54 protein-coding genes and 2 riboswitches (2 of these 56 running past the window's edge) are annotated in these 56316 nt (G+C 68.4%); of the genes, 33 read left to right on the top strand and 21 right to left on the bottom strand.

From position 1 onward, the window contains the following. The 5 genes from FHU31_RS17195 to FHU31_RS17175 form a co-directional block, all read left to right on the top strand. Positions 1–18 carry the 3' portion of a cation:proton antiporter regulatory subunit gene (locus tag FHU31_RS17195; RefSeq protein ID WP_167160183.1) on the top strand. Its footprint begins 465 nt before the window's first position, so the window shows 18 of its 483 coding nt (coding positions 466–483); the start codon falls outside the window, past its left edge; it ends in the stop codon at positions 16–18. A gap of 4 nt (positions 19–22) precedes the next feature. Beyond that, on the top strand, positions 23–1174 hold the full coding sequence (locus tag FHU31_RS17190) for a cation:proton antiporter (protein WP_167160181.1): 1152 nt from the start codon (positions 23–25) through the stop codon (positions 1172–1174). Continuing rightward, a complete protein-coding gene (locus FHU31_RS17185; RefSeq protein WP_167160179.1) occupies positions 1171–2568 on the top strand; it encodes an NAD(P)/FAD-dependent oxidoreductase in 1398 nt (465 codons plus the stop codon). Before FHU31_RS17190 ends, FHU31_RS17185 begins: the two co-directional genes overlap by 4 nt. Before the next feature lie 110 nt (positions 2569–2678). Beyond that, entirely contained in the window at positions 2679–3302 is a 624-nt protein-coding gene (locus tag FHU31_RS17180) for a LysM peptidoglycan-binding domain-containing protein (RefSeq protein ID WP_167160177.1), read from the top strand. A 139-nt stretch (positions 3303–3441) separates the two neighbouring features. Then, positions 3442–4200: an Rv1815 family serine proteinase gene (locus tag FHU31_RS17175; RefSeq protein WP_409371176.1), complete on the top strand. Its 759-nt coding sequence runs from the start codon at positions 3442–3444 to the stop codon at positions 4198–4200. Here the strand turns inward: FHU31_RS17175 and FHU31_RS17170 are convergent. After that, positions 4113–4553, bottom strand: a complete 441-nt coding sequence (locus FHU31_RS17170; protein WP_167160175.1) for an RsfS/YbeB/iojap family protein — start codon at positions 4551–4553, stop codon at positions 4113–4115. The two genes, FHU31_RS17175 and FHU31_RS17170, sit on opposite strands and share 88 nt — an antisense overlap. A 105-nt stretch (positions 4554–4658) precedes the next feature. Here FHU31_RS17170 and FHU31_RS17165 point away from each other — a divergent pair, with 105 nt between their 5' ends. From FHU31_RS17165 to FHU31_RS17155, 3 genes are read left to right on the top strand one after another with little or no spacing between them, the layout of a single operon-like run. Further along, positions 4659–5345 (top strand): TetR/AcrR family transcriptional regulator, encoded by a 687-nt coding sequence (locus FHU31_RS17165; protein ID WP_167160173.1) that lies wholly within the window; start codon positions 4659–4661, stop codon positions 5343–5345. Positions 5346–5390: 45 nt separating this feature from the next. Then, positions 5391–5930: a VOC family protein gene (locus FHU31_RS17160; RefSeq protein ID WP_167160171.1), complete on the top strand. Its 540-nt coding sequence runs from the start codon at positions 5391–5393 to the stop codon at positions 5928–5930. Beyond that, positions 5923–7422, top strand: a complete 1500-nt coding sequence (locus FHU31_RS17155; protein ID WP_167160169.1) for an FAD-binding protein — start codon at positions 5923–5925, stop codon at positions 7420–7422. Before FHU31_RS17160 ends, FHU31_RS17155 begins: the two co-directional genes overlap by 8 nt. A 1-nt stretch (position 7423) precedes the next feature. Here FHU31_RS17155 and FHU31_RS17150 read toward each other — a convergent pair whose 3' ends face one another. Genes FHU31_RS17150 through FHU31_RS17140 form a run of 3 tightly spaced genes read right to left on the bottom strand, consistent with a single transcriptional unit; the run spans position 7424 to position 13252 of the window. Next, the gene (locus tag FHU31_RS17150) at positions 7424–9331 is read right to left on the bottom strand and encodes an ABC transporter ATP-binding protein/permease (protein WP_167160167.1); all 1908 of its coding nucleotides are present in this window, start codon (positions 9329–9331) and stop codon (positions 7424–7426) included. A 26-nt stretch (positions 9332–9357) separates the two neighbouring features. Next, entirely contained in the window at positions 9358–11283 is a 1926-nt protein-coding gene (locus FHU31_RS17145) for an ABC transporter ATP-binding protein/permease (protein WP_167160166.1), read from the bottom strand. 46 nt (positions 11284–11329) lie between these two features. Next, positions 11330–13252 carry an ABC transporter ATP-binding protein/permease gene (locus FHU31_RS17140; protein WP_167160164.1) on the bottom strand — a complete coding sequence of 641 codons (1923 nt, stop codon included), beginning with the start codon at positions 13250–13252 and terminating at the stop codon, positions 11330–11332. A 91-nt stretch (positions 13253–13343) separates the two neighbouring features. On the opposite strand from FHU31_RS17140, the gene secA2 reads away from it, so the two are divergent. The 9 genes from secA2 to FHU31_RS17095 all read left to right on the top strand — a co-directional run bounded on the left by secA2 (position 13344) and on the right by FHU31_RS17095 (position 20831). Continuing rightward, the gene (gene secA2 / locus FHU31_RS17135; RefSeq protein ID WP_457920354.1) at positions 13344–15680 is read left to right on the top strand and encodes an accessory Sec system translocase SecA2; all 2337 of its coding nucleotides are present in this window, start codon (positions 13344–13346) and stop codon (positions 15678–15680) included. Positions 15681–15689: 9 nt separating this feature from the next. After that, entirely contained in the window at positions 15690–16328 is a 639-nt protein-coding gene (locus FHU31_RS17130) for a CDP-alcohol phosphatidyltransferase family protein (protein ID WP_167160160.1), read from the top strand. Further along, positions 16321–17226 carry a DUF881 domain-containing protein gene (locus FHU31_RS17125; protein WP_167160158.1) on the top strand — a complete coding sequence of 302 codons (906 nt, stop codon included), beginning with the start codon at positions 16321–16323 and terminating at the stop codon, positions 17224–17226. Before FHU31_RS17130 ends, FHU31_RS17125 begins: the two co-directional genes overlap by 8 nt. Before the next feature lie 76 nt (positions 17227–17302). Beyond that, complete coding sequence (locus FHU31_RS17120; RefSeq protein ID WP_090360930.1) at positions 17303–17635, top strand: small basic family protein; 333 nt, start codon at positions 17303–17305, stop codon at positions 17633–17635. After that, a complete protein-coding gene (locus FHU31_RS17115; protein WP_167160156.1) occupies positions 17632–18408 on the top strand; it encodes a DUF881 domain-containing protein in 777 nt (258 codons plus the stop codon). The genes FHU31_RS17120 and FHU31_RS17115 overlap by 4 nt, the downstream gene beginning before the upstream one ends. A gap of 36 nt (positions 18409–18444) precedes the next feature. Further along, positions 18445–18840, top strand: a complete 396-nt coding sequence (gene gcvH / locus FHU31_RS17110) for a glycine cleavage system protein GcvH (protein WP_167160154.1) — start codon at positions 18445–18447, stop codon at positions 18838–18840. Between the two features lie 221 nt (positions 18841–19061). Further along, positions 19062–19526, top strand: a complete 465-nt coding sequence (gene garA / locus FHU31_RS17105; RefSeq protein ID WP_090360921.1) for a glycogen accumulation regulator GarA — start codon at positions 19062–19064, stop codon at positions 19524–19526. Between the two features lie 20 nt (positions 19527–19546). After that, on the top strand, positions 19547–20290 hold the full coding sequence (gene ftsR, locus FHU31_RS17100) for a transcriptional regulator FtsR (protein ID WP_170847374.1): 744 nt from the start codon (positions 19547–19549) through the stop codon (positions 20288–20290). A gap of 46 nt (positions 20291–20336) precedes the next feature. After that, positions 20337–20831, top strand: a complete 495-nt coding sequence (locus FHU31_RS17095; RefSeq protein WP_090360918.1) for a bifunctional nuclease family protein — start codon at positions 20337–20339, stop codon at positions 20829–20831. Here FHU31_RS17095 and FHU31_RS17090 read toward each other — a convergent pair. Then, positions 20818–22104 (bottom strand): YeeE/YedE thiosulfate transporter family protein, encoded by a 1287-nt coding sequence (locus FHU31_RS17090; protein ID WP_167160152.1) that lies wholly within the window; start codon positions 22102–22104, stop codon positions 20818–20820. The two genes, FHU31_RS17095 and FHU31_RS17090, sit on opposite strands and share 14 nt — an antisense overlap. 334 nt (positions 22105–22438) lie before the next feature. On the opposite strand from FHU31_RS17090, the gene FHU31_RS17085 reads away from it, so the two are divergent. The 3 genes from FHU31_RS17085 (at position 22439) to FHU31_RS17075 (ending at position 27063) form a co-directional block, all read left to right on the top strand. Then, a complete protein-coding gene (locus FHU31_RS17085) occupies positions 22439–23071 on the top strand; it encodes a MerR family transcriptional regulator (protein ID WP_090360913.1) in 633 nt (210 codons plus the stop codon). 13 nt (positions 23072–23084) lie between these two features. Beyond that, a riboswitch (glycine riboswitch) is annotated at positions 23085–23183 on the top strand. Then, a riboswitch (glycine riboswitch) is annotated at positions 23184–23281 on the top strand. A 52-nt stretch (positions 23282–23333) separates the two neighbouring features. After that, entirely contained in the window at positions 23334–26156 is a 2823-nt protein-coding gene (gene gcvP, locus FHU31_RS17080; protein ID WP_457920355.1) for an aminomethyl-transferring glycine dehydrogenase, read from the top strand. A gap of 40 nt (positions 26157–26196) precedes the next feature. Further along, positions 26197–27063: an alpha/beta fold hydrolase gene (locus FHU31_RS17075; RefSeq protein WP_167160148.1), complete on the top strand. Its 867-nt coding sequence runs from the start codon at positions 26197–26199 to the stop codon at positions 27061–27063. Here FHU31_RS17075 and FHU31_RS17070 read toward each other — a convergent pair. The 11 genes from FHU31_RS17070 to FHU31_RS17020 all read right to left on the bottom strand — a co-directional run bounded on the left by FHU31_RS17070 (position 27060) and on the right by FHU31_RS17020 (position 41973). Further along, a complete protein-coding gene (locus FHU31_RS17070) occupies positions 27060–29030 on the bottom strand; it encodes a vWA domain-containing protein (protein WP_167160146.1) in 1971 nt (656 codons plus the stop codon). The genes FHU31_RS17075 and FHU31_RS17070 overlap by 4 nt on opposite strands. 83 nt (positions 29031–29113) lie before the next feature. Next, positions 29114–31324, bottom strand: coding sequence for a malate synthase G (locus tag FHU31_RS17065; protein ID WP_167160144.1), 2211 nt, complete (start codon positions 31322–31324; stop codon positions 29114–29116). Between the two features lie 93 nt (positions 31325–31417). Continuing rightward, a complete protein-coding gene (locus tag FHU31_RS17060) occupies positions 31418–32782 on the bottom strand; it encodes an alpha/beta hydrolase (protein ID WP_167160141.1) in 1365 nt (454 codons plus the stop codon). Between the two features lie 86 nt (positions 32783–32868). Beyond that, positions 32869–34056 carry a lipase family protein gene (locus FHU31_RS17055; protein WP_167160139.1) on the bottom strand — a complete coding sequence of 396 codons (1188 nt, stop codon included), beginning with the start codon at positions 34054–34056 and terminating at the stop codon, positions 32869–32871. After that, positions 34053–34937 carry a 3-methyladenine DNA glycosylase gene (locus FHU31_RS17050; protein WP_167160137.1) on the bottom strand — a complete coding sequence of 295 codons (885 nt, stop codon included), beginning with the start codon at positions 34935–34937 and terminating at the stop codon, positions 34053–34055. The genes FHU31_RS17055 and FHU31_RS17050 overlap by 4 nt, the downstream gene beginning before the upstream one ends. Continuing rightward, positions 34930–35979, bottom strand: coding sequence for a hemolysin family protein (locus FHU31_RS17045; RefSeq protein ID WP_167160135.1), 1050 nt, complete (start codon positions 35977–35979; stop codon positions 34930–34932). Before FHU31_RS17045 ends, FHU31_RS17050 begins: the two co-directional genes overlap by 8 nt. Further along, positions 35972–37342, bottom strand: coding sequence for a hemolysin family protein (locus FHU31_RS17040; protein ID WP_167160133.1), 1371 nt, complete (start codon positions 37340–37342; stop codon positions 35972–35974). Before FHU31_RS17040 ends, FHU31_RS17045 begins: the two co-directional genes overlap by 8 nt. A gap of 230 nt (positions 37343–37572) precedes the next feature. After that, positions 37573–39009, bottom strand: a complete 1437-nt coding sequence (locus tag FHU31_RS17035) for a GuaB1 family IMP dehydrogenase-related protein (RefSeq protein ID WP_167160131.1) — start codon at positions 39007–39009, stop codon at positions 37573–37575. A gap of 36 nt (positions 39010–39045) precedes the next feature. After that, complete coding sequence (gene gndA, locus FHU31_RS17030; protein WP_167160129.1) at positions 39046–40521, bottom strand: NADP-dependent phosphogluconate dehydrogenase; 1476 nt, start codon at positions 40519–40521, stop codon at positions 39046–39048. Between the two features lie 73 nt (positions 40522–40594). After that, positions 40595–41542 (bottom strand): M56 family metallopeptidase, encoded by a 948-nt coding sequence (locus FHU31_RS17025; protein WP_167160127.1) that lies wholly within the window; start codon positions 41540–41542, stop codon positions 40595–40597. A gap of 14 nt (positions 41543–41556) precedes the next feature. Next, a complete protein-coding gene (locus tag FHU31_RS17020) occupies positions 41557–41973 on the bottom strand; it encodes a BlaI/MecI/CopY family transcriptional regulator (protein WP_090360880.1) in 417 nt (138 codons plus the stop codon). Between the two features lie 214 nt (positions 41974–42187). Between FHU31_RS17020 and FHU31_RS17015 the strand changes: the two genes are divergently transcribed. The 8 genes from FHU31_RS17015 to FHU31_RS16980 all read left to right on the top strand — a co-directional run bounded on the left by FHU31_RS17015 (position 42188) and on the right by FHU31_RS16980 (position 48070). Then, positions 42188–42967 carry an iron reductase gene (locus FHU31_RS17015; protein ID WP_167160125.1) on the top strand — a complete coding sequence of 260 codons (780 nt, stop codon included), beginning with the start codon at positions 42188–42190 and terminating at the stop codon, positions 42965–42967. A gap of 157 nt (positions 42968–43124) precedes the next feature. Next, positions 43125–43526, top strand: a complete 402-nt coding sequence (locus FHU31_RS17010; protein WP_167160123.1) for a PaaI family thioesterase — start codon at positions 43125–43127, stop codon at positions 43524–43526. 72 nt (positions 43527–43598) lie between these two features. Continuing rightward, the gene (locus FHU31_RS17005; protein WP_090360872.1) at positions 43599–43901 is read left to right on the top strand and encodes an urease subunit gamma; all 303 of its coding nucleotides are present in this window, start codon (positions 43599–43601) and stop codon (positions 43899–43901) included. Between the two features lie 123 nt (positions 43902–44024). After that, positions 44025–44342, top strand: coding sequence for an urease subunit beta (locus FHU31_RS17000; RefSeq protein WP_167160121.1), 318 nt, complete (start codon positions 44025–44027; stop codon positions 44340–44342). Further along, the gene (locus FHU31_RS16995; protein WP_167160119.1) at positions 44339–46072 is read left to right on the top strand and encodes an urease subunit alpha; all 1734 of its coding nucleotides are present in this window, start codon (positions 44339–44341) and stop codon (positions 46070–46072) included. The genes FHU31_RS17000 and FHU31_RS16995 overlap by 4 nt, the downstream gene beginning before the upstream one ends. Next, on the top strand, positions 46072–46734 hold the full coding sequence (locus FHU31_RS16990; protein WP_167160117.1) for an urease accessory protein UreF: 663 nt from the start codon (positions 46072–46074) through the stop codon (positions 46732–46734). The genes FHU31_RS16995 and FHU31_RS16990 overlap by 1 nt, the downstream gene beginning before the upstream one ends. A gap of 25 nt (positions 46735–46759) precedes the next feature. Beyond that, positions 46760–47440: an urease accessory protein UreG gene (gene ureG / locus FHU31_RS16985; RefSeq protein ID WP_167161116.1), complete on the top strand. Its 681-nt coding sequence runs from the start codon at positions 46760–46762 to the stop codon at positions 47438–47440. Positions 47441–47443: 3 nt separating this feature from the next. Further along, the gene (locus tag FHU31_RS16980) at positions 47444–48070 is read left to right on the top strand and encodes an urease accessory protein UreD (protein ID WP_167160115.1); all 627 of its coding nucleotides are present in this window, start codon (positions 47444–47446) and stop codon (positions 48068–48070) included. 25 nt (positions 48071–48095) lie between these two features. Here the strand turns inward: FHU31_RS16980 and FHU31_RS16975 are convergent, their stop codons facing one another. The 3 genes from FHU31_RS16975 to FHU31_RS16965 all read right to left on the bottom strand — a co-directional run bounded on the left by FHU31_RS16975 (position 48096) and on the right by FHU31_RS16965 (position 51353). Further along, positions 48096–49475, bottom strand: coding sequence for a type II NADH:quinone oxidoreductase Ndh (locus FHU31_RS16975; RefSeq protein WP_167160113.1), 1380 nt, complete (start codon positions 49473–49475; stop codon positions 48096–48098). A 211-nt stretch (positions 49476–49686) separates the two neighbouring features. Next, a complete protein-coding gene (locus tag FHU31_RS16970; protein ID WP_167160111.1) occupies positions 49687–50613 on the bottom strand; it encodes an LLM class F420-dependent oxidoreductase in 927 nt (308 codons plus the stop codon). Positions 50614–50681: 68 nt separating this feature from the next. Next, on the bottom strand, positions 50682–51353 hold the full coding sequence (locus FHU31_RS16965; protein WP_167160109.1) for an SDR family oxidoreductase: 672 nt from the start codon (positions 51351–51353) through the stop codon (positions 50682–50684). Between the two features lie 129 nt (positions 51354–51482). Between FHU31_RS16965 and FHU31_RS16960 the strand changes: the two genes are divergently transcribed. From FHU31_RS16960 to FHU31_RS16945, 4 genes are all read left to right on the top strand, one after another. Further along, positions 51483–52271 (top strand): ABC transporter permease, encoded by a 789-nt coding sequence (locus tag FHU31_RS16960; RefSeq protein WP_167160107.1) that lies wholly within the window; start codon positions 51483–51485, stop codon positions 52269–52271. Continuing rightward, positions 52268–53350 (top strand): sulfate/molybdate ABC transporter ATP-binding protein, encoded by a 1083-nt coding sequence (locus FHU31_RS16955; RefSeq protein ID WP_208410265.1) that lies wholly within the window; start codon positions 52268–52270, stop codon positions 53348–53350. Before FHU31_RS16960 ends, FHU31_RS16955 begins: the two co-directional genes overlap by 4 nt. A 199-nt stretch (positions 53351–53549) precedes the next feature. Beyond that, complete coding sequence (locus FHU31_RS16950) at positions 53550–54521, top strand: APA family fibronectin-binding glycoprotein (protein WP_167160103.1); 972 nt, start codon at positions 53550–53552, stop codon at positions 54519–54521. 102 nt (positions 54522–54623) lie between these two features. Then, positions 54624–54929 (top strand): GlsB/YeaQ/YmgE family stress response membrane protein, encoded by a 306-nt coding sequence (locus FHU31_RS16945; protein WP_208410264.1) that lies wholly within the window; start codon positions 54624–54626, stop codon positions 54927–54929. Positions 54930–54933: 4 nt separating this feature from the next. On the opposite strand, the gene FHU31_RS16940 is transcribed toward FHU31_RS16945, so the two are convergent. After that, the gene (locus tag FHU31_RS16940) at positions 54934–55383 is read right to left on the bottom strand and encodes a hypothetical protein (RefSeq protein WP_167160101.1); all 450 of its coding nucleotides are present in this window, start codon (positions 55381–55383) and stop codon (positions 54934–54936) included. A gap of 104 nt (positions 55384–55487) precedes the next feature. Here FHU31_RS16940 and FHU31_RS16935 point away from each other — a divergent pair, with 104 nt between their 5' ends. Then, positions 55488–56057, top strand: a complete 570-nt coding sequence (locus FHU31_RS16935) for a CGNR zinc finger domain-containing protein (RefSeq protein ID WP_308206713.1) — start codon at positions 55488–55490, stop codon at positions 56055–56057. Here the strand turns inward: FHU31_RS16935 and FHU31_RS16930 are convergent. Further along, positions 56054–56316 carry the final stretch of a CPBP family intramembrane glutamic endopeptidase gene (locus FHU31_RS16930; RefSeq protein WP_167160097.1) on the bottom strand. It continues 514 nt past the right edge of the window, so only the last 263 of its 777 coding nucleotides appear in the window; its start codon lies beyond the right edge, outside the window; it ends in the stop codon at positions 56054–56056. The two genes, FHU31_RS16935 and FHU31_RS16930, sit on opposite strands and share 4 nt — an antisense overlap.

Genomic DNA, 56316 nt, shown 5'->3' with positions numbered 1-56316 from the left:
ATCGTCGACAAAGGCTGACGGCGTGCAAGTATCTGCCGCGCTGCTGCTCGAGCTCGGCATCGTCCTCGCCGTGCTCACCGTGTTGGGCGCGGCCGCCCGCCGGTTCGCGCTGTCGCCGATCCCGCTGTACCTGGCCGCCGGCCTGGCGCTCGGCGAAGGCGGGGTGGCCAATATCCCGGCAGCCGACGCGTTCGTCAAGACCGGTGCGTCGATCGGAGTGGTGCTGCTGCTGTTGACCCTTGGCCTGGAGTTCTCCATCGGTGAGTTCGCCGCGAGCCTCCGCCGCCATCTGCCGTCGGCCTGGGTCGATCTCGTGCTCAATTCCGTCCCCGGTGCGATCGCCGGCTGGCTGCTCGGGCTGGACGGCGTCGGCATCCTGGCGCTGGCCGGGGTCACCTATATCTCGTCGTCCGGGGTGATCGCGCGCCTGCTCGACGACCTGCGCCGGCTCGGTAACCGCGAGACGCCGTCGGTGTTGTCCATCCTGGTGCTGGAGGACTTCGCGATGGCGGCCTATCTGCCACTGTTGGCCGTCCTGGCGGCCGGGGGCAGCTGGGCCCACGCCCTGTTCGGGATGGGCGTCGCCGTCTCGGCGTTGGTGCTGGCGTTCGTGGCGTCCTACCGCTGGGGACATCTGGTGGGCCGGCTGGTCGCACATCCGGACAACGAGCAGTTGCTGCTGCGGATCATGGGGCTGACGTTGATCGTGGCCGCGCTCGCCGAGTTCATCCATGCGTCCGCGGCGGTCGGGGCGTTCCTGGTCGGGCTGACCCTCACCGGGGAGGCGGCCGATCGCGCCCGCACGGTGCTCAGCCCACTGCGGGATCTGTTCGCCGCCATCTTCTTCCTGGCGATCGGGCTGTCGGTCAACCCCGGTGATCTGGTCCCGATGCTGCCGGCCGCACTGGCCCTGGCCGTCGTCACCGCCGGCACCAAGGTCGCGACTGGGATGTTCGCCGCCCGTCGGGACCGGGTGGCCCGCCCCGGCCAGCTGCGCGCCGGGACGGCGCTGATCGTGCGCGGTGAGTTCTCCCTCGTCATCATCGGTCTGGTGGGCACCACGCTGCCCGCCCTCGAGGCGATCGCCACCCCCTACGTGTTCATCCTGGCCATCGCCGGACCCGTGCTGACGAGGTTCATCGGTGGGCGCGCCCCGCGTAGTGTGCAGGGGTGAAAACCGCTTTTGATGCGCATGTCGACTCCGGATTGGTGACGCGGTCGCTGGCCGCGAGCGCATTCGGCTCGATGTGGCTCGACCTGCCCCGCCCCGAACATCCCGCGCTGTCCGGCGCGGCGACGTGCGACCTGCTGATCGTCGGCGGTGGATACACCGGATTGTGGGCGGCGGTGCACGCCGCGCAGCGCAACCCCGGACAGCGCATCGTGCTGATCGAGGCCGAGCGGATCGGCTGGGCCGCCTCGGGCCGGAACGGGGGCTTCGTCGACGCCAGCCTGACCCACGGACACGACAACGGAAAGTCGCGGTGGCCGGGCGAGATCGATCTGCTCGACACCATGGGAACGGCAAACCTGGACGGGATGGCGGCCGATATCGAACGGCTGGGCCTCGATGTGGAGTGGGAGCGCACCGGGATGCTGACGGTGGCCACCGAACCGCATCAGGTGAGCGAGCTGGCGGCCGCGGACAAGGGCACGTTCCTGGACCGCGAGCAGGTTCGCGCGGAGGTGGCCTCGCCGACGTATCTGGCCGGCCTCTTCGAGGCCGACAGTGTGGCGATCGTGCACCCGGCCAAGCTGGCTCTCGAGTTGGCCCGGGCGGCGACCGAAGCCGGGGTGGTGATCTACGAGCACACCCGCGCCCTGTCCCTGGATTCGTCGGGGTCCGGGCTTCGGGTCGACACCGGCGCCGCGGTGCTCACCGCGCAACGGGTGGTGTTGGCCACCAACGTGTTTCGAAGCCTGCTGCGCAGGAACCGGCCGTATACGGTGCCGGTGTACGACTACGTACTGGCGACCGAACCACTGACCGACGCCCAGCTGGACCGGATCGGCTGGCGCAATCGGCAGGGAGTCGGCGATTGCGCCAACCAATTCCACTACTACCGGCTGTCCGCCGACAACCGCATCGTGTGGGGCGGCTACGACGCCGTCTACCATTTCGGGCGCCGGGTCGACCCGGCATACGAGGACCGGCCGCAGACCTATCGCCGGCTGGCCGAACACTTCTTCCTCACCTTTCCACAGCTCGACGATATCCGGTTCACGCACCGCTGGGCCGGCGCGATCGACACCAATACCCGGTTCTGTGCGCACTGGGGTACCGCCCGCGGCGGGCGGGTCGCCTACGTCAACGGGTTCACCGGCCTGGGCGTGGGCGCCGCCCGATTCGCCGCCGATGTGTGTCTGGACCTGCTGGACGGAAAGCCCACGCCGCGAACAGAATTGGATATGGTGCGACGCAAGCCGCTGCCGTTCCCGCCGGAGCCCCTGGCCAGCGTGGGCATCCAGGCCACGCGCTGGTCGTTGAACCGTGCGGACCATTCGGCGGGGCGTCGCAACCTCCTGCTGCGCACCTTGGACCGGCTGGGGCTCGGGTTCGATTCCTGAGCGCACGCAGTGTTCGCCAAGTGTTCTGATTTTCGCGAGCACAACCGCCCCGCCGGCAAACGTTCGTCACTAGGCTCGGTGAAGTCAACCGTCGATCAGGGGAGAACAGCATGGGAGACAGACTTCACAAGGGTGAAAAGCTGGAGCGAGGCCAGTCGCTGACATCCGACAACGGTGCCTACCGGGTGACGCTGCAAGACGACGGCAACTTCGTGCTCTACAGCGGGGACACCGCCGTGTGGTCCACCGAGACCAACGGGCAGGACGTGGTCCGTGCCGAGGTGCAGGAGGACGGCAACTTCGTGCTGTACACCCCGGACAAGCCGGTGTGGCACACCGACACCAAGGGTGCCAGGGACGTCCGGCTCATCCTGCAGGACGATCGCAATCTGGTGCTGTACGGCTTCGACGGTGTGGCGTGGGCGTCGGGCACCGATACCGACGAGGCACCGCCGGCCCCGCCGGCCGAGGAGGCTCCGGCCCCCGAACCCGAGGTGGAACTGGCCGCGGCGGCAGAGCCCGCCCCGGAGGCTCCGGCACCCGAGGCTCCCGCGCCGGAACCGCCGCCCGCTCCGCCGGCCCCGCGCACCTACACTGTGGTCTCCGGTGACACCCTGTGGGCGATCTCGGAGCGGTTCTACGGCGACGGCAACCAGTATCAGCGGATCGCCGACGCGAGCGGGGTGGCGAACCCCGATCTGATCCACCCGGGCCAGGTCCTGACCATCCCGTAATTCTCTTCGCGACACGCCGGCCCGGATTCTTGAAATCCGGGCCGGCGTTGTTGTAACGGGATCGGACCGTTACCCGATCTACACCTCAGCATCCCGGTAGCGTCAGACTTACCGAGGGTGGAGGGATCGGGAGGAAGTCATGCGCGCACGTCTGTTCAGCGTCCTTGTGGGTGTGCTGATGGCCGGGCCGGCCTTGCTGGCCGCCGGGTCGGCCGGCGCGAGCCCGGTGGCTCCGGCCCCCGGTCCCACGGTCTATCCGGGGATGGAGATCCGGCAGGGCTCGACAATGTGCACGTTGGGCTACGTCGACATGGCGTCCCGGTCCGCCCTGACCGCCGGTCACTGCCGCGCCGATGGCCCGGTGACCGACCGGGACGGCAACGTCATCGGCGTGGTGACCATGTCCAGGGACAACACCCCCGACGGCACGACCGTCACCACCGACTACCAGATCACCGACTGGGAGGCCATCGCGCTGGCCCCCGATGTCCAGATGCTCAACGTGCTGCCGGGCGGCCGCCCGTTGATCTCGGATCCGGCACTGGCCGTCCAGAAGGCCGGCCAGACGGTCTGCCACTTCGGCATCATCACCGGGGAGACCTGCGGCACCATCGATTCGGTGAACAACGGCTGGTTCACCATGACCAACGGTGTGATGAGTCAGAAGGGCGATTCCGGCGGGCCGGTGTATGTGCCGACCGCCGACGGCCGGGCCGCGATCATCGGCCTGTTCAACAGCACCTGGGGCCAGCTGCCCGCCGCCGTCTCGTTCCAGTCGACCGGTCAGCAGATCATCGAGGCGGTGGCGGTTCAGCCGACCAATTCGAACACCGGGATCGCGACGGTCTTCACCCGCAGTTCGGCATCGGTGGAGTCCGGCGTCAAACCGCCGATGTGATTCTTGACCTCCCAGAACCAGCGGTCGAGGTAGCGCCGCACCAGCTCGGGTTTGGCGCTGTCGGCGACCTCCACCGCCTGCACCTGCCGCCGGCGCCACCACGGTCCCATCTGCACCGAACCGGCGGCCCGGGCATTACGCGCCCACTGGGTGTTGCCCCGGGGTGAGATGAGGTAGTCGCGGCCGTCGACGGTCAGGACGTTGACCACCACGTCCTGCCAGCGACCGGTGCTTCTGCCGCGGACCCGCAGGGCGCGGGTGCCCGCAATGCTGATACCTGCTTCGGCCAAGCGCCGAATCACGGTGTTGGCCGCCTTGGCGATGCGGGTCGGTTCGTCGTAACGAGTCGTCATGGGATGTCCCTTCGAAGTTTCGAGAGCGGTGCTCTTGTTTTCACCATGCCATGGCGCGCCGGACAAATCAAGAGCAGTGATCTCGTTTCGTGTCAGACTGGCGGCATGGGCAAGCGACGGGACGCGCGGGACCGGATCGAGGCCGAGATCATCGAGATCGGCAGGGGTCACCTGATCACCGAGGGGGCGGCGGGACTGTCGCTGCGCGCCGTCGCTCGCGACCTGGGCATGGTGTCCTCGGCGATCTATCGCTACGTCGCCAGTCGGGATGATCTGCTGACCCTGCTGTTGGTGGACGCGTACGACGAACTCGCCGATGCCGTGGAGGCCGCGGCCGCCGCGGATCCCGGCGCCGACTGGCCGGACCGGATGGTCGCGATGGCGCATGCCGCCCGGGTCTGGGCCGTCGATCAGCCTGCGCGGTGGGCCTTGCTTTACGGCAGTCCGGTGCCGGGGTACAGCGCCCCGGCCGACATCACGGTCGGCCCCGGCACCCGGATGATCGTGTCGGTGCTCGCGGTGGTGGCCGAGGGGATTCTGGCCGGGGATGTTCCGGACCCGAAAGAGGCTCTGCCGCAACCGTTATCCGGGGATTTCGCGGCGCTGCGGACGGAGTACGGCTTTCCCGGCGGTGACCGCGTCCTGCTCAAGTGCTTCCTGCTGTGGGCGACCCTGGTGGGTGCGATCAGCATGGAGGTCTTCGGGCAGTACGGGCCCGGCACGCTGTCGGATGCCGCCCTCGTGTTCGACGGCCAGATCCGGCTGATGATCGACACGCTGCGGCAGAACTAGAACACGTTCTAGCCACGATGGCGCGGTGGGGATATCCTCACATCGATGCTCAATCAGACACCTGTCCAGATTGCGTGGGTGACGCGTGACCTCGACACCACCGAACGCACGCTCACCGCGCTGCTCGGTGCCCGCAGCTGGGTCCGGATGCCCGGCGTGCACTTCGGACCGGACAGCTGTGAGTACCGTGGCGCGCCGGCCGACTTCGTCGCCGACATCTCGCTGAGCTACGCCGGGGACACCCAGCTCGAACTGATCGCCCCGGTCCGCGGCGACAGCATCTACACCGAATTCCTCGACACCGTCGGCCCTGGCCTGCACCACATCTGTGTGGCAGCGCCCGATGCGGACGGCTACGAGGCGGCCCTGCGCGACGCCACCGCCGCGGGCGCGCCCGTCGTGCAGCAGGGGGTGATGCCCGGCGGTATGAAGTTCGCCTACGTCAGCGCGGAACCTCTCCCCGTCGCTTCGCTCGCCCCGGCCGCTTCGGGGGGCCCGTACATCGAGATCGCCCTCATCCCACCCGAGATCCAGGCATTCTTCGACCACGTGAAACGCCAGCAGCAGGAGAGCACACATGACTGACATCCCGAACACCGCCGACGCCGGCGACGTCACCGACTGGTCCGACGAATTCGACGTCGTGGTCGTCGGATTCGGTATCGCGGGCGGGAGCGCGGCCGTCAGCGCGGCCGCCGCCGGCGCCCGGGTCCTGGTGCTGGAACGCGCCGCCGCGGCCGGTGGCACCACCTCGATGGCCGGCGGCCACTTCTACCTCGGTGGGGGCACCGCGGTGCAGCAGGCCACCGGGCACGAGGACTCCGCCGAGGAGATGTACAAGTACCTCGTCGCGGTGTCGAAGGACCCCGAACTGGACAAGATCCGCGCCTACTGTGAGGGCAGTGTCGAGCACTTCAACTGGCTCGAGGCCCTCGGCTTCCAGTTCGAGCGCAGCTACTACCCGGGCAAGGTGGTGGTGCCCCCGGGCACCGAGGGTCTGTCCTACACCGGCAACGAGAAGGTCTGGCCGTTCAACGAACAGGCCAAGCCGGCTCCGCGCGGGCATTCGGTGCCCGTGCCCGGCGAACTCGGCGGCGCCGACATGGTGATCCAGCTGCTGCTCAAGCGGGCCGCCGAACTCGGCGTCGAGATCCGCTACGAGACCGGGGCGACCAACCTGATCGTCGACGACGGCGCGGTCGTCGGTGTGCGCTGGAAGAACTTCGGCAACACCGGCGCGGTCAAGACGAAGGCCGTCATCATCGCGGCCGGCGGTTTCGCGATGAACCCCGAGATGGTCGCCGAGTACACCCCGGCGCTGGGCAAGAAGCGCAAGACCAAGCACCACGGTGAGGTCGAGCCCTACATCCTGGGCAACCCGCACGACGACGGTCTCGGCATCCGGCTGGGTGTCTCCGCCGGTGGTGTCGCCAAGAACCTCGACGGCCTGTTCATCACCGCGGCCGCCTACCCGCCGGAGATCCTGCTGACCGGCGTCATCGTGAACAACCAGGGCCGGCGGTTCGTCGCCGAGGACTCCTACCATTCGCGCACCTCGGCCTTCGTGCTGAGGCAACCCGACCAGCAGGCCTACCTGATCGTGGACGAGGCGCATATGCAGATGCCCGAGATGCCACTGATCAAGTTCATCGACGGCTACGAGACCATCGCCGAAGTCGAAGCGGCCCTGGGCATCCCGGCCGGCAACCTGGCCGCGACGCTGGAGCGCTACAACGCCAACGCCGCGAACCACGAGGATCCCGACTTCCACAAGCAGCCCGACTACATCGCCGCACAGGACACCGGGCCGTTCGCCGCCTTCGACCTGTCCCTGGGCGTCGCCATGTACTCCGGTTTCACCATGGGCGGGTTGGTCGTGTCGCTGGACGGCGAGGTACTGCGCGAGGACGGTGGCGCCGTGCCCGGTCTGTACGCCGCCGGGGCGTGCGCGTCCAACATCGCCCAGGACGGTGAGGGCTACGCCAGCGGCACGCAGTTGGGCGAGGGTTCGTTCTTCGGGCGGCGGGCGGGCGGGCACGCGGCGCGCCGGGCCGCGGCGCACGCCGTGGCGCGCTGAGTCAGAGGGCGGCGGCCAGCGGTGTCAAACTCCAACGGCCCTCGCCGAGCAATTCCAGCCGTTGCTCGTGATGGCGGTCGACACTGTCTCGATGGCTGACGCTCACGACGATGGTGTCGGGCAGCCGGTCTCGCAAGGTGGTGTACATCGCGAACTCCTGCCCGGCGTCCAGTGCCGAGGTGGCCTCATCGAGGAACACCGCTCGGGGGCGCGCCAGCAGCACCCGGGCAAAGGCGATGCGTTGCTGTTCACCGGGGGAGAGTTCCTTACCCCAGTCGGAGTCCTCGTCGAGTCGCGTCGCCAGATGCCCCAGCGTGACGGCCGCCAGCGTGTCGCGGATCGCATCGTCGGGGAAGGCGCCCGCGGCGGCGGGGTAACTGAGCACGGCGCGCAGATCTCCGAGCGGGGCGTAGGGGAGCTGGGACAGGAACATCGTCTCCGCCGGGTGAGCGACAGCACCCGAGGCGTACGGCCAGAGTTGCGCCACGCTGCGGAGCAGCGTCGTCTTGCCGGTGCCCGACGGTCCGGTGATGACCAGCGAGTCGCCGGGGCGCAGTCGGACCTGCAGGTCGTCGACGAGCGGCACCCCGTGCGGCGAGCGCACCTCGACATCGCTGATCACGACGGCGCCATCGGCACTCACCGTCGCGGCCAACCGCGGTAGCTCCCTGGCCTGTTCGTTCGCCGTCACCAACCCGTCCAGCCGGATGATGGCGGCGCGATAGCCGGCGAACGAGTCGTACACGGCGCGGAAGAAACTGAGCGAGCTCTGCACCGAGCCGAAGGCACCCGCCGACTGTGTGACATCCCCGAGGTTGAGCTCGCCGGCGAACAGCCGCGGCGCCTGCACGATCAGCGGCAGCGGGGAGACGAGCTGGCTCACCGAGCGGTTCCAGCCCATGAACGCGACACCCCGCAGCACGAGTCTGCGGTAGTTCGCGATGATCCGGCCGAAGCGTTCCGACAGCGAGCGGCGCTCGGTGTCCTCGCCGCGGTAGAGGCTGACCGCCTCGGCGGCGTCGCGGATACGCACCAGCGCATACCGAAACGCCGCGTTGGTGAGCTCGTTGCGGAACGTCAGCCGGATGATCGGCTTGCCGATCCAGAACGCCACCACGGTGGTCATCGCGACCCACAGCAGGGCCAGCCAGAACAGGGCTTTGGGGATCGTCACCCCGAACAAGGACAACGGGCCGGCCAGATTCCACAGGATCGGGGTGAAGGCGACCACCGACAGAACCGAGTTCACCGTGCCGAAGAACAGCGTCTGCGCGGTGCCGACGGTGAAGGTGTTGGTCTCCGGTCCGGTCCCGGTGGTGAAGACGTCGATGTCCTGCTGGATGCGCTGGTCCGGATTGTCGATCGGGACGCCGCCGAACGCCGCCACGAACCGGTTGCGGTAATAGGCACGATCGCCGAGCCAATCACCGGTCAGGTGATCGGTCAGCCATACCCGCCAGCGAATGATGAAGTGCTGCATCAGATACAGGTCGGCCACGGTGCGCGAGATATCGGCGACGAGCAGCCCTACGAAGATCAGGATCGACTTCCAGAATCCGTCGACACCGGAGTTGCGGACGGCCTCGTTCCCGGCCCCGGCCCCCTCGAACGCGACTTGCAGCGCGGTGTACTGGTCGTTGGCGTAGTAGCTGAACAGCACGTCCATCCGTACCGACACCATGACCGACAACAGCAGCACACCCAGCAGGCCCCACACCGGAATGCTCTGACGCCCAACGAAATACCCGCGGGTGACATGCCAGAACTGCCGCCCCCAGGTGGTGAACCGGGCGAGAAACGCCAGTACCGCGACCGCGATCACCGCGCTGAGCACCCACGCCTTGGTGATCCACCACAGCGACGCCAGGATCTCGTTTCCCCAGTCCAGGGACTGGCTGAACATCTCCATGCCGGGAAGCTACCCGACCGCAGTCCTCAGACGGGGCTGACTTCGTCTTCGACCGCGTCGTCCACATCGCCGAGGGACCAGCGCCCGCCACCGTGCAGGTGCAGGTACTTCTCGTGGTGCTGGCCCACGGTGCTGCGGTGCGTGACGCTCACCAGAATGGTCTCCGGCAGCTCCGTGCGCACCAGGTCGTACATCGTGTACTCCAAGCCCTCGTCGAGCGCGGAGGTGGCCTCGTCGAGGAACACCGCGCGTGGCCGGGTCAGCAGCACCCGCGCGAACGCGATCCGCTGCTGCTCACCGGGGGAGAGCACCTTCACCCAGTCGGCGACCTCACCCAGTCGCTTGGAGCACTGCGGCAGCGACACCTTGTTCAAGGCCCAGTGCAGTCGCTCGTCGGGGATGCTGCCGGGCTCCTGCGGGTAGGACACCACCGCGCGCAGATCGCCCAGCGGCACATACGGCATCTGGGACAGGAACATGGTCTGGTGGTCGGCCTGTGGGTACCGGAACGTGCCCGTGGTGAACGGCCACAGCTGCGCCAGGCTGCGCAGCAGCGTCGTCTTACCGGACCCGGACCGACCGGTGACGATGAGCGTGTCACCGCTTTCCAGGCGCAGGTTCAGATCCTGGACCAGGGGATCACCCAGGGGGGTGCGCACCTCGACGTTGTCGAGTTCGACCAGGCAGTCCCGGCTCGGCTCGACCGTCAGTTCGGGCAGCGCCCGACCCTCCTCGTTGGCGATCACCAGTCCGTGCAGACGGATGATCGACGCCCGCCACCCGGCGAACTGGTCATAGGTGTTGCGGAAGTACGACAGCCCGCCCTGGATCTGACTGAAGGCTGAAGAGGTCTGCGAGATGTCACCCAGTCTGATCTGGCCGGCGAACATCCGCGGGGCCTGGACGATCCACGGCAGCGGCACGATGATCTGGCTGATGGAGACGTTCCAGCCGTAGAACTTCACCGAGCGGTTGATGAAGCGTTTGTAGTTCGCCACGATCGGGGCGAAGCGCTGCCGCAGCTGCACCCGTTCGGCGTTCTCACCGCGGTAGAAGGCCACCGATTCGGCGGCGTCGCGCAGTCGCACCAGGGCGTACCGGAAGGCGGCGTTGAACTTCTCGTTGTTGAAGGTCAACTGGATGAGGGGGCGACCGATCCAGAACGCGATGATCGTGGCGACCACGACGTAGACGATGGCGATCCAGAACATCGCCCTGGGCAGGGTGACGTCGAACAGTGTGAGCTCGCCGGACAGATTCCACAGGATGACTGCGAACGACGCGACGCTCACGATGGCCTCGATGGCACCGAACAGCAACATGTTCGCGCTCAGGGTGTTCGGATTGGCCGGCAGGGGACCCGCTCCGTTGGTGAAGACGTCGATATCGGACTGGATACGCTGATCCGGGTTGTCGATGGTGTCGTCGATGAACCTGCTGCGGTAGTACGCCTTGCCGTCGAGCCAGTCACCGGTGAGGTGATCGGTGAGCCAGGCGCGCCACCGAATCAGGAAACGCTGTGTCACGAACAGGTCGAGCATCATGCGCGCCACGTGCACCGTTGCCAGTACGGCGAAATGCGCCCAGGCCCACCAGAAACCGCTCACGCCCGAGTCCTTGACGGTCTGGTCGCCCCCGCCGATGCCTTCGAAGGCGGTCTGGGCGGCGCTCATCATGTCGTTGCCCTGATAGCTGAGCAGCACGTCCAGGCGCACGCCGATGATCACCGAGAGCAGAATTCCCGACAACCACACCCACACCACGACGCTCGCGCGGCCGGTGAAGTATCCGCCGGTGATCCGCCAGAACTGTTGGCCCCAGGTGGTGAACCGGCCGATCAGCGTGAGGACGATCAGCGTCGGTATCGCGGTGTACACCCAGACGGTGGCGATCCACCACAGTGACTTCGGTAGCTCGGCGCCCCAATCCAGCGATGGGGTGAACATCTCCATCCCGGCAAGGTACCCGCACAACCCTCGCTGGGCTGCTTATAGGTGGTCAGCTCGCCACGAGCCGACCGGTTCTCCACCGCCCGCCGCCGAGCAGCTCCAGCCGGTGGCCGTGGAATCGTTCGACGCTGCGGCGGTGACTCACGCTCACCACCGTGGCACCCGGCAGCTCGGTGCGCAGCAATTGATAGAGCGTGAGCTCCAGACCCTCGTCGAGCGCCGAGCTGGCCTCGTCGAGGAACACCACATCCGGGCGGGTCAGCAGTATCCGGGCGAAGGCGATGCGCTGCTGCTCGCCGGGTGAGAGCGTGCGCGCCCAGTCGGCCACCTCGCCGAGCCTGATGACCAGCTGCGGCAGCGCCACCTTGAGCAGCACCCGCTGGATCTCGTCGTCGGGGCTGGTGCCGGCAAGCCGGGGATAACACAGCACGGTGCGCAGCGATCCCAGCGGAAGGTAGGGCATCTGCGGGACGAACATCGTCTCGCCGGCCGGGAAATCCACCCGGCCCGACGTGTAGGGCCACAGCCCCGCCAGGCTCTGCAACAGGGCAGTCTTCCCGCAGCCGGACGGGCCGGTGATCACCAGCCAGTCGCCGGGGTCGAGGCTGAGATCGATCCCGCCGATCAGCGGTTCACCCGCCGGGGTGCGCACCTCGACCTGATGCAGCCGCAGCCCGGCGCATCGATTCCCCGTCGCTTCGCTCGCCCCGGTGGGTGCGCCCGTGCGGGGCAGCACCGGCAGCGCGCGCGCCCGGGCGTTGGCGTCGTGCAACCCGTCCAGCCGCATCAGCGCCGCCCGGAACCCGGCGAACTCGTCGTAGGCGTTGCGGAAGAACGACAGCGCGTCGTGCACGGCGTGAAACGCGGTCGCCGACTGCATGACATCGCCGAACGAGATCTCACCGGCGAACAGGCGTTGCGCCTGCACGATATAGGGCAGCGGGTTGATGGCCTGGCTCACCGACACGTTCCAGCCGAGGAACAGCATGCTGCGGTGCAGCCAGTGGCGGTAGTTGTCGATCACCGAGCCCAGCCGACCGACCAGGGCCTCGCGTTCGGCGTCCTCGCCGCGGTACAGGCTCACGGCCGCGCCGGCCTCGCGCATCCGGATCATCGTGTACCGGAAACCCGCGTTGCGGACCTCGTTGAGGAAGCTCAGCCGGATCAGTGGCCGGCCGATGACGAAGGCCACCAGTGTCGCCACCGCCACGTAGCCGATCACCACCCAGAACAACGCCCGCGGCACCGTCACGCCCAGCACGGTCAGCGGGCCGGACAGGCCCCACAGGATCACCCCGAACGACACCACCGTCAGCAGCGCCTCGACCGCACCGAAGATGAGCATGTGCCCGGATCCGAAGGTCGGGTTGTTCGGTTCCCGGGAGCCGGTCGTCACGATGTCGACATCGGCCTGGATGCGCTGATCCGGATTGTCGGCGCGTCCGTCGGGATCCCGGTTGAACCGGCACCGATAGTAGGCATGCCCGTCGAGCCAGTCGCCGAGGGTGCGCCGGGTGAGCCACACCCGCCAGCCGATGAGGAAACGCTGGGTGAGGTACAGGTCGAGGAAGAACCGCGCCACGTACAACGACGCCAGGATCGCGAAGATCAGCATCGCCGCCCAGAAACCGTGCACCCCGGTCTCGGCCGATCCGTCGGCCCGGAACGCCTGCTGTAGCGAGCTGAACAGGTCGTTGGTGTAGTAGCTCAGCAGGATGTTGATCCGCACCGCGGTGACCGTCGAGACCAGCAGGGCGGCCAGCACCAGCCACACCCGCAGGCGGCCGGGCCCGGTGAAGTAGGCGCCGGTGATGCGCCAGAACTGCCGGCCCCATTCACAGGTCCGGCCGATGAGCACCGCGACCACCAGCAGGCTCACCGCGGAGATCACCGCGGCGTTGCAGATCCACAGCGACGAACGGAGGAATTCGGTGCTCCAGTCGATCGCCGGGCCGAGCAATACCCCGTCCATCGGGTGAAATTACCGCGCGCGGCGGCCTTAGCGCCGCAGGTGGCGCCGTGTCCGCACCGACAGCAGGCCCGCGTACCGTATGACTGTGCGTGTGAGTGCTAAGACCCCGAAGACCGCCCTTCCGAAGTCGGGACGACTGAGTAACCGGTTCTGGAAGCTGTTGGGCGCCAGCACCGACAAGGACCAGGCCAAGTCGATGACGCTGGTCCGCGCGTCGGAGAGCTTCGAGGAGAAGGCCGCAGGCCTCGACGACGAACAGCTGCGCAAGGCTGCTGGCCTGCTGAACCTGGACGAGCTCGCGGAATCCTCCGACATCCCGCAGTTCCTGGCCATCGCCAGGGAGGCCAGCGAACGGGCGATCGCGCTGCGTCCGTTCGACGTGCAGCTGCTCGGGGCGTTGCGCATGCTGGCCGGCGATGTGGTGGAGATGGCCACCGGCGAGGGCAAGACGCTGGCCGGTGCCATCGCCGCGGCCGGCTACGCCATCGCAGGCCGCAAGGTGCACGTCATCTCCGTCAACGACTACCTGGCCCGTCGCGACGCCGAATGGATGGGCCCCCTGCTGGAGGCGATGGGCCTGACGGTCGGTTGGCTCACCGCCGACTCCACACCCGCGCAGCGCCGCGAGGCCTACGCCTGCGATGTCACCTACGGCTCGGTCAACGAGATCGGGTTCGACGTGCTGCGCGACCAGCTGGTCACCTCCGTCGACGATCTGGTGTCGCCCAGTCCGGACGTGGCACTGATCGACGAGGCCGACTCGGTGCTGGTCGACGAGGCGCTGGTGCCGCTGGTGCTGGCCGGCACCTCGCACCGCGAGACCCCGCGCCTGGAGATCATCCGGCTGGTCGGCGAGCTGACGTCCGGTGTCGACTACGAGACCGACGCCGAACGGCGCAACGTCCAGCTCACCGATACCGGCGCCCGCAAGCTGGAGGCCTCCCTCGGCGGTATCGACCTGTACTCCGAGCACCATGTCGGCAGCACGCTCACCGAAGTGAACGTCGCCCTGCACGCGCACGTGCTGCTCGAGCGCGATGTGCACTACATCGTGCGGGACAAGGCCGTGCACCTGATCAACGCGTCGCGCGGGCGGATCGCCTCGTTGCAGCGCTGGCCCGACGGCTTGCAGGCCGCGGTCGAGGCCAAGGAGGGCATCGAGATCACCGAGACGGGTGAGGTGCTGGACACCATCACGGTGCAGGCGCTGATCAACCGGTACCCGACAGTGTGCGGGATGACCGGTACCGCCCTGGCGGCCGGTGAGCAGCTGCGCCAGTTCTACAAGCTGGGTGTGTCACCGATTCCGCCGAACACCCCCAACATCCGTGAGGACGAGTCGGATCGGGTGTACATCACCGCCGCGGCCAAGAACGACGCCGTGGTGGAGCACATCACCGAGGTGCACGCGACGGGCCAGCCCATCCTGGTGGGTACCCGCGACGTCGCCGAATCCGAGGAGTTGCACGAGCGGCTGGTGAAGGCCGGGGTGCCCGCCGTCGTCCTGAACGCCAAGAACGACGCCGAGGAGGCGGCCGTCATCGCCGAGGCCGGCACCTTGAACACGGTGACCGTGTCGACTCAGATGGCCGGCCGCGGTACCGATATCCGCCTCGGTGGTTCCGACGAGTCCGAGCACGATCCGGTCGCCGAACTGGGCGGGCTGCACGTGATCGGCACCGGCAGGCACTACACCGAGCGGCTGGACAACCAACTGCGCGGCCGCGCCGGGCGCCAGGGCGACCCGGGGTCGTCGGTGTTCTTCGCCAGCTGGGAGGACGATGTGGTGGTCGCCCATCTGGAACCGAACAAGCTGCCGCTGCAGATCGATGAGAGCGGCCGGATCACCAGCCCCAAGGCCGCCGCGCTGCTCGACCACGCGCAGCGCATCGCCGAGGGCAAACTGCTTGACCTGCATGCCAATACGTGGCGCTACAACCAGCTGACCGCGCAGCAGCGGGCCATCCTGGTGGACCGGCGCGACACGCTGCTGCGTACCGCGGCCGCCCGCGAGGAGCTCGCCGAGCGCTCACCCAAGCGCTATCAGGAGATCGCCGAGCAAGTGTCGGAGGAGCGGTTGGAGGAGATCGCCCGGCTGATCATGCTGTACCACCTGGACCGCGGCTGGGCCGACCACCTGGCGTATCTGGCCGATATCCGGGAGAGCATCAGCCTGCGTGCGCTGGGCAACCAGAGTCCGCTCGACGAGTTCCACCGCATGGCGGTCGACGCGTTCGCGTCGCTGGCCGCCGACGCCATCGAGGCCGCCCAGCAGACGTTCGACACCGCCGACATCGTCGGCGGTGATGTCGGTCTCGACCTGTCCAAGCTGGCCCGGCCGACCTCGACGTGGACGTACATGATTCACGACGATCCGCTGGCGGATAACGCGATGTCGGCGCTCAGCCTGCCTGGCGTGTTCCGCTAGGTTTGGCGCATGGGGGCACCGGAGGGCAAGGGGCACCTCCCGCGTGCGGGGGAGAGCGAAGCGACCCGGGAAAGCACTCGGCCTGAGGGCTCGGACCGGGTGCTGACCATCCCGAACGCCCTGAGCGTGCTGCGGTTGGCTCTCGTGCCGGTGTTCCTGTACCTGCTGTTGGTGGTGCACGCCAACGGATTCGCGGTGGCGGTCCTGATGTTCAGCGGTTTCTCCGACTGGGCCGACGGCAAGATCGCCCGCCTGTTCGACAACCAGTCGTCGCGGCTGGGGGAGTTGCTCGACCCCGCGGTGGACCGCATCTACATGCTGGTGACCCCACTGGCGTTGGCCGCTGCCGGCGTGGTGCCCTGGTGGTTCGTCGTCACGCTCATCGGCCGCGACCTGATGCTGGCCGCGACCTTGCCGGTGCTGCGCCGGCACGGTCTCACCGCCCTGCCGGTCACCTATATCGGCAAGGCGGCCACCTTCGCCCTCATGTCGGGCTTCCCGCTGGTGCTGCTCGGCCAGTTCGACGCCTTGTGGAGCCGGGTGATCCTGGCCATCGGATGGGCCTTCCTGATCTGGGGAATGGCCCTGTACCTGTGGTCGGCCGTGCTCTACCTGTTCCAGGTCGTCCTGGTGGTCCGGCGTGGCTGAGGCGTCGCGCTCACTCGGCGGGTATGAGCCGCAGGTAGGGCTCAACACCCACGAAGCGGGTGCGCCGCAACGCATCCCGGTTCCCTCGCTGCTGCGGTCGCTGCTGTCGGATCATCTCGATCCCGGCTACGCGGCGGCCGCCCGCCGGCGCGCCGAGGGCGGCACCCGCCGAATGAGCTGGGCGTGGCAGGTGCTGGCCGGTCTGGGCGTGGCAACGGTGTTCGCCGTGGCGGTGGCGCAGGCGCAGACGGCGGCCCCGGCCAATCGGGCCGCCCAGCAGGTTCTCTCCGGCAGCGTCCGGGCCGCCGAATCCCGTACCGACGCACTGGCCGCCGGCCGTGACGCGCTCACCTCGCGGGTCGAGGGTGAGCGTCGCAGCCGGCTGGCCGGCGACGAGCGTGGCCGCGCGCTGCTTGCCGACCTGGACCGGGATTCGTTCGCGGCGGCGGCCACCCCGGTCATCGGTCCGGGTGTGACGGTGGTCGTCACCGATCCGGGTGTATCCCGTGACCTCACCGATGTGTCCAAGCAGCGGGTGGCGGGCAGCCGGCAGGTCATCCTGGACCGCGATCTGCAACTGGTGGTGAATTCGTTGTGGGTCAGCGGTGCCGAAGCGATCGCGGTGGGCGGTGTGCGGATCGGGCCGAACGTCACCATTCGGCAGGCCGGCGGCGGCATCCTGGTCGACAACCAGCCCATCGGCAGCCCGTACACCGTCATCGCGATCGGCCCACCGCATGCCATGCAAGAGGCGTTCGGTCACAGCGCGGGCCGGCAGCGGCTCGCGCTGCTGGAGAAGTCCTACGGTGTCGGCGTTACGGTCAGTACCGGAGAAGCGCTCACCGTCGCAGCCAGCTCGGTCCGAGAGCTCCGCTTCGCCAAGCAGATTGGGCCCTGAGCAGATTGGGCCCGAGCAGATGGGGCGTTGGACAGAATGGGCAGCAGCCAGCCGTGAGATCGAAACAGGGACAGCCATGATCGGAATCGCCGCACTCGCCGTCGGCATCGTGCTGGGCCTGGTGTTCCACCCCAGTGTTCCGGAAGCGATCCAGCCGTATCTGCCCATCGCGGTGGTGGCGGCGCTGGACGCGGTGTTCGGTGGTATGCGCGCCTATCTGGAGCGGATCTTCGACGCGAAGGTGTTCGTCGTGTCGTTCGTGTTCAACGTGTTGGTGGCCGCACTCATCGTCTTCGTCGGTGATCAACTCGGCGTCGGTACCCAGCTGTCCACCGCGATCATCGTGGTGCTCGGTATCCGCATCTTCGGCAATGCGGCCGCGCTGCGGCGCCGGCTGTTCGGGGCATGACCGTGCCGGCCGAGCAACCCGAACACGGACGCCACGAGCGGGCCCCCGGTGCCGAGCCGCCCAGACGCCGCACCCGCTCGCAACGGATGTTCGGCGCGCTGGCCGCGCTGCTGGTGCTGCTCCTCGGTGTGGCGATTGTCACCCAGGTGCGCCAGACCGAGTCGGGTGACTCGTTGGAAACGGCACGGCCCGCGGACCTGCTGGTGCTGCTCGATTCTCTGCAGCAGCGCGAGGCTGCCCTGAACACCGAGGTCGGCGATCTGCAGCGGACGCTGTCGTCGTTGCAGGCCTCCGGCAGCAGCGATCAGGCCGCCATCGAGAACGCGCAGGCGCGGCTGGCGGCGCTGTCCATCCTCATCGGCACGGTCGCCGCGACCGGGCCCGGTGTCAGCATCACCATCGACGACGCGGCGCGCGGCGTGTCACCGGAAACCATGCTCGACGTGATCAACGAACTACGGGCCGCGGGGGCCGAGGCCATGCAGGTCGGCGGCGGCCAGGCGGGAAACGGATCGGTGCGGGTGGGCGTGGACACCTGGGTGGTGGGGTCGCCCGGGGCGTTGATCATCGACAGCACCACCCTGAGCCCGCCGTATTCGATTCTGGCCATTGGTGATCCACCGACCCTGGCGGCCGCGCTGAACATTCCGGGTGGCGCGATCGACAGCGTGGAGCGGGTCGGTGGCACCATGACGGTCAGCCAATCCGACCGCGTCGACGTGACCGCCTTGCGACAACCGAAACCACGCCAATACGCTCAGCCAGTCAAATGAGCAGTACCCGCCACCAGCCCGCACCGAAGGAGCGCCGTGAGCGACATCCCAGCCGACCTGCAGTACACGACCGAGCACGAGTGGGTGCAGCGCACCGGTGACACCACCGTCCGGGTCGGGATCACCGACTACGCCCAGTCGGCGCTCGGTGACGTCGTCTTCGTGCAGCTGCCCGACGTCGGCGCCGACGTGACCGCGGGCGAGTCTTTCGGTGAGGTCGAGTCGACCAAATCGCTGTCGGATCTCTACGCCCCGCTGACCGCGAAAGTCGTTGCGGTGAACGGCGACCTGGAGGGCAGCCCCGAGCTGGTCAACTCCGATCCCTACGGCGCCGGCTGGCTGGTCGAACTCGAGGTCGACGCCGCCGCTCTGGCCAGCGGTTTGGCCGAGTTGCTCGACGCGGATGCCTACCGAAGCAACGTGTCCGAGTAGCGAGTTGTTAGGGTTTCGCCCGTCGGTCCAGACGACCGACGGGCATCAACAGGCACACATCGGCGTGGCCAGGTCCGGGTGACCGGATCCGGCCGTGGTGGACCCAACAGGTCGCACGGCGCGGTACGGTCGACAATGAAGTTTGACGCGACGCGATACGGCTGGGAAGCAATGCCCGGCCACCGTGCAACACGCCACAGCAGCCAGCAGAGGAGCAGCGGGTGACGGAGAACAGCAACACCGGGGCCGACCAGACGTCCGACGAAGTGACCGTGGAGACGACCTCGGTTTTCCGCGCTGATTTCCTCAACGAACTGGACGCCCCGGCGGCGACGAGCAGCGACAGCTCGGTGTCGGGGGTCGAGGGACTGCCCGCCGGGTCGGCGCTCCTGGTCGTCAAGCGCGGCCCCAACGCGGGCTCGCGCTTCCTGCTCGACCAGCCCACCACCTCGGCGGGCCGCCACCCCGACAGCGACATCTTCCTCGATGACGTGACGGTCAGCCGCCGCCATGCCGAGTTCCGCCTGGAAACCGGCGAGTTCCAGGTCGTTGACGTCGGCAGCCTCAACGGCACCTACGTCAATCGCGAGCCCGTCGACTCGGCGGTGCTGGCCAACGGTGACGAGGTGCAGATCGGCAAGTTCAGGCTGGTGTTCCTGACCGGACCCAAGTCCGACGACGCCTGAGACACTCACCCGACGAGCAGATGAGCCAGCCGGACCCGGGATTCACCGGGATGTCGATCGGAGCGGTCCTCGACCTGCTGCGTCCCGACTTCCCCGATGTGACCATCTCGAAGATCAGGTTCCTTGAGGCCGAGGGTCTGGTCACGCCGGACCGTTCGGCGGCCGGGTACCGGCGGTTCACCGCATACGACTGCGCCCGCCTGCGCTTCATCCTGACTGCGCAGCGGGATCAGTATCTGCCGCTGAAGGTGATCAAGGCGCAGCTCGACGCGCTTCCCGACGGTGAGCTGCCGTCCGGCGGAACCGCTTACGCGGTACCGCGTTTGGCGGTGGCAGTGCAGGCGGCGACCGCCGCCGATTCCGAACAGGTGGCCGCCGCGGTTGCCCCGGCACAGGTCCGGCTCAGCCGTGAGGATCTGCTGGCCCGCTCCGGAGTGGACGGCGCACTGCTGGCGGCGCTGGTGACGGCCGGCATCATCCGGCCCGGCCCGGCGGGGTTCTTCGACGAGCACTCCGTGCTGATCGCCCAGTGCGCGCGGGCGTTGGCCGACTACGGGGTGGAGCCCCGGCATCTGAGGGCCTTCCGGTCGGCCGCCGACCGGCAGTCCGATCTGATCGCGCAGATCGCGGGTCCGGTGGCGGCCGCGGGTAACGCGGGCGCCCGGGACCGGGCCGATGACCTGGCCCGCGAGGTGGCCGCACTCGCGATCACGTTGCACACGTCGCTGATCAAGTCGGCTGTACGCGACGTTCTCGACCGCTGAGGACTAGACTTTTCGGTGGCGACATCGTCATGGAGGGCAGACGCAGATGGGTGAGGTTCGGGTAGTCGGTATTCGCGTTGAGCAACCTCAGAATCAGCCTGTGCTGCTGCTGCGTGAGTCCAACGGCGACCGTTACCTGCCGATCTGGATCGGGCAGTCCGAGGCGGCCGCCATCGCCCTCGAACAGCAGGGTGTGGAGCCGACGCGGCCGCTCACCCATGATTTGATCCGGGATCTGATTGCTGCGCTTGGGCATTCGCTCAAAGAGGTGCGCATCGTCGATCTGCAGGAGGGCACCTTCTACGCCGACCTGATCTTCGATCGGGATATCAAGGTGTCGGCGCGTCCGTCGGACTCGGTGGCCATCGCGCTGCGGGTGGGCGTCCCGATCTACGTCGAGGAAGCCGTGCTGGCCGAGGCCGGACTGCTGATCCCGGACGAGAGTGACGAAGAGCCCACCGGCGCGGTGCGCGAGGACGAGGTCGAGAAGTTCAAGGAGTTCCTCGACAGCGTGTCGCCCGACGACTTCAAGGCCACCTAGGAGTCACCTGAGACCCGGTCGTGCTGCCCACGGCGTGGTCGTCTGTCTCCGGGGTGATGGACCAGTCTGCATTCCGGTAGACAAGTCGGGCGGTGATGACCATCGCCGCGAGCATCGAGGCGGTGAACAGCCAGGCGCTCACCGACAGTTGGATACCGCCGCTGAGGGTGTGTCCGCTCGTGCATCCCCCGGCCATCCTGGCGCCGAACAGCGTCAGGAACGAGCCGATGAACACCGCGACCGCTCGCTTGGTACGCCCCGGCCCGAAACGGTGTCGCCAGGACGGCGGAACGACCGGACGGAACGCGGTGAACCGGCCGCTGAGGAACCTGGCCGTGAGGAAGGCTCCGATCAGAACTCCGAGGTCGCTGAGCGGTTCCCAGCCGATACTGCGGATCACCTGGTGTGAGTACGCGAAGTGGGGCATGAACAGCTCGCCGACCACCCACGAGTAGGTGGTGGACTGGCCGAACGGCTGGCGCAGAAATATCGACAACACCACAAGTGCGGCCACGCCCGTGGCGACCACGGCGATCGTGCGGGTGAAGAACGCGGGGTGTGCGACCTGAGCGCGGTAGATCCGCTCGAACCACGGCCTACGACGGCCCGGCCGTTCTTTCGTGCCCTCGTAGAGATAGGCGATGGTGTCGCGCATCATGCGGCGTTCGAATTCGGAGGGCGTCGCCCCGCCGAGCTCACGAAGGCAACACCGCTCGCCCCCGCGAAACCGCGGCAAATACTTCAGCAGGATGAAGGCCAGCGCCGCGTAGCCGATCGCGATCGCCAGCATTCGCCCCGGAGTCTGCGCGTTCAGGTATCCGCCCGCGACCAGGCCGCCGTAGTTCGCGGTCGTCGTCAGCCACTGGCCGACCGGTGTTCCGAACAGCCCCGTCCACGCCGCCGCTCCGAGCAAGCCGCCGGGGATCGCGGCCAGCGCGTCTCGACGGCCTTCACCCAAGGCGATCAGCGCGGTGCCCGGGAAGTATCCGCTGATCGCCGCTCCGGTGCCGAACAGCACGCCACCTGCGATGACACCGAAGACGTAGAGCGGCTTCGGCGCGAAGTGCATGGGCACTCCCAATGCGTGCAGGCCGTAGAGCACTACCGCGCCCACCGCCGTGACGAACAAGAAGCAGCCCAGTAACAACCGGTCGACCAAGCGGGCAGCGCGAATGACGGTCTCAGGGTTACCGATTCCCCAGAGCCCGGCGACCATGCCGAAGGCGGCTCCGATCGGTAGAGCAACCCCGAGAGGCGCAGTGACCCCGCTCATGGCCGGACGCCGAACGCCGCCGACGGTGCGTGGTGCAGGAAAACGGCCATATCTCCGTGATACCCCGCCGGGTATCACGGTGTCACTGTGACGTAGCCCCGGGCCGTCGCCCGCTAAGTCGGTGAGGCACATGCGAGTCGCCCAGATCACGGATACGTCTCGTGACGTCGACACGCGGGGCGTGTGTGGGCCGACTGTGAAACGGGCAGCCATACTTTGACACGACGAGCAGTGACAGGAGCGTGTTGAGCGTATGCTCGACACATTCGAAACTGGGCAAACGTGACGCTGTGCAGGTCATGGGGCCGGAATCGATCGGCGGAGAGGATGGATTGTGGGCGACACGCCACGCACGCCACATCAGGGGGAGTTGGATCTGTCCACCAGTGGCGACCCCGTGCCGGCGGTGAGCGGCAGCGTCAGCGAGCCCGTGCAGGGTGGCTTGTTCCCGGACGATTCGGTACCGGATGAGCTGGTCGGCTACCGCGGTCCGAGCGCCTGCCAGATCGCGGGTATCACCTACCGCCAGCTCGACTACTGGGCCCGCACCTCGCTGGTGGTGCCCTCCATCCGCGGTGCGGCCGGTTCCGGCAGCCAGCGGCTGTACTCCTTCAAGGACATCTTGGTCCTGAAGATCGTCAAGCGCCTGCTCGACACCGGCATCTCCCTGCACAACATCCGCGTCGCGGTCGATCATCTGCGTCAGCGCGGTGTGCAGGACCTGGCCAACATCACGCTGTTCTCCGACGGCACCACCGTCTACGAGTGCACCTCCGCCGAAGAGGTCGTCGACCTCCTCCAAGGCGGTCAGGGTGTGTTCGGTATCGCGGTCTCGGGTGCCATGCGGGAACTGACCGGCGCCATCGCCGACTTCCCGGGCGAACGCGCCGACGGCGGCGAGTCGATCGCCGCCCCCGAGGACGAACTCGCTTCCCGGCGAAAGAGCCGCGACCGCAAGATCGGCTAAGCTGTCGGGGCATCGCCCTTGTGCGGGAGAGTTCCGTGACGGCCAGTCACGGACGCCGAAGGAGCAATACCTCTCCGTCAACCTCTCAGGCACCCCGGACCGCGCATGGCCCCGATGCCTCTGGAAAGTGGTGCGTCCTGCGCATCCGCCCATGGGGAAAGGCAGCGAGCCGCCGCCGAATCTCTCAGGCGCCCCGACAGAGGGAGAGGACGCGGTTTTACGCGCCCGCCCGCGCCCTCGACCCAGGGGAGATCTCGTGTCTATCGACCACTTCGGCTTCGCCGATCGCCATATCGGACCCGACGCCGCCGCCATCGCCACGATGCTGCAGGTCATCGGTGTCGACTCCCTGGACGAACTCGCCGCCTTGGCGCTGCCGGCGGGCATTCTCGACGCGGTGACCGCAGACGGGCTGGCGCCGGGGCTGGATCAGCTACCCGCACCCGCCAGCGAGGAGGAGTCGCTGGCCGAACTGCGCGCGCTGGCCGACTCCAATACCGTGGCCGTGTCGATGATCGGGCAGGGCTACTTCGACACCTTCACCCCACCGGTGTTGCGCCGCAACATTCTTGAGAACCCCGCCTGGTACACCGCGTACACGCCGTATCAGCCGGAGATCAGTCAGGGCCGCCTCGAAGCACTGCTCAACTTCCAGACCATGGTCAGCGATCTGACCGGGCTGGACGTGGCGAACGCGTCGATGCTCGACGAGGGCACCGCCGCCGCCGAGGCCATGACGCTGATGCACCGCGCGGTGAAAGGCTCGGCCACCCGACTTCTGGTCGATGCCGACGTCTACCCGCAGACCGCGGCGGTGCTGGCCACCCGCGCCCGGCCGCTCGGCATCGAGATCGTCACCGCCGACCTGCAGCACGGTCTGCCCGACGGCGATTTCTTCGGTGTCATCGTGCAGCAGCCGGGGGCCAGCGGCGTGCTCCGGGACTGGACCGCACTGGTGACCGAGGCCCACGACCGTGGCGCCCTGGTCGCGGTCGGAGCCGATCTGCTGGCGCTCACCCTGATCGCCCCGCCCGGCGAGATCGGCGCTGACGTCGCCTTCGGCACCACCCAGCGATTCGGGGTGCCGATGGGCTTCGGCGGCCCGCACGCCGGTTATCTCGCGGTGCACACCAAGCACGCCCGCCAGCTGCCCGGGCGCCTCGTCGGGGTCTCGCAGGACGCGGACGGGAACGCGGCATATCGGCTGTCCCTGCAGACCCGCGAGCAGCACATCCGCCGGGACAAGGCCACCAGCAACATCTGTACCGCTCAGGTGTTGCTGGCGGTGATGGCCGCCATGTATGCCAGCTACCACGGCGCCGACGGGCTCACCGCCATCGCGCGCCGCGTGCACAGCCGGGCCGCCGCGATCGCCGCCGGCCTGGGCGAGGCGCTGGTGCACCCGGACTTCTTCGACACCGTGCTGGCCCGGGTGCCGGGCCGCGCCGACGAGATCGTGGCCGCGGCCAAGGGCAGAGGGATCAATCTGTGGCGGGTGGACGCCGACCACGTGTCGGTCGCCTGCGACGAGGTCACCACCGAGGCGCACGTCGCCGCGGTGCTGGAATCATTCGGCGTGCCGGCCGCCGAGCCCGGCGCAGCCGATATCGCCACCCGCACGACGGAATTCCTGACCCACCCGGCCTTCACGACATACCGCACCGAGACGGCGATGATGCGCTACCTGCGCAGCCTCGCCGACAAGGACCTGGCCCTGGATCGCACCATGATCCCGCTCGGCTCGTGCACCATGAAGCTCAACGCGACCGCGGAGATGGAACCCATCACCTGGCCGGAATTCGCACGCCAGCATCCCTTTTCGCCGGCGTCGGACACCCCCGGTCTGCGTCGGCTGATCGCCGATCTGCAGGACTGGCTCACGGCGGTCACCGGCTACGACGAGATCTCGTTGCAGCCCAATGCCGGGTCGCAGGGGGAGTACGCCGGCCTGTTGGCCATCCAGGCCTATCACGCCGAGCGGGGCCAGGGCCAGCGCGACGTGTGCCTCATCCCGTCCAGTGCGCACGGTACGAACGCGGCCTCGGCGGCGCTCGCGGGTATGCGGGTGGTGGTGGTGGCCTGCCGCGGCAACGGTGACGTGGACCTCGACGATCTGCGCGCCAAGATCGCCCAACACGCGGAAAACCTTGCCGCCCTGATGATCACGTACCCCTCGACGCACGGCGTGTACGAGCACGATGTGGCCGAGATCTGCGCGGCCACCCATGACGCCGGCGGCCAGGTGTACATCGACGGCGCGAACCTCAACGCCCTGGTCGGGTTGGCCCGGCCGGGCAGGTTCGGCGGCGATGTCAGTCATCTCAACCTGCACAAGACGTTCTGCATCCCGCACGGCGGCGGGGGCCCCGGAGTGGGGCCGGTGGCGGTGCGCGCGCACCTGGCGCCGTACCTGCCCGGGCACCCCTTGGCTGCCGAGCTCGGTGACGAGCTGACGGTGTCGGCGGCACCGTACGGGTCGGCCTCGATCCTGCCGATCACCTGGGCCTACATCCGAATGATGGGTGGTGTGGGCCTGCGCAAGGCCTCGCTGACCGCGATCGCCTCGGCCAACTACATCGCCCGCCGGCTCGACGAGTACTACCCGGTGCTCTACACCGGGGAGAACGGCATGGTGGCCCACGAGTGCATCCTGGATCTCACCACGATCACCAAGACCACCGGCGTCACCGTCGACGATGTGGCGAAGCGGTTGGCGGACTTCGGTTTCCACGCGCCGACCATGAGCTTCCCGGTCGCCGGGACGCTGATGGTGGAGCCCACCGAGAGCGAGAACCTGGCCGAGGTGGACGCCTTCTGCGACGCCATGATCGCCATCCGCGCCGAGATCGACAAGGTCGGTTCGGGGGTGTGGCCCGCGGACGACAACCCGCTGCGCGGCGCCCCGCACACCGCGGAATGCCTGCTCACCGAGCAGTGGTCGCACCCGTACACCAGGGAACAGGCGGCCTACCCGCTCGGTAAGGGCTTCCGGCCCAAGGTGTGGCCGCCGGTGCGGCGCATCGATGCCGCCTACGGTGACCGCAACCTGGTGTGTTCCTGCCCGCCCGTCGAGGCGTTCGCCTAACCTGAGGCGGCGAGCGTAGCGACGGGAGGACGGATACCGCATGTTGTCGCCGACCGTCGCCGCGTGGCGCGATGGGGGCCGGTCGCTGGACACCCCGGCCGGCCGGATCTTCGTCCGATCGGCTCCCGGTGCCGGCCCGACCGTCCTGCTGCTGCACGGTTTTCCGTCCAGCTCGTTCGACTACCGGGAGGTCGTCGGGCACCTCGGCGACCGGGCTTGGGTGACGCTGGACTTTCTCGGGTTCGGTCTGTCGGACAAGCCGCACCCGCATCGCTACTCGTTGTTCGAGCAGGCCGACCTGGTCGAGCGGGTCGTCGCGGCGACCACGACCGGTCCGGTGGTGCTGATCGCCCACGATATGGGCACCTCGGTGGCCACCGAACTGCTGGCCCGCGACCTGGAGGGGGCGCTGCCGTTCGATCTGCAGCGCGCGGTGCTCACCAACGGCAGCGTCATCCTCGACCGCGCCAGCCTGCGTCCGGCCCAGAAACTGTTGCGTGGTCCATTGGGGCCGTTGGTGTCCCGGCTGACCAACCGGTCCGGTTTCACCCGTGGTTTCGCCCGGCTGTTCAGCGCGGCCCATCCGCTGAGCCCCGATGAGGCCCGGGCGCAATGGGAACTGTTGTCCTACAAGGACGGTCACCGCATCGCACATCTGCTCTGCGCCTACCTCGACGAGCGGGTGCGATACGCCCGGCGCTGGCACGGCGCAGTGGCCGACTGGCCGAAACCGCTGAGTTTCCTCTGGGGTCTGCAGGACCCGGTGGCCACCGTCAATGTGCTCGACGGCCTGCGCGAGCTGCGGCCCGCCGCGCGGGTCACCGAACTGCCCGGTGTGGGGCATTACCCACAGGTCGAGGTGCCGGAGTTGTTCGCCCGCAGCGCACTCGACCTGCTGGCTCCCTAGCCCAGGGCCGAGGCGACCGCGGCCGCCAGCTCGGGGCCGACGGAGTTGGGCACGTTCTGATACTGGCCACCGCTGGCCTGGGCGACGGCCTCCCAGGTGGCGCGATCGGAGTCGGAGCCGAAATCGATGACGTTTACCGCGACCGGCCGAGCCGGGTTGGCGGCGCCCTTGATGTAGTCCACCAAACCAGAGCCGTCCAGACTCTGGTCGGTGTGCGGTCCGGCGGTGATCACCAGGACCGAATTGGGCTGGCCGTCCCGGAACGCGGACAGCGCCTCCCCGTAGACCAGGCGCAGCGTGGTGAACGACACCGCGCCGCCACCGGATGCCGTCTGCCCGTCCAGGCTGGATTTGAGGACGGCCGAGCGGGGCTGGCCGCCGACGGGGTCAGCGAGAGGTCCGGTACTGACTTCCGACCGGCCCGCCACGCCGTCGAAGGTCCACAAGCCGACGGCCGAGCCGGCGGGCAGCGCCTGCAGTCGCGCATCGAGTGCGGTGGTCACATTGGCCAGCCTGCTCTTGCCGCCCTCGTCGGTGTTCATCGACTGGTCCAGCATGATCGTCACGGTCTGGCCCTGGGCAGGTGCGCTGATGCCGGCAGCCATGGTGGCCCGGGTTTCGTTGTCGCCGACCGACAGCGGCTGGGCCATCGGCGCGAAATCGGTCACCGGGCTCTGCGGGGCCGCTGCGCCCTCGGCGCGGAAACCGGCCTTGGCGAACTCGGCCAGTTGGTCCGGTTTGCGCATGAACCGGTCGAATTCGCTGGCCGCGCTGATCTGCTCCTGCGACAACCAGTCACCGCCGAGCAGCACCGCCGGATAATCCGCGACTGCCGCCGGTCCCGGGGGTGTCCAGGAGCCGAGCTTCTGGGCCGCGTCGGGCAGGTCGGCGCCGCGCTTGAACAACTGCTGTTCGGTGGTGACCACGGCGTGCACGGGGGCAGCGGCCGGGTCGGCGGCGTTCACGAGCGCATCCAACGCGGTGGTGGCATTCGTGTCGGCGAGCTTGGGCTGACCGGCGAGCAGGGTGTGCACCGCACCCACCCCCGCGGTGGCCGGCGCACCCTGCGGTGCCGAGGCGGCCGCGACGGCTTCCGCGGCCAGATAGGTCGCATCGGCGTCGCCCGTCAGCGGAAGCGCCAACTTGAGTGCCCCCCACCCGGGCAGGTTCAGATCGTCCAGCCCGGACGGGTTGTTCTGCAGTGCCGGAAGCGTCGACCAGTTCTGCTGGGACAGGGCCGCTTTGAGTTCCGGCCGGATCGCCAGCAGGACGGGGGAGCTGACCAGCGGGCGGCTGTTGCTCACCGTCTTGGCCCCGGCCGCACTCTCCAGCCGGGCCTCCGATACCGAGCTGGCCGGGATCCACAAGGCCGGGCGCTCGCCGAGGTCGCCGGGCCACTGCCCGACGAAGCCGTTGATCACGGCGTCGGAATCGGCCGGCTGCACCGCGACCTTCACGCATTTGTCGCCCACCGGGTCGGCGGTCTTGCTGTAGGTGTCGGCCAGCGTGCGCACCTGATCGGCGATCGTGGGATCGGCCAGTACCGCGACGGTGACCTCACCCTCCACGCACCGGGCCGCGGCCTGCTGGCTGCGGCTGGACAGCGCGTCGCCGAAGAAGCGCCACAGGATGAAGGCACCGACCACCACGACGACGGCGACCAGGGCGGCGATCACGGCCGGGCTCACCTTGCGCCGGCCGGGGGTGATGGCCCGGTGGCTACCGGTCCATTCGCCGGAGTCCCAGGTGCGCTGTGAGCCCGTCGTCGTCAGCGCCCGGGTGGGTGGCTCGTCGGGCTCGCCCTGGCTCCCGGCGAAGAAGCCGTCACCCGGGGCAGCACCGCCGGCCTCGTCCTGGTACCCGCGCAGTGGTGACGCGTCAGGCTCGACGGGTCCGGAGTCCCGCCGGCCGGGGTCCTGGTAGTCGTCGGCGGAATCGTCCGGTCCGGGAATGCTGTGCCTGCCCATCCCTCACCTTTGTACTCGTCGTGTCGATCGGCTACCCGTCGCTTCGCTCGCCCCGAAGATCTTCCGGGGCAGCCGCTTTCGAGTTACGAAGTGGCGGCGCGGGCTTTGAACTCCCGGCGGCGCCGGTGCAGGATCGGTTCGGTGTAGCCGTTGGGCTGCTGGCAGCCGGACAGCACGAGCTCCTGAGCGGCCTGGAAAGCAATACTGGCATCCGGGTCCGGAGCCATCGGCAGGTAGTCGGCGTCACCGGAGTTCTGCTCGTCGACGATGGCGGCCATCCGGCGCAGGCTGGCCTTGACATCCTCTTCGGTGATGACACCGTGGCGCAACCAGTTGGCCAGCAACTGGCTGGAGATGCGCAGCGTGGCGCGGTCCTCCATCAGCGCGACGTTGTGGATATCGGGCACCTTGGAGCAGCCGACGCCGGCGTCGATCCAGCGCACCACGTAGCCGAGGATGGACTGGCAGTTGTTGTCGACCTCCTCGCGGATCTCCTCCGGGGCCCAGGCCAGCTCGCCGGACAGCGGGATGGTCAGCAGCTCATCGATGGTGGCGCGGGTCTTGCCCTTGAGCTCGGCCTGTACCGCGTAGACGTCCACCTCGTGGTAGTGCATGGCGTGCAGGGTGGCCGCGGTCGGGGAGGGCACCCACGCCGTGGTCGCGCCCGCCTTGGGCTGGCCGATCTTCTGCTCGACCATATCGGCCATCAGGTCGGTCATCGCCCACATACCCTTGCCGATCTGGGCCCGGCCGGACAGCCCGGTGGCCAGGCCGGTGTCGACGTTGGCGTCCTCGTAGGCCTTGATCCACGGCTGGGACTTCATGGCGCCCTTGCGGATCATCGGGCCGGCCTCCATCGAGGTGTGGATCTCGTCGCCGGTGCGGTCCAGGAAACCGGTGTTGATGAACACCACCCGGTTGGCGGCCGCCTGGATACACGCCTTGAGGTTGAGCGTCGTGCGGCGTTCCTCGTCCATGATGCCCACTTTGAGGGTGGCCTGCGGCAGGCCCAGCACGTCCTCGACGCGGCTGAACAGCTCACAGGTGAACGCGACCTCGTCCGGCCCGTGCATCTTGGGCTTGACGATGTACACCGAGCCGGTGCGGCTGTTCTTGTGGGGACCGTTGGCGCCGTCGTTCTCCGAGCCGTCCTTCAGGCCGTGGATGGCGATCAGACCGGTGAACAACGCGTCCTGGATGCCTTCGGGGATCTCGTTGCCCTCGGCATCCACGATCGCGTCATTGGTCATCAGGTGGCCCACGTTGCGAACGAACAGCAGGCTGCGCCCGGGCAGCGACAACTCGCCGGCACCGTCGGGGCGGGTGAAGGTGCGGTCCGGGTTCAGCACGCGGGTGAAGGACTTGCCGCCCTTGCTCACCTCTTCGGCCAGGTCGCCGCGATTGAGCCCCAGCCAGTTGCGGTACCCGAGCACCTTGTCGTCGGCGTCGACGGCGGCCACCGAGTCCTCGAAGTCCATGATCGTGGTGATCGCCGACTCCAGCACGACATCCTTGATGCCGGCCGCATCGGTGGAGCCGACGGGCGATTCGGGGTCCACCAGGATCTCGATGTGCAGGCCGTGGTTGACCAGCAGCACCGACCAGGACGGCGAACCCAGGTCACCGGTGTAGCCGACGAACTGGTCGGCGTTGGCCAGGCCGACCGAGAGGCCGTCGCCGAGGGTCGCCTCGAGCTGGTGCTCGTCGTCGATCTTGAGTCCCGTGATCTCCGACCACGAGCCCGACGCCAGCGGCACGGCCTGATCGAGGAAGTTGCGGGCGTAGGCGATGACCTTGTCACCGCGAACGCGGTTGTAACCGGTGCCCTTCTCGGCGCCGTCGTCCTCACTGATCACATCGGTGCCGTACAGCGCGTCGTACAGCGAGCCCCAGCGGGCATTGGCGGCGTTCAGCGCGAACCGGGCGTTGAGGATCGGCACCACCAGCTGCGGGCCGGCGGTGCTGGTGATCTCGGTGTCCACCCCGGAGGTGGTGATGGTGAAGTCCGCGGGTTCGGGCTGCAGATAACCGATTTCGGCGAGGAAAGCCTTGTAGCCGGCGGCGTCGAACTCGCCGATCAGCCGGGCGCGGTGCCACTTGTCGATCTGCGCCTGCAGGTCGTCGCGACGGGCCAGCAGATCCTGGTTCTTGGGCGCCAGATCGGTGACGACCTTGTCGACACCGGCCCAGAAGCTGTCGGGATCTACTCCGGTGCCGGGCAGCGCCTCGTTGGTGATGAAATCGTGCAGCACCTTGGCAACCCGAAGATTCCCGACGGTCACGCGCTCGGTCATATTTCCTCCCTTAAACGTCGATCGAGTTTACCCGTGAGTAACCGCACCCAAAGAAGCAGGACCTGCGTTGAGTCCGCGGTCACACCGCCGGCGTCATCGCGGTGCACCGGGGAGGGCGACCGCAGGAACGTCCGGCGTTCCCAGCCGGCCGGCCAGCCAGGGCAGTGCGTCGGCGAACACCCGGGCCGCGGTCGTGAAGCTGTGACCGCCGTTTCCGGGCACCACGGCGCACTCGATGCCGTAGCCGCCGGCCATCGAGCACAGGTGCTGCGCCACGGCGTCGTGCTCGGTGTCGAGCGAGTCCGGGTCGACGGGAGCGGTCGGCGTGTCCGTCGCCGCAGCCGGGCGGTACGTCGGCTGCCCCGGCCCGGATACCGCGAACCAGGCCGCGACACCGTCGTACGGGCCGTGCCGGGCCATCACCGTCTGCGGATCGAAAGCCAGGTAGGCGTCGAGGTCACTGCCGAACAGCCGCGCGACGGTCTGCGTCTTGGAGCCGGCGTTGGGTCCCAGCTGGCCGTCGATGTCCAGGAACGTGGAGAACATGTCCGGGTGCATCAGCGTCGTGGTCAGCGCGCAGGTGCCCCCGGCGGACCAGCCGGCGAAGCCCCAGTGCGCCGCTTGTGGTCTGGCGCCGAAATGGGCGACGACGTAGGGCACGACACCCTTGATCAGGTGGTCGGCCGCGTTGCCGCGCGGTCCGTTGACGCATTCGGTGTCGTTGGTGAATTCGCCGCTGGTGTCGACGAACACGAGGATCGGCGCGTTGCCGCCGTGCTTGTCGGCAAAGGCGTCGGCGGTGGCCCTGGCCTCGCCGGTGGTCGGCCAGTCGCGTGGTGTCCCGAATTCGCCGCCGGCCATCATGATGGCCGGCAGCGCCGGGGGAGGATTGCTGGCGAACCAGGCGGGTGGCAGATAGACCAGTTCGTCGCGGTGCCGGAAACCGGAGGCGTCGTCGGGAATCTTGACCGAGACCATGGTTCCCGCCGTCGGCCGTTCCCCGCGGCGGAGCATGTCCTGCACCGTCGCCTCGTCGACCTCGTTGGGTAGGTGCGCTCCAGTCACCCGATCGGCCACGGCGCCGACCGTCGGAAGGTAGCCCGTCCATGCGTTGACGGTCATCGCGACGCACAGCGCGCACAGTGGGATGGCGGCCAGTGCGGCGCTACGACGGCCCCATCGGGTGGTGCGCCAGTTGGTGATCGCCAGCACCACCACCAGGCCGGTCGCGGCCACCCACACCCACAGCGCCGGAACGGCGGGCCCGTCGGCCAGGGCCTGTGAGTGGATGAACCAGTACGCCACGCCCGCCAGCGCGGCGCCGGAGGTGATTCCGAGCAGGATCCAGTGCAGCCAGAACCTGCTCGGCGTTCGCCAGATGACGACGACGATGACCAACACGGCGACGGCCTGGATCACGATCGGCAGCCATCCGTGGGTCAAAGGCAGGTCATTCACCTAGCCCAAGGTAGCCCGGCAAAGCGACAGGGTTTGCGCAGCAGCGGGTGCATCGGCATCGGGTCTGCTGTGATGTCGCTCGGTGGTTACTGTGGGCATTCATTTTGGGCGGCAACCGAATTGAATCGATCGGCCAGCCAGCCGAGTACCTGGGTGGGGTCGGCCTGGGCGCGTGTGCCGAACATCACGGTGTCGCCAATCCCACATGCGCGGGCCAGGGCGCGATCGGTCCACGCCTGCGGAATCAGCGCGTCGGGCCCGTCGGGTACCACCAGCATCGGTGCCGCGGTGGGTCCCTGCGGCAGCGAGGTCTTCTTCAGATAGGCGCGCAAGGCGTCTGCGGCGTCGGTGGTGGCCGGGCGCAGATCGTCCGGGGTCATCTCCGAGATGACCCTGGCGCGTTCCGCTGACGACCCGCCGGTGCAGCCGCTGAGCGCGTCCCAGTTGGCCTTGACCACGCCGTGGCGGTAGTCGTCGATGTGGAAATTGTTGTACTGGTTGGCCAGCGCGGACAGGTATTGGTGCAGGGTCAGCATCTGGTCTTTGCTGAGGCTGCCCGCCGCAGCGCTGTCGGCCAGGCCCTCGATGGCGGCGGTGGGCGCCACGGCCACCACACCCACCAGTTGCCCGCCGAGGCCGTAGTCGGCCGCGAGTTCGTCGGCCGCCCATACCGCCTGGCCGCCTTGCCCCGTCCCGTAGCCGGCCCAGCGTCCGGAGGTACCCGGCACGAGTTTCTCGGTGGCGCGCACCGCATCCATCACGTTGTAGCCGGCGGTGGTCGAATCCAGGAACGGATGCGGAGAGCCGGCCAGGCCTAGACCCTGGTAGTCCGGCACCGCGACGATGTATCCGGCATCGAGGAAGGTCTCGGCTGTCGGCGCCAGACCGCGCAGCGTCGGGGACCACGAAGGCGCGCATTCGGTCTCGCTGCCGGTGTTGGGGTGGCCCACCACCAGGATCGGCCAGCCACCCTGAGGCGCAGCGCCTTTGGGAACCAGGACGACGCCGGACACGTTCACCGCGGTGTCGCCGACACCGGATGTCGAGGTGTACACGATGCGGGCCGCGAGCGCGGTCTTCACGCGCAACACCGGATCGAGGTTCGGCAGCGCGTCGGCCGACACCAGGGTGCCCGGGCCGGAACCGCCGAAATCGCCCGGCAGTGCCGGGCCGAACGTCGGTGTCGGCTTGGATGCGGGCGCCGGATGCCCGCAGCCGGCGAGCAGCAAGGTCATCGATATCAGCACGGCCACGGCCGCGCGGGCACGCCTCACCCGGGCACCTTTTCCGCCCGGTCGCCGGCGATCATGCCGCGGCAGTGGTCGCGCAAGGCCGTCCGCAGTTCGGCGGCGCGGCGGGCCACCTCCTGCTGGCGCCGGACGTAATCGGTCCTGCCGGACGCGGTCTCGACGCGGATCGGCGTAATCCCGTACCCGGTCAGGTCATACGGACTGGCCCGCATGTCCAGCAGCCGGGCCGTACACGCGAGCTCGAAACAGTCCATCAGCGTCTCCGACGGGACCAGCGGGCCGAGCTTGTAACACCATTTGTACAAATCCATGTTGGCGTGCACACAACCCGGCTGCTCGTGCCGCAGCTGCGCGTCCCGGCTGAGCCGTTCGGCGTTGCGTCCCACGGCCGCGTCGGTGAAGAACCGGTAGGCGTCGAAATGGCTGCAGCGCAACGGCATCGACTCCAGCACCTGATCGGTGTGGTGGGGGTCCAAGCGAAGCGGGACGCCGTGGTGGCGGACCTCCCGGCTGCGATACACCATGGCCCACTCGTGCATCCCGAAACAGTTCAGCCGGGCCGGCCGGTCCGCGGTGGCGGTCAACAGATCGGCGATGAAGGTGACGGTGTCCAGCCGCGACGCGAGGACGTCTGCGCTCAGCGTGACCGCGGACCCGGCCTGCTGGTACCCGGTGCGCCGGAGGAATTTCCCGGCGGCCGAACCGTCGAGTGCCGTCCCGTATCCCGGATGCCAGCGGGCCAGCTGACGTGGCCGGAAGCTGTAGTAGGTGAACAGGAAATCCCACACCGGATGGCTCTGGCCGGTCTGTGCCCTGGTGCGGTGCGGGCCCAGCAGCCGGTCGACCCGGTCGATGTGCCGGCGTTCCCGCGCAGTCCACTCGGCCTCGTCGAGCACATCACACACGGTGGGTTCCGTCGCGCACGGTCCCGACCAGGTCCTCGACGAGGTCCTCCAGCGCCACCACCGCGGTGATCTTGTCCTCCACCGTTACCAGGGCCAGATGGCTCTTGTTGCGGCGCATCCGGGACAGCGCTTCGGGCACCGACAGCGAGGCCGGCATCTTGATCAGCGGGCGCACCATCGACGCGTTGAGCACCGCATCCGGATCGTCGATCAACGCCAGCACGTCCTTGATGTGCAGATAGCCCAGCACGGTCCCGCTGGGGTCGGTCACCGGGAAGCGTGAATAACCTGTCTCTGCGAGCGCGCTTTGCACCGCTCCCACGGTGGGTCCGGATTCCGGGGCGGCCACCGGTATCGCGCGGATCCGGCTGAGCGGGATGGCGATATCGGCGATAACGCGGTTGCTGATCTGCAGGGCGCGGGTGAGCCGCGTGTGCTCCTCGTGGTCGAGCAGGCCCTCGGAGCGGGATTCCGCGATCATCGCCGACAGTTCGACGGTCGACACCGCGACGTCGAGTTCGTCCTTGGGTTCCACCCCGAGCGTGCGCAGCGTGGTGTTGGCCGCCCAGTTGTAGAACGCGATGAACGGTTTGGCCAGCCGGATGTAGGCCAGGTACGGCGGCACGAGCAGCATCGCCGCCGTCTCCGGCCCGGCGATCGCGATGTTCTTCGGCACCATCTCACCGAGCAGCACGTGCAGGGTCACCACCACGGCCAGCGCCACCACGAACGAAACCGTGTGCAGCACCGCCTCATCGACGCCCAACAGCGCGAACGGTTTCTCCAGCAGGTGCGCGACGGCGGGCTCGCCCACCCGGCCCAGCAGGATCGAGCAGATGGTGATGCCCAGCTGCGCACCGGCCAGCATCAGCGACAGGTTCTCTGCGGCGTGCATCACGGTGACCGCACGTTTCTTGCCCTGTTCGGCGAGCGCCTCGAGGCGGTCACGGCGGGCTGAGATCAGTGCGAACTCGGCGCCCACGAAGAAGGCGTTGGCGCCCAGCAACAGCACGGTGAGGACGACGGCAAGCAGATCACCCATGGCGCGGCTCCCGGTTTCCGGCGTCGTCCTCGGGGCCCAGTTCGGTCAGTTCGAGCAGGTCGATCCGTCGACCGTCCATCCGCAGCACCGTGGCCTGCCAGAGCACCGGTTCGTCCACGCTGTCGGGATCGAAGGCGCGCAACTCGACGGTGTCGCCGACCTCGGGGATGCGGCCGAGTTCCTGCAGTACGAGTCCGCCGATGGTTTCGTAGTCGCCGTCGGCGGCCCGAAACGGTGTTTCCGAGTCGACCTCGTCGATGCGCAGCAGGCCGGACACCTGCCATCCGGTGCGCACGTGCACGACGTCCGGGGTGGCGTCATCGTGTTCGTCGCGGACGTCGCCGACGATCTCCTCGATGAGGTCTTCGACGGTGACCATGCCCGCGGTGCCACCGTATTCGTCGACCACCATCGCGGTCTGCAGGCCGTTGGCGCGGATCTGGGTCATCACCGCGTCACCGTCGAGGGTGGACGGGACGGTCGGCACCGGGAGCGCCAGGGTGGCGAGCCGGGTACCGGCTCGTTCGCCCGGCGGCACCTCGAAGATCTGCTTCACGTGCACCATGCCGATGGTCTGGTCGAGGTCACCCTCGACGATCGGGAATCTGGAGTGCCCGGTGCGCATCGCGGCCTCGACGAGATCGGCCACCGTGTCATCGGCTTCCAGGGTCTCGATCAGCTGACGCGGGGTCATCAACTCTTCGGCCGACCGCTCACCGAACTGCAGGGAACGGTCGACCAGCAAGGCGGTGTCCTGGTCCAGTGAGCCGCTGCGCGCCGAGTTGCGCACCAGCGACACGAGTTCCTGCGGCGAGCGCGCCGAGCGCAGTTCCTCGGCCGGTTCGATACCGAGCCGGCGCAGGATCCAGTTGGCGGTGCCGTTGGTCGCGTTGATCACCGGGGTCAGGGCTTTGGCGAAGTACCACTGCGGGGCGGCGGCGAAGCGTGCGGTCGGCAACGGCTTGGCGACGGCGAGGTTCTTGGGCACCAGCTCGCCGAAGATCATCGACACGGAGGTGGCGATCAGCAGCGCCAGCGCCAGCGCGATGCCGTCGATCATTCCGGCGGGAATCCGGATCGCCGCCAGCGGGGCGTGCAGCAGCCGGGCGACGACCGGTTCGGCCAGGTAGCCGGTGGCCAGCGTGGTGATCGAGATACCGAGCTGAGCGCCGGACAGCTGGAACGACAGGGTGCGATGGGCCTTGCGGATGAACTCGTCGCGCCGGCCCCCGGTGCGGGCGTTCTCCTCGACGGTGCTGCGCTCCAGCGCGGTGAGGGAGAACTCGGCCGCCACGAACAGCGCGGTACCGGCCGTCAACGCGACGAACGCCAGTAGGGACAACAACGTGATGGTGGGACTCATCGCGATCTCACCGCACTGAGGCCGGGCCACGCGCCCGGCCGACTAGTGGAGGGGTCGGCGTCACCGGATTCACCGGCGGGGTCTGGAGCCCCGGGAACCCCCGAGCCCATGTCGAAACCGTGGGCTTCCACGGGTGCCTGTGGCACGGGATCCCTTTCGCTAAATCGGCGCAGCACTGTGCATTGCGCCGGGAAGACTCAATGGTAGCGTGCCCTGCCCGCGGCCCGGGCTCACCAACCGCTGGGTAGCGGATGCCCCTCGGCGAACCCGGCCGCCGACTGCACCCCGAGGATCACCTTGTCGTGCAGCTCGGGCAGGGACGCGGCGCCGACGTACGTGCAGGTGCTGCGCACACCCGAGGTGATGTGGTCGAGCAGGTCCTCCACACCGCCGCGGGCCGGATCCAGCGCCATCCGCGAGGTCGAGATGCCCTCCTCGAACAACGCTTTACGGGCCCGGTCGAACGCGCCGTCACCGGCTGTACGTGCGGCGACGGCCCGCTTGGACGCCATGCCGTAGCTCTCCTTGTACGGCAGGCCGTCGCGGTCGCGCAGCAGATCGCCCGGGGATTCGTAGGTGCCGGCGAACCACGAACCGATCATCACGTTCGACGCGCCCGCGGCCAGCGCGAGCGCCACGTCGCGGGGATGGCGCACACCGCCGTCGGCCCACGCGTGTGCGCCGAGTTCCCTTGCTGCAGCGGCACATTCGACGACAGCGGAGAACTGGGGACGTCCGACGCCGGTCATCATCCGGGTGGTACACATGGCGCCGGGGCCGACCCCGACCTTGACGATGGTGGCGCCGGCGTTGATCAGGTCGCGGGTGCCGGAGGCGGACACCACATTGCCCGCCACGATGGGCAGGCCGAGGTCGAGGGCCGCGACCGTGGCGATCGCGTCCAGCATCTTGGCCTGGTGGCCGTGGGCGGTATCGATGACGAGAAGGTCGACACCGACCTCGGCCAGCCCGCGTGCCTTGGCACCGACGTCGCCGTTGATCCCGACCGCGGCGGCAATGCGCAACCGGCCGCGGCTGTCGACGGCGGGGGCGTAGATCCCGGCGCGGATGGCTCCGGTGCGGGTGAGCACGCCGGCGAGTTCGCCGTCGGGCCCGGTGAGCACCGCGACACCGACGGGCGCGTGCTCGAGCAGATCGAACACCTTGCGCGGGTCGGTGCCGACGGGTGCGGTGACGAAATCGGTCAGCGCGACATCCTGGACCCGGGCGAACCTGTCGACGCCGGCGCAGCCGGCCTCGGTGATCAGGCCGACCGGGCGATTGCGGTCGACCACGACCGCGGCGCCGTGGGCCCGCTTGTGAATCAGCGCCATGGCATCGGATACCGCGCTGTCGGGGGCCAGGGTGACCGGGGTGTCGGCCACCAGGTCCCGGCTCTTGACGAAGTCGACCGTCCCGGCGACCGCGGGCAGCGGCACATCCTGTGGCAGCACGACGATTCCGCCTCGGCGGGCCACCGTCTCGGCCATCCGGCGACCGGCGACCGCGGTCATGTTGGCGACCACCACCGGGATGGTGGTGCCGGAACCGTCGACGGTCGACAGATCGACGTCGAACCGGGACGCGACATCGGTACGTCCCGGCACGACGAAGACGTCGTTGTAGGTCAGGTCATAGGGCGGCGTGTGTCCAGGCAAGAACTTCATCGAAACCTCACGTGCCCAGTCTAGGTTTCCGCGCGCTCAGGCCTCGACCTCGCTGCGGTCCCCGCTCCACAGGGTGTGGAACTTCTGGCCCTCGGGCGCATCGGTGCGGCCGTAGGTGTGCGCGCCGAAGAAGTCCCGCAGCCCCTGGGTCAGGGCCGCGGGCAGCCGCTCGGTGCGCAGCGCGTCGTAGTAGGACAGGGCCGAGGCGAAGCCGGGAACCGGGATGCCCAGTTCGGTGGCCTTGACCACCACCCGCCGCCAGCTGTCGATCCCGGCTTCGACCGCGTCGCGGAAGTACGGCGCCGCGATCAGGGTGGCCAGGTCGGGATCGTCGTCGTAGGCCTCCTTGATCCGATTGAGGAACTTGGCCCGGATGATGCAGCCGCCGCGCCAGATGGTGGCCATATCGCCCAGGGTGATGCCCCAGTTGTATTCGGCGCTGCCGGCCTGAATCTGGTTGAACCCCTGGGCGTACGCGATGATCTTCGAGGCGTACAGCGCCTTGCGCACGTCCTCGATGAACTGCGGTGCATCGGTGGGTGCGGCCCCGAGTTCGCCGGACGCCAGGCCCTGCCCTTTCCCGTCGCTTCGCTCGCCCCGGAAGGCGGCCTTGCGCTGGGCGACCGAACCCGACAGCGCGCGGGCGAACACGGCCTCGGCGATACCGGTCACCGGCACACCGAGATCGAGCGCGGATTTGACCGTCCAGCGGCCGGTGCCCTTCTGCTCGGCCTCGTCCACGATGACGTCGACCAGCGGCTTGCCGGTCTTGGCGTCCACTTGGCGCAGGACCTCGGCGGTGATTTCCACCAGGTAGCTGTCCAGATCGCCCTTGTTCCACTCACTGAACACATCGGCGATCTGGCCGGCCTCCAGGCCCAGCCCGTCGCGCAGCAGTTGGTAGGCCTCGCCGATCAACTGCATATCGGAGTACTCGATACCGTTGTGCACCATCTTGACGAAGTGGCCGGCTCCGTCGGGACCGATGTGGGTGCAGCACGGCACGCCGTCGACGTGGGCGGAGATCTCCTCCAGCAGGGGGCCCAGCGACTTGTAGGACTCGGCCGGTCCGCCGGGCATGATCGACGGTCCGTTGAGGGCGCCTTCTTCGCCGCCGGAGATCCCGGCACCCACGAAGTGCAGGCCGCGTTCGCGGATCGCCTTCTCGCGGCGGATGGTGTCGGTGTAGAGCGCGTTGCCGCCGTCGATGATGATGTCGCCCGGCTCCATGGCGTCGGCCAGCTCGTTGATGACGGCATCGGTCGGGTCGCCGGCCTTGACCATGATGATCACCCGGCGTGGTTTCTCCAGGGCGTCAAGGAATTCGGCAATCGTCTCGCTGCGCACGAACGTGCCCTCGGAGCCGTGCTCGGCCAGCAGCGCGTCGGTCTTGGCGATCGACCGGTTGTGCAGCGCCACGGTGTAGCCGTGGTGGGCGAAGTTGCGGGCGAGATTGGAGCCCATCACGGCCAGGCCGGTGACTCCAATTTGGGCGGTGCCGGTTTGGGTCATGCAGACGCCTTTCGTTGTTTTGTTGTGCGACGCGCTCGATGGAACAGGGGCGGTGCTGCGCGGAAATTCCTGCCTAGTTGGCGAACAACCGGTGCAACTCGGTCAGCCACGGGATGGCCAGCGCGAGCGTGGGCAGTACCAGGATGGCCGCCGCGCTCAGGTAGGCCGCCACCGCCAGCACCAGACTATTGCCCTCGCCACCGAGCCGCCGGACGCGCAGTACCGTCGTCGGTCCGCCGGCGGCCAGCGCACCCGAGGGGGTCCGGCCGGCGGCGCAGGCGACCAGCGCGCGGGCCAGGGGAGTCGGCCCGGTGACTCGGACGGCGGCGTCGTCGGCGAGCAGTTCGATGAGCAGCCGGACGGCGTCGAGGGCGTTGGCGCTACGGACGAACCGCGGAAACGCCGCGTGCACCGCGGTGAACATCTCCAGCACCAGGTCGTGGCGGGCTCGCAGGTGGGCACTCTCGTGGCTGAGGATGGCGTCGATCTCGGCTTCGGACAGGGAGGTCAGGGCGCCCTCGCTGACGACGACCCGGCTGCGCACCCCGGGCAGGCAGTAGGCCATCGGTTGGGCCACACCGAGCACGCGCAGGCCACTGGGGCGCCGCGCCGGTGCCGGGATGGCGTCGCGGGTAAGGCCCACCAGGTCGACCAGCATGCGGTGGTGCGCGCGGCGCCGCCGGGTGGCGACGGCGACGGCGAGCACCGACACGATGAGCCGGGCGCCGATCATCAGGGTCACGGCGAACACGGCGACGTAGAGCAGCCACAGGGGCCAACCCAGGGCGACGATCTCGCTGGTCAGGGTGGCGGTCGGCTTACCGTCCGGTCCGGGCACCAACAGCCTGCTGGCGATCGCGATACCGGCGGAGAAGGCCGACAGGACGGCGGCCAGTGCGATGGCCTGCCAGAGCACGATGGCGGCGCGGGGAGCGCGTTGTGGCCAGGACGCACGCGCGAGCAGCGCCGGCACGGGACCGACGAGCAACAACGCGACGATGGAGAAGGCCAGCGCGGACACGCCGCTAGTGTCTCTCAGCCGGTGGTCGAATTACCAGCGGGCGGCGCAATATCGTGCTTGGCCTCCAACTCGGCCAGTGCACGGCGCAGCGCGGCGGCTTCACCGGCGCCCACTCGTTCGACGAAATGCACCAGGGCGGCCTCGCGGCTGCCGGAGTCGGCGGCCTGGTCCAGCGCATCGACCATGAGGCCCGCGACCAGCTCGTCGCGACCGTGGGTGGGGGCGTAGCGGTGCGCCCGGTCATCGCGATGCTGGATGACCAGATTCTTCTTCGCCAGCCGCTGTAGCACGGTCATGATCGTCGTATAGGCGAGATCGCGGCGTGCCGCGAGCGCCTCGTGCACCTGCCGGACCGTCTGCGGCTCGCGCGAGGTCCATAGGTGGTCCATCACCTCACGCTCGAGTTCACCGAGCCGCGTCAACTTGGCCATATTCCGTTCCACTCCTGAGCAATCAAACAAGCCTACTACGCGTTTACTACCGAGCGTCGTATCCGATTTCCGTGCCTGGTCCAACGTGTGGGACTGCGCCCTCCGTTCCCGGTCGCGCGGCGTTTCCGTGTGGTCTGTGAGTCGAGTCACAGGTCTTGGCCTCCCCGTTTGTGTGACTATAGTAAGGCTAACCTAACCGAACGAGGAGGTGCGGATGACGGTCGTGGTCGACGACCCGCTGATTGCCCGGATGTCGATTCGGCGGGCCCTGCCGCTGCATGAATCGAGCCGGCGGCTTCGCGAGTTGTATCCGGAGTGTCCGCGTGTCTACGGCGTCGCCGTGATGGGCGATCTGTCCCGGCGACGTTGGTGGCCGCTGGCGGAAGTGCTCACGACCGACCGTCTGCAGCACATGTTCGACGCGGCGGTGGCCGAGACCGACAGCCGTGCGGCGGTGGCCCAGCAGTTGGCCGCCACCCTGGCCCACGTCGTGGTCGGCCGGGTGGTCCCGCTGATCGTGCTGGAGGGCCGGGCCTGGGACACGGGACTGGAGAACCTGTGGGTGCACGTCGATTCCGAGGGCGCCATCGACTGGGTGGGTGTGGTCGATCCGACGCTGCGCGCGCTGCCCGATGACCCGCACCTGGCCACCCGCTCGAGTGTGGGCGCGGTGCGCACCACCCGGGACGGGATCGTGATGCTGCCCAGTGAGGGGGCGCTCACGACATGGGTGGCCCATCGCAGTCACCGCGCCTTGAGCCCGCTGTTCGCCAAGCTCGTCGAGGTGACCGAGGGGGCGATGCCCGTCGCCGCCATGTGGAACGTGGTCGGCACGGCCGTGGTCAGTGCCGCCACTCAGGTGCCGTTGCTGGCCGGCTCCAGTGAGCTGACGAGCATGCGCCGCAGTCAGGCCATCCTGGACGCGCTCGTCGGATTCGGTCTGCCGGTCCGCGGCACGAGCCGGATGCCGATGGGGAAGGCCTTGCAAAATTAGGCAAGCCTTGCCTACTATGTCTGTGCGAGGCTAACGGACCGAGCCGGAGTCCTGAGGGCTGCAGAGACCCCCGGTCCACTCGAAGGATGGGCCCCGCGCACACCGTGCGCGGGGCCCATCCGCATTTCGGTCTGCGGTCCGTGTAGACAAGAGTGCTGTGACGGCACCTGGACTCGACACCCTCGGCAAGGGCTTCGACAACGAACTCGGACTGAAGTATCTGGAGGTCACGCCCGACGGCGGACGCGCCCAGCTGACGATCACCGACAAGGTGCTCCAGCCATGGGGCATCGTGCACGGCGGTGTGTACTGCGCGATCGTGGAGAGCCTGGCCAGTGTCTCCGGCCACGTCTGGCTCGCCGAGCACGGCGGCGGCACCGTGGTCGGGGTCAACAACAACACCGACTTCCTGCGCGCCATCAGCTCCGGCACGGTCACCGCGGTCTCCACGCCGATCCACCGGGGGCGACGCCAGCAACTGTGGCTCATCACCATCACCGACGAGAACGACAAGCTGGTCGCCCGCGGGCAGGTCCGGCTGCAGAACGTCGAAGGGTAGACGCGGGCGACAAACCCGATCGATTGCCATGAGCGCTGCTGATTGCCGCGCGCCATGGCAATATCGCGCACTATGCGTTTAACGCCGCATGAACAAGAGCGGTTACTCATCTCCTACGCGGCCGACCTGGCACGGCGACGTCAGGCGCGCGGTCTGAAGCTCAACCACCCCGAGACGGTGGCGCTGATCACCGATCACATCCTCGAAGGTGCCCGCGACGGGCGCTCGGTGGCCGAACTCATGGTCAGCGGACGCGATGTGCTCACCCGCGAGCAGGTGATGGAGGGTGTGCCGGAGATGTTGCACGACGTGCAGGTCGAGGCGACCTTCCCCGACGGCACCAAGCTGGTCACCGTCCACCATCCGATTCCATGAGGCGGTCCCATGATTCCCGCAAGTGAGAAGCCGGAGGCGGATCACGCATGATTCCCGCAAGTGAGAAGCCGGAGGCGGATCACGCATGATTCCCGCAAGTGAGAAGCCGGAGGCGGATCACGCATGATTCCCGGCGAATTCCTCTACGGCGACGGCGAGATCGCGCTCAACGCCGACGCGCCGCGGTTGACCATCGACGTCGTCAACACCGGTGACCGTCCGGTCCAGGTGGGCAGCCACGTGCACCTGCCCCAGGCCAACGCCGCGCTCGACTTCGATCGTGCCGCCGCGCACGGGCACCGACTCGACATCCCGGCCGGTACTGCCGTCCGATTCGAACCCGGCATCGCCCAACGGGTTTCGTTGGTCCCGCTGAGCGGCACCCGCGAGGTGTACGGGCTGTCCCTGACCCCGCCCGGCAGATTGGACCCGCACCAGTGAGCTCACTGTCCCGCGAGCGCTACGCCGCACTGTTCGGTCCCACCACCGGCGACCGGATCCGGCTGGCCGATACCGACCTGCTCATCGAGATCACCGAGGATCGTAGCGGTGGGCCCGGCCTGGCCGGTGACGAGGCGGTGTTCGGGGGCGGCAAGGTGCTGCGCGAATCGATGGGGCAGTCCAGGGCGACCAGGGCCGAAGGGGCACCCGACACCGTCATCACCGGCGTGGTCATCCTGGACCACTGGGGAATCGTCAAGGCCGATGTCGGCATTCGCGACGGCCGGATCGTGGCGATCGGTAAGGCGGGTAACCCCGACATCATGTCCGGGGTGCACCCGGACCTCGTCGTCGGTCCGTCCACCGAGATCATCGCGGGCAACGGCCGCATCCTCACCGCCGGGGCCATCGACTGCCACGTCCACCTGATCTGCCCGCAGATCATGGAGGAAGCTCTCGGCGGGGGGATCACCACCATCATCGCCGGGGGTACCGGACCTGCCGAGGGCAGCAAGGCGACCACCGTCACCCCCGGGTCCTGGCACCTGGCCCGGATGCTGGAATCGCTGGATTCCTGGCCACTGAACGTGGCACTGCTGGGTAAGGGCAACACCGTCAGCGCCGAGGCCATGTGGGAGCAATTACGTGGTGGCGCAGCCGGATTCAAACTGCATGAGGATTGGGGCACCACGCCGGCCGCCATCGATGCGTGCCTGACGGTGTCCGAGGCCGCCGGCGTGCAGGCCAACATCCACACCGACACCCTCAACGAGGCCGGTTTCGTCGAGGACACCCTGGCCGCCATCAAGGGCCGCGGCATCCACGCGTATCACACCGAAGGCGCCGGCGGTGGCCACGCACCGGACATCGTCACCGTCGCCTCGCACCCGAATGTGCTGCCGAGTTCGACGAATCCCACCCGGCCGCACACGGTCAACACCCTCGACGAGCATCTGGACATGCTGATGGTGTGCCACCACCTGAACCCCAGCATCCCGGAGGATCTGGCCTTCGCGGAGAGCCGGATCCGGCCGTCGACGATCGCCGCCGAAGATCTGCTGCACGATATCGGCGCCATCTCGATGATCGGCAGTGACGCCCAGGCGATGGGCCGCATCGGCGAGGTGGTGCTGCGTACCTGGCAGACCGCCCATGTGATGAAGAAGCGCCGCGGCGCGCTCAGCGGAGACATCGCCGGCGCCAAGGGAAATGACAACCACCGTGCCCGGCGTTATGTCGCCAAGTACACGATCTGCCCGGCCGTCGCGCACGGCCTGGATGACGAGATCGGCTCCGTCGAGGTCGGCAAGCTCGCCGACCTGGTGCTGTGGGAACCCGCGTTCTTCGGTGTCCGCCCGCACGCGGTGCTCAAGGGCGGGATGATCGCCTGGGCGGCCATGGGGGATGCCAATGCGTCGATCCCGACGCCGCAGCCCGTGCTGCCCCGGCCGATGTTCGGCGCGACTCCGGTCGCGGCCGCCGCCACCTCGGTGCATTTCGTGGCCCCGCAGGCCATCGAGGACGGACTGGCCGACCGCCTGGACATCCGACGAAAACTGGTGGCGGTCAAGAATGTCCGCAAGATCGGCAAGGCGGATATGCCGCTCAACGATGCGCTGCCGCGCATCGAGGTCGATCCGGACACCTTCACGGTGCGTATCGACGGTGACGTGTGGGCCGAACAGCCCGCGGCCGAACTTCCCATGGCGCAGCGCTACTTCCTGTTCTGATGAGTTTCGATTTCCCGTCGCTTGGTTCGCCCGGGTTGGCAACCCTTCTGGCACTGGCGGATTCACGGTTGCCGACCGGCGGGCACGTGCATTCCGGTGGTATGGAAGAGGCGATCACCGCCGGGCTGGTGATCGACCTGGCGACGTTGCGCGCCTACCTGCGGCGCCGGATCCGCAGTCAGGGTCTGGTGACCGCGTCGCTGGCGGTGGCGGTGCAGACGGGCACACTGACCGTCGCGGTCGCCGATGCCGAAACCGACGCCCGCACCCCGGCACCCGCCGCGCGGGCGGCCTCCCGGGCGCAAGGACGCGGATTGACCAGGTTGGCCAAGCGCGTGTGGCCCGACCATGATTGGCGGCCGGTGGGCGCCAAACCACATCTTGCGGTGGCCGCCGGCGTCGTCGGCGTGGCAGCTTCGGTGGCCCCCGAGCACACGGCGCTGTCGCTGGTCTACACGACGATGACCGGCTCGGCGACTGCGGCGCAGCGACTGCTGGCCCTGGACCCGGCCGATGTCGCGGCACTGACCTTCGAACTGTCGCCATTGTGTGAGCAGACCGCTGCTGCGGCGGTCAAGGAGCTCGCCGACTTGTCCGACCCCCTGCTCGACGTGCTCGCCCAACAGCACGCCGCACGCGAGCGACCCCTGTTTGTTTCCTGAAGTTCGAGAGCTGATGAGGACCGATATGCCACCGCATTTCATCGACGGACAACCGCACAGTCACTCCGACCGGCCCAAGCGGGTACGGCACGCGGGGGAGCCGCTGCGCATCGGCATCGGGGGGCCGGTCGGCTCCGGTAAGACCGCGCTGACCGCCGCCCTGTGCCGGCAGCTGCGCGACGAGCTGTCGCTGGCGGTGCTGACCAACGACATCTACACCACCGAGGACGCCGACTTCCTGCGCCGCCACGCCGTGCTGCCCGACGAACGCATCGCGGCCGTGCAGACCGGCGGCTGCCCGCACACCGCCATCCGCGACGACATCACCGCCAATCTCGACGCGATCGACGATCTGATCGAGACGAATCCGGGTCTGGATCTCATCCTCGTCGAATCCGGTGGCGACAACCTCACGGCCACCTTCTCCTCAGGTCTGATCGACGTGCAGATCTTCGTCATCGACGTCGCCGGTGGGGACAAGGTGCCGCGTAAGGGCGGCCCAGGGGTGACGTTCTCAGATCTGTTGGTGATCAACAAGACCGATCTCGCTCCGATGGTCGGGGCGGATCTGGAGGTGATGCGCCGGGACTCCACCACGGTGCGGGGAGACCGGCCGTTCGTCCTCATCTCGCTCACCGAGGATCCCACCGCAGGCCCGGTGCTGCGCTGGGTGCACGAACAACTGCAGGTTCCGGTCTCGGGCTAGCCCGTGCATTCCGACATCCTGCTGGTGGCACGGCCCGACCGCGGTCCGCGCATCGAATGCAGTGGCGCACTGGCGGCTCGTCGAACCGCCGCCGACACCGTGCATCTGCTGTCCGCGGCGGCCACCCCGCTCGGGGGTGACACCATTTCCGTGCGGATCGTGGTGGAGGCCGGGGCCCGGCTTCGGGTGCGGTCGGCGGCGGCCACGATGGTGCTCCCCAGTGCGACCACCGTCGAGTCGCACAGTGCATGGGACTTGCAGGTGGACGGCGAACTCGATCTGGACCTGCAACCCACCGTCATCGCGGGCGGCTCCCGCCATGCGGCGGGGACCCGGCTCCGATTGGGAACGACGGGCCGGGTCAGGGTGCGCGAAAGCGTCCAGATCGGCAGATCGGGGGAGTCCGACGGGTATTGGACGGGAGCGCTGCACGCCGATGTGGACGGTGTGCCGCTGCTGCGGCACCGCGTCGAGTTGGGTGCGGCGACGGTGGCCGATGACGAACTCGGCAGTCCCCGCGCATGCGTCAGCGAATTGCGGTACCCGCAAACCAGTTTCGAGAGCCCGGGCACGGTCCTCGAACTGGCCGCGGGTGGCTGCCTGGCGACGTGGCAGGGCGCGCGGCTCTGACCGATTCCCCCCGCCGCCGGACCGGTTAGCTCGCCCGCTCCTGTTCGACCGCCGCGGCGATCTCCTCGAGCTGGTCGATTCTGGTGCGGGCGTAGGCCTGCTGCTCGGTGATGGTCAGCTGACCGCGCTGCCGGCTCAGGAATGTCACCGCCCACGACAACAGCGTGGCGACCTTGGTCTTGAAGCCGACCAGGTAGATCAGGTGCAGCCCCAGCCAGGCCAGCCAGGCGATGAAACCACTGAACTCCAGCTTGCCGACCTTGGCCACCGCATTCCACTTCGACACCGTGGCCATCGAGCCCTTGTCGAAGTACTTGAACGGCACGCGCGGCTTGGGGATGGTGCCGTGCTGTCGGGCCTTGGACTCGTTCTTCAGGATGGCCGCGACGTACTTGCCGCCCTGGATGGCGCCCTGCGCCATCCCCGGGACGCCCTCGACGAAGGCCATATCGCCGATGACGAAGACATTGGGGTGGCCCGGGATCGACAGGTCGGGGTTGACCTTGACGCGCCCGGCCCGGTCGATCTCGGTATCGGACTGCGCCGCCAGCTCCTTGCCCAGCGGGCTGGCCTGCACACCGGCCGACCACACCTTGCACGCCGATTCGATACGCCGGATCGACCCGTCCTTGTCCTTAACGGTGATGCCATTGCGGTCGACGTCGGTGACCATCGCGTTGAGCTGGATCTCGACGCCCATCTTCTCCAGGCGCTCCTTGGCCCGCAGGCCCAGCTTCTCGCCCATCGGCGGGAGCACGGCCGGTGCGGCGTCGAGCAGGATGACGTGCGCCTCGGTCGGGTCGATGTGCCGGAAGCTGCCCTTGAGTGTCTGGTCGGCCAGCTCCTGGATCTGGCCGGCCATCTCCACGCCGGTCGGGCCGGCGCCGACGACGACGAACGTCAGCAACTTCTTGCGGCGTTCGGGGTCGCTGGACCGCTCGGCCTGCTCGAAGGCGCCGAGGATGCGGCCGCGCAATTCCAGCGCATCGTCGATGGTCTTCATACCGGGCGCCCACTCCGCGAAGTGGTCGTTACCGAAGTAGGACTGTCCCGCGCCGGCCGCCAGGATCAGCGTGTCGTAGGGGGTGCTGTAGGTGTGGCCCAGCAGAACCGACTCGACCGTCTTGCGCTCGAGATCGACATGCGTGACATCACCGAGCAGCACCTGCGCATTGTCCTGCTTGCGCAGGATGAGGCGCGTCGGCGGCGCGATCTCACCTTCGGAGATGATGCCGGTGGCGACTTGGTAGAGCAGCGGCTGAAACAGGTGATGCGTGGTGCGCGCGATCAACTTGATGTCGACGTCGGCGCCCTTGAGCGCCTGCGCGGCGTTCAATCCACCGAACCCCGAGCCGACGATGACGACCTTATGCCGATCCGATGCCGTAGCTCCGGGGTGGCTCATTGCTGCTCCTAGCGGACGTACTTTGTCAATACAACCTCTAGGGTAGTCGGTACCGATTCAGTCAGTGCGGTGAGATGGCGCACTGCACTGACTGTTCACCCCCGGGTCGCTTCGCTCCTGCCCCTTGGGCCTGTTCACCCCGAGTCGCTTCGCTCCTGCCCCTTGGGCCTGTTCACCCCCGGGTCGCTTCGCTCCTGCCCCTTGGGCCTGTTCACCCCGCGATCAGTGGCCGCAGCGCCTCGCCCACCGCCGCCACGCCACCGGGGGTGTAACCACCGATGGTGAAGGCGCTCAGGATGACGCCGTCGACGCCCGCGTCGTACACCTTCTCCTTGAGCTGCTCGGCCACCTGCTCGGGTGCGCCGTACACCGCCTGCTGCTTGAACTCGTCCGGGATGATGTCCGCGGTGTACTGCTCGCCGATGAGGGCGATCGCCAGCACGCTGGTCTCCAGCGTCGCCGGGTCGCGGTCGATCTTCTCGCAGTTCTCCTTGACCACAGCCACCTTGCGGGGCAACTCGTCGAAGCCGGCGATGATGTTGAGGTGGTCGAAGTGCCGGGCCGCCAGCGGGATCGTCTTCTTCTCGCCGCTGCCGCCGATCATCAGCGGAATGTGGTCGCGGAAGCGGGGATTCGCGAAGGCTTCCTGAGTCTTGTAATAGGTGCCGTCGAATGTGACGCGGTCGCCTTTGAGCATCGGCAGGATGATCTCGAGCGCCTCGTCGAGCTTCTTGAACCGCTCGGTGAACGTACCGAACTCGTAGCCGAGGCTGTCGTGTTCCAACTCGAACCAGCCGGTCCCGATGCCCAGGATGGCGCGGCCCTGGCTGATCACGTCCAGGGTGGTGATGGCTTTGGCCAGCAGCGTGGGGTTGCGGTAGGTGTTACCGGTCACCAAGGTGCCCAGCTGCACCTTCTCGGTGGCAGTGGCCAGGGCGCCGAGGGTGGTGTACGCCTCGAGCATCGGCTCCTCGGGGGCACCGAGGCCGGGTAGTTGGTAGAGGTGGTCCATCACGAAGACGGAGTCGAACCCGGCCTGTTCGGCCTCACGCGCCTGCGCGATGACGGTGGGGAAAAGTTCGGAAACGCCTGTGCCGTAGGAGAAATTGGGGATCTGAAGTCCGAGTCGAATCGCCATGGGACTTACGTAACCACACCGAAGCGGAGAGGGCACCCCGTTTAGCTGCGGGCGAACGCGGGAATATCTCAGCCGAAATTGGCGAGCGCGCCCTGGCTCACGTGCAGTGTCTGTCCGGTGATGTGCCGGGCTGACTGGGTGGTGAGGAACAGCGCCAACCGCGTGATCTCGTCGGCGACCGACGGTGTCGTCTCGGCCGCACCGTCGTACCCGGGCTCGGCGCTCTTGCCCGTGGCCACCGCGTTCACGGTGATCCCACGGATTCCGTAATGGGCCGCCTGGCCGGCGGTCCAGTTCGACAGCGCGGCCTTGATCGCGGCGTCGGCGCTGCCCTCGCCCGGACTGCCGGGAACGACGTTGATGATCGATCCGCCCGAGCTCAGCTGATCGCCGAGCACCTGGACGGTCAACACCGCGGACAGCAGCGTCGCGTCGAGCGTCTGGCGCCAGGCCGCGGCGCGGTCGGCAAGGGTGAAGGTGCGCGGGTCTTTGGCCACCTGTGCCGGCGCGGGCACGTTGACGATGCAGTCCAGGTGCAGGGGAAACGCTTCGCGCGCTGCTTCGAGGCTGGCCGGATCGGTGTTGTCGACGACCACGAAACTCGCATCGAGCTCTTTGGCGAGGACTTCGAGATCGTCGCGGCGAACACCCGCGAGCACCACGTTGTGGCCCTCATCCCGGAAGCCGGTGGCGACCACGCGGCCGAGCTCGGTATCGCCGCCGGTGAGCAGCACCTCCATGTGGTTACCTCCTTGTTCAGCGCTGAACACAGCGAGTCGAAACGATGTTACTGGACAGTAGCTAGGCCGCGAAATCTGACGCGCCACATGAGCCCGCCGGCTGCTGGTCGGTCGCCTAGGGTTTGGCCCATGGGGCTGCCGCGCTGGATCTACCTGCCGGCCGCGGTGGGCACCCTGTTCGTGCTGCTGCCGCTGGTGGCGATGGCGGCGAAGGTCGATTGGCTGCACTTCTGGTCGCTGATCACCAGCCGCGCCTCGTTGACCGCGCTGGAACTGAGCCTGCGGACCTCCGCCGCGAGCACGGCGATATGTGTGGTGTTGGGCGTCCCCATGGCGCTCGTCCTGGCCCGGAGCCGGTCTCGACTGATCGGGGCGCTCCGGCCGGTGATCTTGCTTCCGCTGGTGTTGCCACCCGTCGTGGGCGGAATCGCGCTGCTGTACGCGTTCGGCCGGCTGGGTCTGCTCGGTCGCTATCTGGAGGCAGCCGGTGTCCAGATCGCGTTCACCACAGTGGCGGTGGTGCTGGCGCAGACCTTCGTCTCGCTGCCGTTCCTGGTGATCGCCCTGGAGGGGGCGGTGCGCACCACGGGCGCCGACTACGAGGCGGTCGCGGCGACGCTCGGAGCCCGCCCGACCACGGTGTGGCGGCGGGTCACGCTGCCCTTGCTCGCGCCCGGTCTGCTGTCCGGCTCGGTGCTGGCCTTCGCGCGGTCCCTGGGTGAATTCGGTGCGACGCTGACCTTCGCCGGATCGCGGGAGGGTGTCACCCGAACCCTGCCGCTGGAGATCTACCTGCAGCGGGAGAGTGACGCCGACGCAGCGGTGGCGCTGTCGGTGCTGCTGGTGCTGGTGGCGGCACTGGTGGTGGTCGGACTCGGCGCGCGGCGGTTGCGGCCCACCTCATGGCAGGCCACATGAGCGGGCTCGAGGTCAGCGTGCAGGTCACCGGCCGGGATGTTCGGCTCGACCTCACCGTCGCCGCGGGTCAGGTGCTCGCCGTTCTCGGCCCCAACGGGGCGGGTAAATCGACGCTGCTGCATGTGTTGGCCGGTGTGGTGCGGCCCGACCACGGGACGGTGCGCGTCGGTGGCCGGACGCTGACCGACTGCGTCGGCGGTGTCCACGTGGCGACCCATGACCGGCGGGTCGGGTTGCTGATGCAGGAGGCGTTGCTGTTCCCACACCTGAACGTACGAGACAACGTTGCGTTCGGCCCGCGCAGTGGAAAACGGTTGCCCCTCAGGGATTCTCGGGATGTAGCCGAATCGTGGCTGACCGAGGTGGGGGTCGGTGAGCTGGCCGGGCGGATGCCGCGTCAGCTGTCCGGGGGACAGGCGCAGCGGGTCGCGCTGGCGCGGGCACTGGCCGCCGAACCCGACCTGCTGTTGCTCGACGAGCCGATGGCCGGTCTGGACGTATCGGTGGCGACGGCGATACGTGCCGTCCTTCGCCGGGTGCTCACCCGAGACGGACGGACGGCGATCCTGGTCACCCACGACCTTCTGGATGTGGTGGCGCTCGCCGATCAGGTGGCGGTCGTGGAGGCGGGCCGGCTGGTGGAGTTCGGTCCCGTCGCGCAGATCCTCGCCGCTCCGCGCAGCGTGTTCGGTGCCCGGTTCGCCGGGGTGAATCTGGTCCGCGGGCGCTGGCAGGCGGACGGGGCGCTGCGTACCGACTGGGATACGCACTGGCACGGCTGCCCGGAGTCCGGGATGGCGGCCGGTGATCCGGCGGTGGCGGTGTTCGCGCCGGCGGCGGTGGCGGTCTACCGCGAGGTGCCGCACGGTAGCCCGCGCAATGCGGTGGAGGTGACGGTGGCCGAGCTGGACAGCCGTGGACCGTCGATCCGGGTGCGGGCCACGCCGCAGCCCGACGGCGCGCCGGGTCTGGCGGCCGATATCACCGCAGAGGCGGCCGCCGAATTGCGACTGGCGCCGGGGGAGCGGGTGTTCTTCACGGTGAAGGCACAGGAACTGAGAATCCAGCCGGCGTCGTAACAGCCCGCTCGATGGCGGCGAAATACCGGATGAAACCCACCCCGTCGGCACGGGGTGGCGTAGCCATGGCCGCATCCGGACAGCTACATGTGGTAATGCACTTTGTCACGAGTTTCCTTGCGGTCAGCTACTTCCCAGATGGGCACTATAAGAGCAACTCACACTTGCGTCACGGCTGTAACACGGTATTTTCGTCCCCATGGATCAGCCGGACGCGCGCTCGTCACACCGCAAGCGCTTATCGACCGCACTGGCGATTGCGGCTGCGGCCGCACTGACGCTCCCCATCGCGGTGTCCCATGCCGACCCGGTACCCCCGGCCCCGACGCCCGCGCCGGCACCTGCGGACCCGAATGCGACACCGGCGCCCCCGCCTGTGCCCGCCGACCCGAACGCCACACCGGCACCCGCGCCCGTGGATCCCAACGCACCCCCGGTCGATCCGAACGCGCCGGCCCCACCGCCGCCCCCTGCGCCGGAGCCGGGCCGGGTCGACAATGCGGCCGGTGGTTTCAGCTACATCGTGCCGCCCGGCTGGAAGGTGGCCGACGCCACCCAGCTGTCCTACGGCCAGGCGCTGCTGACCAAGATTCCGCCCGCCGGCACCGAGCCCGCGCCCGCCCAGGGCACCGCAGCGCAGCCGGCCAACGACACCAGCGTGCTGCTCGGCCGTCTGGACCTGAAGCTGTTCGCCGGCGCCGAATCCGACAACTCGAAGGCGGCCGCGCGGCTGGCTTCCGATATGGGCGAGTTCTTCATGCCGTTCCCCGGCACCCGGATCGGCCAGGAGACGACACCGCTGGCCGCGGGCGATATGACGGGCTCCGCGTCCTACTACGAGGTGAAGTTCACCGACACGACCAAGCCGACCGGTCAGATCTGGGCCGGCGTCGTCGGTGCGCCCAACCCGGCCGGCGTGCCGCGCGGCCAGCGTGCACCCTCGCGCTGGTTCGTCGTGTGGCTGGGCACCGCCAACCACCCCGTGGACAAAGCCGCCGCCACCGCGCTGGCACAGTCCATCCGCCCCTGGAGTCCGCCGCCGCCGCCGCCGGCGCCGGACCCGAATGCGCCGCCACCGCCGGTCGATCCCAACGCACCGCCGGCCAGGCCGGGTGTCGGCGTGCCGGTGCCCGTCACGGACGCACCGCCGGAGATGATGCCGCAGGGCTGATATTTGCCTAACGTGCCCGTTTCGCAGGTCTAATCGTTACCGGCGACTGGTACTCCAAGAAGACGGGCCGAACCGCAGGGGTGGCCAGCTTGGAGGAGTGACATGGTGACGATGGTTGCGGCGACTCAGTACCTTGCGTTCGCGCCGCCGACGGCGGTCGGCTGGATCAGTTACGTCATCATCGGCGGGATTGCCGGATGGCTGGCAGGCAAGATCGTCAAGGGCAGTGGGCAGGGAATCCTGCTCAACATCCTGGTCGGTGTCGTCGGTGGATTCCTCGGCGGCTTCTTGCTCGAGACGCTGGGCGTGGATGTGATCGCTGGCCGCCGGTGGTTCACGTTCTTTACTGCGCTGATCGGTGCAGTCATCCTGTTGTGGATAGTCGGGCTGGTCAGAAAGAAAAACTGACTGCTCACAGGGCGGCCAGCACGCCGCGCAGGGCGGCGTTGAGACTCGCCGGCCCGGGTCGGTAGAACGGCCCGCGGCCGTCGGCCAGCAGGATGCGCAAGCGGGCCATGCCGCGAACGCGTACCGGTTGCGGCCCACGCAGCCGGCATGTCAGCTCGTCGATCAGGTCCGCAGCGGCGTACAACGCTGCCGCGTGCACCGGGACCCGGAAACTGACGCCTCCTGCACTGGATCGCCGGGTCGGGGTCAGTGCGTCGGCCAACTGCTCGCGCTCGCTGCGCGACGTGATCCGCCGCATGTGCGCCGCCAGCGGGCTGTCGGCGATCACCACGGCGCCGGGGGTGGCGCGTTCGATCTGCTGATCCCACCGGGCGGCGAACATCCGGGCGCGGATACGCGTCCCGACTCCGATGTGGACGCGCCTGCTTGTCCGCGGCTCAACCGAGGTCGTCATCATCGGTATCCCTTCCCGCGAACGTGACCTACAAAGACGCTATACCGGTCATGGATGACCAGTCAACATGTTTTGCCGGTCACTTTGGGAGTAGGCTGCCGAGCGTGCAGTGGTATGGCGATGTCGAGGCGAAGCCCGCCCCGGGTCCGTTGCGCCGGGTGCAGGCGTTCATCAACACACTGGACCGGGAGAGCGGGCAGGACCGCCTGGCGGATCCGGCCGATGCGGCGGAGTGGCTGATCGCTGCGGGTCTACTCGACGACGGTGCCGTACCGGGCAGGGCTGATCTCGCGGTCCTGGCGGAGGTACGGGAAAGCTTGCGGGCGTTGGTGATTCACAACACCGGTGGACCGGCGCCGACCGCAGCGCAGCTGGATCCGCTGCGCCGGTTGGCGGCGGGTGCGCCTGCCCGGCTCGTCGTCGGGGATGCCGGCGCGGTGGAGGTGGCGCCGGTGGGCAGCTCGGTACCGGACCGGCTACTGGGCCTGCTACTGATCGTGGCGGACGCGCAGCGGGACGGCAGCTGGGTGCATCTGAAGAGCTGCGCCAACGAAGACTGCCGGTGGGCGTTCTACGACCGCTCGCGCAACCACGGCGGCACGTGGTGCGATATGGCCAGCTGCGGTAACAAGCTCAAGAACCGCGAGTTCCGGGCGCGCCGGCGGAGCCGCTAGAACGACGCGTGCCAGACCAGCGCCGCGGCCAGCGCTCCCATCCCGTTCAGGGACCAGTGCAAGGCGATCGGCGCGAGCAGGCTACCGCTTCGCCGGCGCAGCCAGGTGAACACGAATCCGGCGGCAGTGGTGGCCACCACGGCGCCGACCACACCCGCGACCATACCGAACACGCCGCCGCCGAGGAGGTGGCTGAATCCGGCATTACCGCTGGTCAGGCCGAGCGAACTGGCGATATGCCACAGGCCGAAGAGCAGCG

The organism is Mycolicibacterium fluoranthenivorans, assembly GCF_011758805.1.
Lineage (GTDB): Bacteria > Actinomycetota > Actinomycetes > Mycobacteriales > Mycobacteriaceae > Mycobacterium > Mycobacterium fluoranthenivorans.
The sequence above is the reverse complement of the archived record's forward strand: the minus strand, read 5'-3'. Positions and strand labels throughout refer to the sequence as shown.

What these genes read in the sequence shown, in the direction of transcription:
- FHU31_RS17155 (WP_167160169.1), top strand. Translation starts at nt 5,923, where the DNA reads ATGACTGACATCCCGAACACCGCCGACGCCGGCGACGTCACCGACTGG.
- FHU31_RS17150 (WP_167160167.1), bottom strand. Translation starts at nt 9,331, where the DNA reads ATGGAGATGTTCAGCCAGTCCCTGGACTGGGGAAACGAGATCCTGGCG.
- FHU31_RS17035 (WP_167160131.1), bottom strand. Translation starts at nt 39,009, where the DNA reads ATGAAGTTCTTGCCTGGACACACGCCGCCCTATGACCTGACCTACAAC.
- FHU31_RS17165 (WP_167160173.1), top strand. Translation starts at nt 4,659, where the DNA reads ATGGGCAAGCGACGGGACGCGCGGGACCGGATCGAGGCCGAGATCATC.
- FHU31_RS17145 (WP_167160166.1), bottom strand. Translation starts at nt 11,283, where the DNA reads ATGGAGATGTTCACCCCATCGCTGGATTGGGGCGCCGAGCTACCGAAG.
- FHU31_RS16970 (WP_167160111.1), bottom strand. Translation starts at nt 50,613, where the DNA reads ATGGCGATTCGACTCGGACTTCAGATCCCCAATTTCTCCTACGGCACA.
- FHU31_RS16945 (WP_208410264.1), top strand. Translation starts at nt 54,624, where the DNA reads ATGGTGACGATGGTTGCGGCGACTCAGTACCTTGCGTTCGCGCCGCCG.
- FHU31_RS17115 (WP_167160156.1), top strand. Translation starts at nt 17,632, where the DNA reads ATGACCGTGCCGGCCGAGCAACCCGAACACGGACGCCACGAGCGGGCC.
- FHU31_RS17005 (WP_090360872.1), top strand. Translation starts at nt 43,599, where the DNA reads ATGCGTTTAACGCCGCATGAACAAGAGCGGTTACTCATCTCCTACGCG.
- FHU31_RS17130 (WP_167160160.1), top strand. Translation starts at nt 15,690, where the DNA reads ATGGGGGCACCGGAGGGCAAGGGGCACCTCCCGCGTGCGGGGGAGAGC.
- FHU31_RS17000 (WP_167160121.1), top strand. Translation starts at nt 44,025, where the DNA reads ATGATTCCCGGCGAATTCCTCTACGGCGACGGCGAGATCGCGCTCAAC.
- FHU31_RS16965 (WP_167160109.1), bottom strand. Translation starts at nt 51,353, where the DNA reads ATGGAGGTGCTGCTCACCGGCGGCGATACCGAGCTCGGCCGCGTGGTC.
- FHU31_RS17175 (WP_409371176.1), top strand. Translation starts at nt 3,442, where the DNA reads ATGCGCGCACGTCTGTTCAGCGTCCTTGTGGGTGTGCTGATGGCCGGG.
- ftsR (WP_170847374.1), top strand. Translation starts at nt 19,547, where the DNA reads ATGAGCCAGCCGGACCCGGGATTCACCGGGATGTCGATCGGAGCGGTC.
- gndA (WP_167160129.1), bottom strand. Translation starts at nt 40,521, where the DNA reads ATGACCCAAACCGGCACCGCCCAAATTGGAGTCACCGGCCTGGCCGTG.
- FHU31_RS17095 (WP_090360918.1), top strand. Translation starts at nt 20,337, where the DNA reads ATGGGTGAGGTTCGGGTAGTCGGTATTCGCGTTGAGCAACCTCAGAAT.
- ureG (WP_167161116.1), top strand. Translation starts at nt 46,760, where the DNA reads ATGCCACCGCATTTCATCGACGGACAACCGCACAGTCACTCCGACCGG.
- FHU31_RS17140 (WP_167160164.1), bottom strand. Translation starts at nt 13,252, where the DNA reads ATGGACGGGGTATTGCTCGGCCCGGCGATCGACTGGAGCACCGAATTC.
- FHU31_RS17065 (WP_167160144.1), bottom strand. Translation starts at nt 31,324, where the DNA reads ATGACCGAGCGCGTGACCGTCGGGAATCTTCGGGTTGCCAAGGTGCTG.
- FHU31_RS17045 (WP_167160135.1), bottom strand. Translation starts at nt 35,979, where the DNA reads ATGGGTGATCTGCTTGCCGTCGTCCTCACCGTGCTGTTGCTGGGCGCC.
- FHU31_RS16975 (WP_167160113.1), bottom strand. Translation starts at nt 49,475, where the DNA reads ATGAGCCACCCCGGAGCTACGGCATCGGATCGGCATAAGGTCGTCATC.
- FHU31_RS16940 (WP_167160101.1), bottom strand. Translation starts at nt 55,383, where the DNA reads ATGACGACCTCGGTTGAGCCGCGGACAAGCAGGCGCGTCCACATCGGA.
- FHU31_RS16950 (WP_167160103.1), top strand. Translation starts at nt 53,550, where the DNA reads ATGGATCAGCCGGACGCGCGCTCGTCACACCGCAAGCGCTTATCGACC.
- FHU31_RS17020 (WP_090360880.1), bottom strand. Translation starts at nt 41,973, where the DNA reads ATGGCCAAGTTGACGCGGCTCGGTGAACTCGAGCGTGAGGTGATGGAC.
- FHU31_RS17075 (WP_167160148.1), top strand. Translation starts at nt 26,197, where the DNA reads ATGTTGTCGCCGACCGTCGCCGCGTGGCGCGATGGGGGCCGGTCGCTG.
- FHU31_RS17170 (WP_167160175.1), bottom strand. Translation starts at nt 4,553, where the DNA reads ATGACGACTCGTTACGACGAACCGACCCGCATCGCCAAGGCGGCCAAC.
- FHU31_RS17040 (WP_167160133.1), bottom strand. Translation starts at nt 37,342, where the DNA reads ATGAGTCCCACCATCACGTTGTTGTCCCTACTGGCGTTCGTCGCGTTG.
- FHU31_RS16955 (WP_208410265.1), top strand. Translation starts at nt 52,268, where the DNA reads ATGAGCGGGCTCGAGGTCAGCGTGCAGGTCACCGGCCGGGATGTTCGG.
- FHU31_RS17180 (WP_167160177.1), top strand. Translation starts at nt 2,679, where the DNA reads ATGGGAGACAGACTTCACAAGGGTGAAAAGCTGGAGCGAGGCCAGTCG.
- FHU31_RS17015 (WP_167160125.1), top strand. Translation starts at nt 42,188, where the DNA reads ATGACGGTCGTGGTCGACGACCCGCTGATTGCCCGGATGTCGATTCGG.
- FHU31_RS16960 (WP_167160107.1), top strand. Translation starts at nt 51,483, where the DNA reads ATGGGGCTGCCGCGCTGGATCTACCTGCCGGCCGCGGTGGGCACCCTG.
- FHU31_RS17160 (WP_167160171.1), top strand. Translation starts at nt 5,391, where the DNA reads ATGCTCAATCAGACACCTGTCCAGATTGCGTGGGTGACGCGTGACCTC.
- FHU31_RS17120 (WP_090360930.1), top strand. Translation starts at nt 17,303, where the DNA reads ATGATCGGAATCGCCGCACTCGCCGTCGGCATCGTGCTGGGCCTGGTG.
- FHU31_RS17070 (WP_167160146.1), bottom strand. Translation starts at nt 29,030, where the DNA reads ATGGGCAGGCACAGCATTCCCGGACCGGACGATTCCGCCGACGACTAC.
- FHU31_RS16990 (WP_167160117.1), top strand. Translation starts at nt 46,072, where the DNA reads ATGAGTTTCGATTTCCCGTCGCTTGGTTCGCCCGGGTTGGCAACCCTT.
- FHU31_RS17090 (WP_167160152.1), bottom strand. Translation starts at nt 22,104, where the DNA reads ATGAGCGGGGTCACTGCGCCTCTCGGGGTTGCTCTACCGATCGGAGCC.